This is a genomic window from Saccharopolyspora kobensis (assembly GCF_900108315.1).
In the GTDB taxonomy this organism is placed as follows: domain Bacteria; phylum Actinomycetota; class Actinomycetes; order Mycobacteriales; family Pseudonocardiaceae; genus Saccharopolyspora; species Saccharopolyspora kobensis.
On sequence record NZ_FNVB01000003.1, the window covers coordinates 1 to 55,404 of the forward strand.

A 55,404-nucleotide genomic window follows, 5' to 3' on the forward strand; every position below is an offset into this window, starting at 1 on the left:
ACAACGTCGTCGCCAGCAGGATCGCCAACGCCAACGACACCGCACCCGCCGCCGACACCGGAACACCCACCGCCAGCAACACCGGACGGATCAACTCACCGATCAACGGCTCAGCCACATACCCGGTGACCAACGTCGTCAACGTGATCGCGACCTGCGCACCCGAGAGCTGAAACGACAACGACCGATGCGCCCTCTGCACCGCCCTCGCACGCCGGTCACCCACCGCATGCACATGAGCATCAACCGTGCTGCGCTCAAGAGAAGTCAGCGAGAACTCAGCCGCCACCGCCAGACCAGTGCCCAAAGTGAGCACACCGACGAAAACCAGACCCAGAACGGCCAACAGGATTTCCATCACCGACCGCCCCTCGGACGACCGGACATCAACTCAGAAAGGCCGGGATCGCGTCCCGGCCCGGTACTGCCCCCGTCAGGGGATTGTGCCGCAGGCACTGAAGCCGTCACTCCTCGAGATGAAGCGGAGAAAAGGGACACGCAGTATAGCCCGCACAGATCAACCCGCAGTCGAGTGAAGTTGACCCAAATCACACTTTCGGAGGATCAAGTTCGCCGCCCGCCCGACCCCTCAGCGCGCACGCAGGAATGTCCGGTTCATGCCATTGGGTGATGTTGTGTTGATCACGATCTTCGTCGCCTTCGTCCGGAACTCGGTGCTCCCCCGATCCGTTCCTGTGTGCGTGGACGACGGGCGGCCCACCCTCCGCTGTGGATCGTCCAGCCGCACGAGGCGAGGACGAAGGAAGGAACCGCAGGAATGGTCTTCAAGAAGCTCCTGGGCTCGCTCGGGAAAGGCGCACCGGCGGTGAACACCGTGCTGCACCAGCCCTACGCGCACCCCGGCTCGACCGTCACCGGCGACGTCCGCATCAAGGCGGGCAAGCAGGACATCACCGTCGAGCACGTCGCGCTGAGTTTCGCCGCGCACGTGGAGAACGGCTACGGCGATCCGGTCGCGGTCGAGTTCCACCGCGCCGAGATCGCCGAGCGCTTCGAGCTGAGCGGCGGCGAGGAGAAGGTGGTCCCGTTCGAGTGCCCAATGCCGTGGGAGACGCCGATCAGCAACGTGCAGGCCATGCACCTGGACGGCATCGCCGTGGGCGTGCACACCGAGCTGCGCGTCTCGGAGGCAGGCAAGGACGAGCTCTCGACCAAGAGCGATCTCGACCCGTTCGCGATCGAGCCGCTGCCCGCGCAGGCAGCGGTGCTGGACGCCTTCGGGCGGCTCGGCATCCAGTTCCGCGGCACCGGCCTGGCGCCCGACCGGCTCGACGGCGTGCGGCAGGAGCTGCCGTTCTTCCAGGAGATCGAGTTCTTCCCGCCGCCACCGCTGGCCGAGTACCTCAACGACGTCTGGCTGACCTTCGTCGCGGACGCCGAGGGCGTGGACGTGGTGCTGACGGTCGACAAGCTCAGCCGGATCGCCGCTTCCGACCAGATCCGGTTCCGGGAAAGCCACGACGAAGCGCCGTCGGCCGACTGGACCGGGCGCATCCAGGGCTGGCTGCAGGAGACCGCCGAACAGCGGGCGCGCTAGCGGCGGGTGTGCTGGACAGGTGCCGGTACCCGGCGTTGTGCGCTGAGTGACACCGCGGCCACCGTGTGCGGCGGGCGCCGGACCCGCCCGCTAAGTTGATCATCAACTTCCGTCCAGCACAGTCCTGCCAGGAGTTTCGGTGAACACGCGTGAACGGGTCCGCATGCTGGTCGACGCACCGGCGTTCCAGCGAGTCATCATCGCGGTCATCCTCGTCAACGCCTTCACCCTCGGCTGCGAGACCTCGGCGACGCTGATGGCCGGCTACGGCTGGCTGCTGCACGCCATCGACCGGATCGCGCTGGCGGTGTTCACCATCGAGATCGCCGCCCGGCTCTACGCCCACGGCTGGCGGTTCTTCCGGGATCCGTGGAACTGCTTCGACGCCGTCATCGTCGGCGTCTCGCTGCTGCCCACCACCGGGACCTTCGGCGTGCTGCGCGCTTTGCGCGTCCTGCGGGTGCTGCGGCTGATCTCGGCGGTCCCGAACATGCGGCGCGTGGTCGGCGCGCTGCTGACCGCCGTGCCCGGGATGGCCTCGATCGCCGCGCTGCTCGTGCTGATCCTCTACGTGGGATCGGTGATCGCCACCAAGCTGTTCAGCGAGGTCGCCCCGGAGTACTTCGGCGACCTCGGCGACTCGCTGTTCACGCTGTTCCAGGTGATGACCGGCGAGGCCTGGTCGGAGGTGGCGCGCAGCGTCATGGAGGCCGAACCGCTGGCCTGGATCTTCTTCATCGGCTACATCGCGGTCACCACGTTCACGGTGCTCAACCTGTTCATCGCGGTGGCGGTGTCGGCGATGGAGTCGCAGGTCAGCAAGGAGCGCGAGGATCGCCACGACAGCGCGACGACCGTGCAGGACCTGCTCGGCGAGGTGCGCGGGTTGCGGGCCGAGCTCCGCGAACTCCGCGCCGAGGCCGGGAGCGCACCCACGGCGCGCTCCTGACCCCGGCGGCGGCTACGGCGTCGCGGTGATCCGGTCGGCCGGTGGCGGCGCGATGTCCGGGTGCGCGGCCAGGTAGTCGACGAGGGCGTCCAGGTCGACCGGGCCGCCGGTGACATCGGTCCCCTTCGTGAACTCGGTGAACCCGTCGCCGCCCGCGGACAGGAAGTTGTTCACCGACACGCGGTAGCTCGCGGCCGGGTCGACCGGCTGACCGGCGACGGTGATGCCGGAGACCTTCGACCCGGCCGGTGCGGAAGCCGAGTAGCTGTAGCGCAGCGTCGACGACACCTGCAGGATGCGCGTCGATTCGGCCTGCCACTGCTGTTCCAGCACGTTCTTCAGCTGCTCGCCGGTCAGCGTCAGGGTCTGCATGACGTTGCCGAAGGGCTGGACCGCGTACGCCTCGCCGTAGGTGACCACGCCGTCGCCCTCACCGGCCGGGGAGGACGCGTGCACGAGGTCGGTCCGGATGCCGCCGGGGTTGGTCATCGCGATCTGCGCGCCGTTGGCCTGGGTCGCCGCCAGCTGCGCGTCGGCGAGCACGTCACCGAGCGCGGATTCGCCGGAGGGCGCGCCTTCGCGGAGCAGGTCGCCGGTGATCGTGCCGATCTTGCGGTTGGCGATCGGCGCGGCCTTGCCGGTGGCCTCGTCGATCAGCTGCTGCGCGGCGGGATCGGCGGGCACGTCGCGGGTGACGATCCGGTTGTGGGCCTTGGTCTCCGGGCGCACCACGTCCTTGCTGCGCCGGTCGATCGTCAGGTCGGCCACCGACAGCAACCGGCCGAAGGACGCGCCCTGCAGCACCGTCCGCGGGTTGCCCGCCGGGTCCTGGACCGTGCAGTTGTACTGCTGGTGGCTGTGCCCGGTGAAGATGACGTCGACCTTCGGCGAGGCGTGCGCGGCGATCTCCGAGGCCGGTCCCGGCGTCACGCGGCAGTCGTCGGGCCCGCCGCCCTCGGTGTTGTCGCCCTGGTGCAGCAGCACCACCTGCGCCTTGACCCCGGCGCGGTCCAGCAGGTCGGCGGTGCGGCCGATGGCCTCGACCTCGTCGCCGAAGGTCAGGCCCCGCACCGCTTCCGGGGTGACCATCGCGGGCAGGTCTTCCAGCGTCACGCCGATGACGCCGATCGGCACGCCCTGGACGCGTTCGACGCTGAACGGCAGCAGCGCGGGCCTGCCGTCCTCGAAGGCGACGTTGGCGCCCAGCTGCGGGAAGTCCGCGCCGCCGAAGGACTCCCGGAACTGGCAGCCGTCCTCGGCGTGGCAGCCGCCGGACTGGATCCGCTGCAGCTCGGCGTAGCCCTCGTCGAACTCGTGGTTGCCGACCACGGAAGCTGCCACGCCGAGCTCGTTGAGGAACTCGACGGTCGGCTCGTCGTGGAACAGCGCGGAGTTCACCGGCGAGGCGCCGATGTTGTCGCCCGCCGAGAGGACCAGCGAGTTGCGGACCTCGCCGCGCAGCTGGGCCACGTGCGTGGCCAGGTAGGCCGCGCCACCTGCGTCGACCGTGCTGCCGTCGGGCAGCGTGACCCGTCCCGAGGAACCCGCGGGCGGGTCCAGGTTTCCGTGCAGATCGTTGAAGGCGATCAGCCGGACGTCCACGGTGGCGGGTGCCGCGCTCACCGGTGCTCCCGACAGCGCGGCGGTGGCCAGCACCGCTGTTCCCAACGCCGCCGCGCGGCGGCCGAACCGACCTGGTCTCACTGACTCTCCTCCCGAGGTCCTGCGACGCCAGCAGATCTTGCCCGCTGCGCGCGGCCGAGGCCAGCGATTCCGGCCGATCCGTCTACCGAGGACGGTCGCTAGCAGCGGCGACCGCCGAGGTGGTCGGCGAAGTGCCGCTCGATCGCGCGGTGCAGCAGCACCTTGTTCTCCGGGTGCTCGAAGCCGTGGCCCTCGCCCGCGGTGACGAGGTGCTCGACCGGCACACCACGGGCCCGCAGCGGCTCGACGATGTTGACCGATTCGTCCTGGATCACGCGGACGTCGTCGGCGCCCTGGGCGACCAGCAGCGGCGTGCGGATCCGCTCGACCATGGTGACCGGAGAGCGGGCCAGCATGTCCGCTTCCTGGGCGGGATCCTCGGGATCGCCGACGTAGCGGTACCAGCTGTTGGTCATGGCGGGCCTGGTGAACGGTGGCAGCGTGCGCATGAAGTTCGCCAGGTTGGAGATGCCCGCGCAGTCCACCGCCGCGGCGAAGTAGTCCGGTGTGGCGGTCGCGCCGACGAGCGCCGCGTAGCCGCCGTAGGAGCCGCCCGCGATCGCGATGCGGCCGGGGTCGGCGTAGCCGCGCGCCACGGCCCAGTCGGCGGCGTCGACGAGGTCGTCGTGCATCTTCCCGGCGAACTCGCCGATCGCGGCGGTGAGGTGCCGCTTCCCGTAGCCGGTGGAGCCGCGGAAGTTCACCTGCAGCACCGCGTACCCGCGGTTGGCCAGGAACTGCACCGTCGGGTTGTAGGACCAGGTGTCGTGGCACCACGGCCCGCCGTGCACCAGCAGCACCAGCGGCAGGTCCCGCGGTTCGACGCCGACCGGCAGCGTCAGGAAGGCGGGCAGCCGCAGCCCGTCGCGAGCCGGGAAGGCCACCGCCGTCATCGGCGCCAGGTCGGCGGGGTCCAGCTGCGGGTGCGGGCGGAACAGCAACCGGCTCTCCCCCGTGGCGTGGTCGTAGAACCAGGTCGCCCCCGGGTCGCGGTCGTGGATGAACGTGGCGACCCAGCGCTGCTCGGTCACGTCCGAGGACACCGAGTGCAGCACGCCGTCGGACAGCGCGGACAGCGCCGCGTGGACCTCGGCGAAGTGCGGGTCCAGGACCTCGATCCGCGGCCGGTCGCCGGCGAAGCGGGCCGCGATGACCTCCCCGGTCCGCCTGCTGGTGAACACTGTGGACGGTGGCGCACCGGGCCCGGCGAGACCCGCGGTGCACAGGCTGTGCCCGGCCACCGCCGCGACCGCGGTCTGCGCGCCGGTCGTCCGGTCGATCCGGACCAGCCGCATGTCGTCGGAGTCCTGGTAGGCGCCGACCAGCAGCCCCGTCCCGTCGGGCGTCACCATCTGCAGCGGCAGCCCGTGCGGGTGTTCGGGGCCGCCCATGCGGCGCAGGAACCGCTTGCGACCGGTCTCCGGATCGATGGCGGAGAACTCGCAGGCGCCGTCGTCGGCCAGCACCGACCAGAACGCCGGCTCGCCGTCGCGGTCCAGCAGGACGGTGCCGCCCGGTTCGGGCTGTTCCAGGTGCAGGTGCACCTCGCCGGTGGCGACGTCGACGCGGAACACGTCGATGGCCTCGGGGCGCCGGTTCATCCAGACCAGCACGTCGCCGGGCGCAGATTTCGCCGGGTCCACGGCGAACACGCGCAATCCCGGTGGCAGCGGGGTCAGGTCGACCGCCGGTTCGCCCGGCGCGTCGAGGTCGACCCGGTGCAGGTGCCAGTCCTCGTTGCCGTCGGTGTCCTGCAGGTACAGCAGCCAGCGCGAATCGTCGGTCCAGTAGTAGGACTTGATGCCGCGCCGGGCGTCGTTGGTGACGCACACCGCGTCCTCGTGCTCCTCGCCGACCCCGCGCACCCACACGTTCGGCCGGCCGTGCTTGGGCGCCAGGTAGGCGATGCGCGTCCCGTCCGGCGAGATCGACGCGTGGGAGAAGACCGGATCGGCGAAGAACTCCTCCACCGCGATCAGCTGCGGCGGCGTTCCGGTCATCCAGTGCTCCGATCAGAGGTGGCAGCGCCGGGAGCTGGGATCGGGGCCTGCTGCCACGTGATCCGGCACGGTGCCGTCGGGGCACGGTCGAACTCCGGCATGCCTCGTACACGTCATGATCGGCGCGAGCGGTTCACCGGCGGTCGCCGGAGCCGACCTGCGGCCCCGGCGGACCCGGTGAAGTGCCCTTGCGGGCACCGCACCTGCGGCAGGCGCTCACAGACCGTGGCGGCGGTCTCCGGCGACCAGCTCGCAGATCCGCGATTCGGACTCCGGGGAGAACGGCCCGGCGACCGCCCGGTCGACCTCCTCGGCAACCAGGTCGGCGTTGATCTGACCCGCGGCGGCCGCGCCCGCCGCAGCGGCGCCGCCGACCTGCGCCGCCAGGTCGGTGACGTTGCCCGCCACCCACACGCCCGGGACCGCGGTGCGCCCGCCGGCATCGGCCGGGAAGTGCTCGCCCATGCCGCTGGGGTGCTCCTGGGGCCGCAGGCCGAGATCGGCCAGGAAACCGGCGCGCGCCACCATCCGCGACGCCACCGCCACCGCCTCGCGCGCGACGACGGTCCCGTCGGCCAGCCGAACACCGGTGAGGCGGTCGCCGGTGACCTCGATCGCCGCGACCTCGCCCGGCACCACCCGGATCCCGCGGGCGATCAGCTTGCGCACGTCCTGCTCGTCCAGCGGCGAGGCGGTGCCCGCGAAGAACACGACGTCCGCGCTCCACTGCCGGAACAGCAGCGCTTGGTGCACCGACATCGGCCCGGTGGCCAGCACGCCGATGGCCCCGTCGCGGACCTCCCAGCCGTGGCAGTACGGGCAGTGCAGCACGTCGCGGCCCCACCGCTCGCGCAGCCCCGGCACCTCCGGCAGCTCGTCCACCAGCCCGGTGGTCACCAGCAGCCGCCGCGCCCGCGTCGAGCGGCCGTCGGCCAGCAGCACCGAGAAGCCCCCGTCGGCGCGGTTCACCGCGAGAACCTCGCCGGAGATCACGTCGCCCCCGTAACCGCGCACTTCCGCCCGGCCGCGCTCCAGCAGCTCCGCCGGGCTCATCCCGTCGCGGCCCAGCAGTCCGTGCGCGGCCGCCGCCGGTGCGTTGCGCGGCTCGCCGGCGTCGATCACCGCCACCGAGCGCCGCGCCCGGGCCAGCATCAGCGCCCCGTTCAACCCTGCGGCGCCACCGCCGACGACCACCACGTCGTAGTTCTCCGCCAACTGTCCGGTCAACTCGACCACCTCCGCGACCACCATGCGAGCGGATCCCACCGGTGGCAAATGCGCTTGCGGAAACGGCAAACCGTTGGCGTCCGGTCCGCGGTGGACGAATCTCCGAATGCGGAGTGCAACCGCTTGCTACCCGACGTGTTCGGGGCGAAAGCCCCTGCTCCGCCGGGGTCCTCCGGCCCTACCGTGGTCGGTGCGCACATACCGCGCATCCAGCTGGATCCGAGAAGCACGAGTTCGCGCGCTTCCGCCCGCCCGAGCACGACGGCTCCGGAGGTGCGCCGGTGCTGCAGTCCGCGCAGCACGCACCATCCGACGGAATTTCACCGAATCCGGACTTCGGTCCGGGATTTCGAGGGATCAAGATGAAAGTCAGCACGGTCTTCAGCAACCCGAGCCGTCACTGGGGCGGCGGCTGGGGTTGGGGCTGGGGCTGGGGCCACTGGGGTGGCTGGTGGGGCGGTTGGCACCGGTGGGGCCACTGGCACCACTGGGGCCGCTGGGGTCGCTGGTGACCGGCCCGTCGAGCCCTTAGCTCCCAACCCGATCATCCGAGCCGGGCGTCCCCGGTGAGGTGATCACAACCCTCCGAGTAGCTCTCGCGTTCGCGGGAGCTACTCGCGCGTCCACCCCGCGGCGGCCAGCGCGGCTTCGACGACCTCGGCATCGTCGAACGGGAGCTGCTCGCCGCCGACCGCTTGGAAGCGCTCGTGACCGCGGCCCGCGACGAGCACCACATCGCCCGGCACCGCCCGGCCGACGGCGATGGCGATCGCCTCCCGCCGGTCGTGCTCCACCAGGAAATCCCCACCGCTGCAGCCGATCGTGCCGGTCAGCACCTGCGCGGTGATCTGCGCCGGATCCTCGCCGCCCGGGTCGTCGGCGGTGAAGACCGCGGTGTCGGCGGCCAGCGCTGCGCGCCCCACCTCCGGGCGGCTGAACCGGTCGCGATTCCCGGCGCAACCGACGACCAGGTGCACGCGCCCTCCGCTCGCCCGGCGCGCCGCCGCGATCAGCTCGGCCACCGCGGTGGGCGTGTGCGCGAAGTCGACCACCGCCAGGAACGGCTGACCGACGTCCACGCGCTGGAAACGCCCCGGCGGCAGTGCGGCACCCAGGCCGCGGGCCGCAGCCGGCCCGGACACCCCCAGCAGGCGAGCCGCCGCGTAGGCCGCCGCCAGGCCGGTGGCGTGCCGACCGGTCGCTGCCGGCACCGCCAGCACCACCGGCTCGCCGTTGTCGTGGACGACCACGCGCGCCCCGTCGGACTCCGCCACCCGCACGTCAGCGCGCGGGCTGCGCCCGACGGTCACCACCGGCACCCGGGCCTGGTCGGCCAGCCGCCGGCCCCACCGGTCGTCGATGTTGACCACGGCCCGGCGGCAGCGCTCCGGCGTGAACAGCGCGGCCTTGGCCGCGAAGTACTGCTCCACCGTGCCGTGGTAGTCGAGGTGCTCCGGGCTCAGGTTGGTGAACACCGCGACCTCGGCCCGCACCGGATCGGTGCGCTGCTGGTCGATCGCGTGCGAGGACACCTCGACGACCGCCGCCTGAACCCCCGCGGCGCGCATCCGGCACAGCATCCGCTGCAGCTCGGCGGCATCCGGCGTGGTCAGCGCCGCCGGGCACCGCCATCCCGGAGCGCGGGTCTCGACCGTGGAGCTCAAGCCGGTGCGCAGGCCGCCGGCGGCGAGCGCGGCTTCGAGCAGGTGCGCGGTGGTCGTCTTGCCGTTGGTGCCGGTCACGGCGGCGATGGAGAGCGCATCGGCGGGGTGGCCGTGCACTCGCGCGGCGACCGGCCCCACCGCGGCCCGCACGGCGGGAACGCGCACCTGGGGCACCGGCACGTCGAGGAACCGCTGCACCAGCAGCGCACCGGCTCCCGCCGCCACCGCCTCGGCCGCGAAAGCGTGCCCGTCGCGCTGCGTTCCCGGCACGGCGCAGAACAGCGCGCCCGGCCGCACCCGCCTGCTGTCGGTGCCGACGTCGGAGATCCGGGCATCACCGCGCAGCTCGGCTTCCCCCAGACCGCGCACCGCAGCGGAGAGGCTGCAGGCGCGTCGGCAGTCGCATTCCACGATCGTCCCCCGGAAACGACGGCTGTCCCGACACCAACCGGACATACCCGCCGACGGCCTCCGCAATGCCTTCGCGACCTGGCGGCCCTGATCATCACCGCAGGTCACAGCATCTTTCCACCCCCGATTTCATAATCATGCAGTCCATCGCATACTCTTAAGTCATGTCCAAGGTTCTGACGAGTCTCCCGGTCGGCCAGCGAGTCGGCGTCGCCTTCTCCGGAGGTCTCGACACCTCCGTCGCGGTGGCCTGGATGCGCGAGAAGGGCGCCGTCCCCTACACCTACACCGCCGACATCGGGCAGTACGACGAGACCGACATCGCCTCCATCCCCGGCCGCGCCAAGTCCTACGGCGCCGAGATGTCCCGCCTGGTGGACTGCCGGGAGGCGCTGGTCGAGGAAGGCCTGGCCGCGCTGACCTGCGGCGCGTTCCACATCCGCTCGGCCGGGCGGACCTACTTCAACACCACCCCGCTGGGCCGCGCCGTGACCGCCACCCTGCTGGTCCGCGCGATGCTCGAGGACGGGGTGGAGATCTGGGGCGACGGCTCCACCTTCAAGGGCAACGACATCGAGCGGTTCTACCGCTACGGGCTGCTGGCCAACCCGCGCCTGCGGATCTACAAGCCGTGGCTGGACACCGACTTCGTCGGCGAGCTCGGCGGCCGCCAGGAGATGTCGGAGTGGCTGCAGGAGCACGGCCTGCCCTACCGCGACAGCGCGGAGAAGGCCTACTCCACCGACGCCAACATCTGGGGCGCCACCCACGAGGCCAAGCAGCTGGAGCACCTCGACACCGGGGTCGAGATCGTCGACCCGATCATGGGCGTGCGGTTCTGGGACCCGTCGGTCGAGATCCCCACCGAGGACGTCACGATCACCTTCGCGCAGGGCCGCCCGGTCGCGATCAACGGCAAGGAGTTCGCCTCCGCCGTCGACCTGGTGCACGAGGCCAACGCGGTCGGCGGCAGGCACGGCCTGGGCATGAGCGACCAGATCGAGAACCGGATCATCGAGGCCAAGAGCCGCGGCATCTACGAGGCCCCGGGCATGGCCCTGCTGTTCATCGCCTACGAGCGGCTGGTCAACGCGATCCACAACGAGGACACCGTCGCCAACTACCACAACGAGGGCCGCAAGCTGGGCCGCCTGATGTACGAGGGCCGCTGGCTGGACCCGCAGTCGCTGATGCTGCGGGAGTCGCTGCAGCGCTGGGTCGGCTCGGCGGTCACCGGCGAGGTCACCCTGCGGCTGCGCCGCGGCGAGGACTACTCGATCCTCAACACCACCGGCCCGGCGTTCTCCTACCACCCGGACAAGCTGTCCATGGAGCGCACCGAGAACGCCGCCTTCGGCCCGGTGGACCGGATCGGCCAGCTGACGATGCGCAACCTCGACATCGCCGACTCCCGCGCCAAGCTGGAGACCTACGCCCAGCTCGGCCTGGTCGGCCCGGCCCACACCGAGCTGGTCGGCTCGCTGCAGGCCGGTGGCGCCGAGGCGATCGCCTCGGTCGGCGCCGACGACTCCACCGAATCGGGTTACCTGGACCGCGCCGCGATGGAGTCCGGCACGGACTGAGCACCGCAACTCCCGGGCCGCCGCGGGGCGAACGCTCCCGCGGCGGCCCTCCGGCGTCCGCGATGCACCCGGGGCAAGATGGGCGCCAACGCAGGTCGCGCACGCCAACGCAGGTCGCGCACGAGGAGGTCTCCGCGATGCCCCAGATCGCCACCAACACGAGGGTGGAGCTGTCCGGACTGCTGGACTTCGTCCGGCCGCGGCACCGCGCGATCCTGCTCACCACCAGGACCGACGGCAGCCCGCAGGGCTCGCCGCTGACCTGCGGCGTGGACGATGCCGGCCGGCTGGTGATGTCGACCTACCCGGAACGCGCGAAGACCCGCAACGCCAAGCGCGACCCGCGGGTGAGCGTGATCGTGCTGTCCGACGACTGGAACGGCCCGTGGGTCCAGGTCGACGGCACGGCCGAGGTGATCGACGCGCCGGACTCGGTGGAACCGCTGGTCGAGTACTTCCGCACCATCGCGGGCGAGCACCCCGACTGGGACGAGTACCGCGAGGCGATGCGCAAGCAGGGCAAGTCCCTGATCCGCGTCACCCCCGAGCGCTGGGGCCCGATCGCCACCGGGGGCTTCCCCGCCCGCCTCGCCGACTGACCTCGGTCACCGCGCCGGACGAGCCGCGCTCGGCCTGCTCCCGGCCGGTACCGGGAGATCAGGCGGGTTGGTAGGTCAGGCAGTCCACGATGTCGTGCTCGTGGCCGACCGAGATCCCGGGGGCCTGGCACTCCAGGTGCGAGTTGTAGCGGCAGTCCTCCATCTTGCAGGCGCCGACGTGCGCGACCGAGTCCGGATCACCGCCGGTGACCGAGGTCGTGACGAAGGTGTCGCACTGCGGTTGCCGCGGTTCTCCGATGGTGATCGCCAGCGCGTGGCAGTTCTGGTGGTCGTTGAAGGCGCACTCGGTCGCGGTGCAGTTGTTGACCAGCGGCATCTCCATCATGGGGTCCCCCTCGCGTCGTGCTGTCTGATGAGGGCTTCCCCGGAACGGTCCGCGGTAACCGCGCGGGCATCACTTCCGCGGCCGTCCCACGAGCAGTCCGACGACGACGCCGATGATGAGCATTCCGGCCAGCGCGGTCCACAGCGGCAGCGTCACCACCGGTACGAGGAGCCGGATCTCGACGAGGCCCCGGTTCTCCACGGCGAGCACCACGGCCAGCACGACCAGCGCCAGGCCGGTCACCACCCGTGCCGGCACCCGGCGCTGAGCCGGTTCGCGCTGCTTCACCACCTGCCCAGTGTGGTCAGCACGCGGTGGCCGTGCCCAGAGCACAACGTCACCGCGGTGATTGAGGACTTTCGCCCGGTGACAACGCAGTGACCAGCCGCGACGGTCGAAACGTTCTCCGCAGTCGCACTCCGCTGGAGGAAACGATGCACAACGGCCACGAAATGCGCTGGGGCGGGCTGGCCGGGCTCGCTTCGCTCGTGCTCGCCATCATCGCGAGCATCCTGCTGCGCGGCGCGCCGCGGATCACCGAGTCCACCAACGCGATCGCCAGCTACCTGTTCTTCTCCCGCGGCGTGATCCTGACCGCGGTCGTGCTCGCCGCGGCGGCCGTCGTGCTGTTCATGTGGTTCGGCGCCACGCTGGCCACCGCGTTCCGGCTGGCCGACCCCGACAGCGACGCGCCCGCCGTGGTGCTGGCCGGGTTCGCGATCACCGCCACCACCGGCTTCCTCGGCACCGCGATGTTCGGCGGCCTGGTGCACGCGCTGACCACCCACCCGATGCTGCTCGCGCTCGCTTCGGTGCCCTACTCCGCGCTCATGGTGGTGCGGGCGATCGCCGGGCTGGCCCTGGCGCTGCCGCTGGCCGCCTGCGCGGTGGCCGTCATGCGCACCGAGGTGTTCCCGGCGTGGGCCGGCTGGTTCACCGGTTTCGTCGCCGTGATCCGGGTTCTCGGCGCGATCACGGTGATCAGCGGTGCCGGGGTGCTGGCGCCCGACAGCGTGCTCGCCGCTTACGTCCCGAACGCGCTGACCGCGCTGTGGCTGCTGGTCATGAGCGGCCTGCTGGTCCGCGAGCACCTGCCCAGCATCAGCCCGCAGCGGCGAGGCGCCGTCGGACCGGCCTGAACTCAGGCGCCCGCGATCCGGGTCGCGCGCAGTTCGCTGCGGCGGACCTTGCCCGCGTCGTCACGCAGCTGCTCGGTGGTGAACTCGAAGGACCTCGGGATCTTGTACGGCGCCAGGCGGGCGCGCAGGTGCGCCACGAGGTCTTCGGGGCTCAGCGGCCGGGTGGTCTCCAGGATCGCGTGGACGACGTTGCCGAGGTCGTCGTCGGGCAGCCCGATCACCGCGCTCGACGCGACCCGCGGGTGCTCGGCCAGGGCGTTCTCCACCTCGGCCGGGTAGACGTTCGCGCCGCCCACCAGGATGACGTCCGTGCTGCGGTCGGCGAGGTAGAGGTAGCCGTCGGCGTCGAAGCGGCCCATGTCGCCGAGCGATTCCCAGCCGTCGCGCGCCCGCGGATCGGCGCCGACGTAGCGGTAGGACGGCGGGCTGCCCGGGCTGCGGCGCAGCCACAGCTCGCCCACCTCGCCCGGTGGCAGCTCCCGGAACTCCTCGTCGCGGGCGGTGATCTCGCCGGCGACGACCTGGCCCACGGAACCGGGCCGCTGCAGCCACGCCGTCCCGTCGATCATCGTGCTGGCCAGCGATTCGGTGCCCGCGTAGACCTCCAGGACCTTCTCCGGGCCGACCCAGTCGATCCAGCCGCGCTTGACGTTCTGCGGGCACGGCGCGCCGACGTGGAAGACGGTCCGCAGCGAGGAGACGTCCACCGCGGCCCGGCGCTCGGCGGGCAGCCGCAGCATTCGCCCCATCATGGTGGGCACCACGTAGAGCCAGGTGACCGCGTGCTGCTCGATCAGGTCCAGCGCGCGCTCCGCGTCGAACCGCGACATCAGCACCACGTGGCTGCCCTGGAGCACCCCGATCAGGGAGAACATGTAGGGCGCGTTGTGGTAGAGCGGCGCGGTGGTGAGCACGACGCCGCCGGGTTCCAGGCGCAGGTGGTCGATGCCCGCGAGAACGCCCTCGGCGCTGGCCTCCCGCCCGGACACGATCAACTTCGGTCTGCCGGTGCTGCCACCCGAGGTGGGGGCCTTCCACGCCGGTCCGATGACGTCGGGCAGCGCGGCGTCGGATTCGTCCGCGACGTCCTCGTCACCGCGCAGCCACGGGCGCTGGTCCTGCGGCGGGAGCCCGACCACGAGCGCCGGATCGGCGACCTCCAGCAGCGACGCCAGCTCGGCGGGCGGGAGCCGGTGCGACAGCGGCTGCGGGATCGCGCCGAGCTTCCACGCCGCGATCGAGCACTCCACGTGCCGCACCTGGCTGACCAGCGCGATCGACACCATCGATCCACGGGTGACGCCGAGCGAGGCGAACCGGCGCGCGAGCTGGTTGGTGCGCCGGTCGAGCTCCGCGCGGGTCAGCGTCACGTGGTCGTCGGTGACCGCCGGTCGGTCGGGCGCTTGCGCCACGAGTTCGCGCAGCCGCGCTGCCAGCGCCGTCGAGCCGGTGGTCATCTGCGCCTCGTTCCTCCGTCGGTGGCGTGCGTGCGGTGGCCCTCGCCCGGCCACCGAGGTCCGAACGTATGCGCGGGGCGCACCGCGGGTCGAGGCGCTGTAAGCGGGCACACGTCCGGCTCGTCAACCCTGCTCGACACCGCGCTCGCCGCACACCCGGCGAACCGGTGAAATCCACCGCACCGCGCCTCTTTCAGAGCAGTGCTTGGGCGATCAGCGCCGAGATGAGGAACGACGCGGCGAACGAGGTCAGCCCGACCGGGACGATGCGCCAGCCGATGCGCTTGAGCGCGGGCACGTCCTTGCCGATGCTCAGCCCCGCGAAGACCAGGATCGGTGTGGCCATGGCGAGGAACTCGATCGGCTCGATCAACGGCAGCACCGCACCGGCCACCGGTGAGATCGGCGAGGTGAGCAGGATGGCCAGCACCGAGGTGCCCGCGACCGCGGGCAGCCCGGTCAGCTTCTTGACGCCGAGACCGGCGAGGACCACGGCCGCGACCAGCGCGAACCCGAGCAGGGAACGCGGCTGGAGTCCACCGGTGTGCACGACGTTGGAGACCACCATGGCCAGCAGCACGAGCAGGATCGCGATCAGCGGCCGGATCCGGACGGTTTCGGCGGTCTCCGGCACCGCGGTCACCCGGGGCGCGGCGGCCTCGATCGTGCGGCCGCGGGTCAGCAGCCGGTAGAAGCGGTCGGCCAGCGGGAGCGCGACGAACATGCCGACGTAGAGCCCGAGCAGCGTGGTCACCAGGTTGCTGACCGCCGCCACCGCCACGATCTGGTTCGCCAGCTCCGGGTGCTGGGCGGCGATGGCCGCCGACGACGCGGCCATGACCGAGCCGGACCCGACACCGGTGCCCATCGCCAGCGCCAGCGGGTCCAGCCAGCCGGTCCCCGCCAGGAAGCTCGCCAGCAGCGTCACGTAGAGCGCTCCGACGACGCTGCCGAAGATGTACATGCCGAGCACGCCCCGGTACTCGTCGGAGTCGGGGCCGAACCGCTCGGAGACCATCGCGAAGGACGCCTCGCGGTCGATGGAGAAGCAGGCGCCCACCGCCGAGCGGCCCATCCGCAGCAGCACGGCCAGCGGCAGCGACAGCGCGACGGTGCCGAAGAGGTGGCCGAGTTCCTGCAGCAGCAGCGCGGCGCTGGCCTGCCTGAGCACCGGCAGCTCGTGCCCGACCACGAAGGCCAGGCGCACGCCGAGCAGCAGCACGCCCGCTTCCACCAGGTAGGTCGACGCCTTCTGCAGGCCGATCGGGACGGGGCGGAACCGCTGGATGCTCGCCACCGCGCCGAGCACCAGCCCCCAGATGATCGGGAAGAGCGTGATCGCACCCAGCCCGATGGAGATCTTGTGGCTTCCGATGGCCTCGGCAGCGGCGGTCAGGGCGAGCGCGACCAGGACGAGCAGGGCGAGTCGGCTGCGCGATGAGCGGACCGGGCGCGAGGTTCCCCGCGCGACCGTGGTGCCGGACATGGCTTCCTCCATGTTGACCAGAGGTTCGGAGTGGCTCTCAGCAGGCCACGACGTCGAGGGAGAGACCGCCGCCGCTCGTCGCGGACGAGCTGGCTGCGCGCACCGGCGGTGTCGACGTCCACTTCGGACGGCTGCGCGCCGAGCAGACCGTGCACGACCGCCCTGTCCGAGGCGTGCCCGCGCACGTTGCCCCGAACAGCTCGACCCGCACGGAGCGGACGTCGCGCAGGAGACCGTCGGCGGCCGGCAGGAACCGGCGGGCGGCGACCATCGGCCCGACCGGGCGCGCGCTCGACGGCCCGATCCCCGCGCTGACGCTCATGTCGCCGCCGAGCTCCGGCGCGCGGCGTGCTCGTCCAGGAACTTCTGCCGCAGCACCGGGTCGGCGGCGACGTCCACGGCGGTCAGCGCCATCGCGGCAGCGCCGTCCACCGCGGCGTCATCGCCTGCCGGGGTCGCCGCTGCGGCGGCGAAGCCTCGGGTGTGCGGCGGGTGCTCGCAGCCGATGATCGCGATGGACGGGTGGATGCTGGGCACGACGTGCGAGACGTTGCCCATGTCCGTCGACCCGCCGCGCATGCCGTGGGTCTCGCGCAGGCTCCGGCCCAGCGCCTCGACGTGCGCGGCGAACCGGTCGGACATGGCCGGTTCCTGCACCAGGTCGGCGTAGAGCGGCTCGGTGGGCTCGACCGACATCGTCGCGCCGCTGGCCCGCGCTCCGGCGTCGAAGCAGGCCATCACCCGCTCCTGCAGGGCGAAGGTGGTCTCGACGTCGAAGGCCCGCACCTCGCAGTCCACGACCGCCTTCTCCGGGATGATGTTGGTGACCGCACCGCCCTCCCGCACGAACAGGCCGATCCGGCAGTCACCGGTGATCTGCTGGCGCAGCAACCCGATCGCCACCTGGGCGACGACCGCGGCGTCGGCGGCGTTGATCCCCTGGTGCGGCGCGGCGGCGGCGTGCGAAGCCCGGCCCGCGTAGGTCACCGCGAACCGCGTCACCGCCTGGCTGGCGAAGGCCGCCGGGTGCACGTCGGCCTGCCCGGGGTGCACCATCATCGCCACGGTGACGTCGTCGAAGACGCCGCGCTCCAGCAGCAGGACCTTCCCGCCGCCGTGCTCCTCGGCGGGTGTGCCGATCACCTTGACCCGGATCCCGAGTTCGTCGGCGACGGCGGCCAGCCCGATGGCGGCGCCTACCGCGGCCGAGGCGATGATGTTGTGCCCGCAGGCGTGCCCGATCTCGGGCAGCGCGTCGTACTCGGCGCAGATGCCGACGGTGAACTCCCCGCTGCCGCGCACCGCGGTGAACGCCGTCGGAACGTCCTCCGGGCCCGGTGCCACCGCGAAGCCCGCCGCGCCGAGCAGCTCGGTGACCTTCTCCACCGAGCGGTGCTCGGCGAAGGCCAGCTCGGGCTCCGCGTGCAGGCTGCGGCTGAGCCGCACGAGGCGCTCCCGCCAGCGCTGCTGCTCGGCCCGCACCGCGTTCCCGAGCGCCCCGACGTCGACCCGGTTGTCCTGACCGCCCACTTGCACTCCTCCCTGGTCCGTCCTGGACAGGAAGGGTCAGCGATGGCACGCTCGCCTTCCCCCGAATGCAGGATCGCGGCAGGAACACCGATCGAATGCAGGATCACGCCGAACTGGACGAAGTCGATCTCGCGCTGGTCAACGCGCTGCAGATCCACCCGCGCGCGCCCTGGTCGCTGATCGGCGGCGTGCTCGGCATCGACCCGGTCACCGCCGCCCGCAGGTGGGCGCGGCTGGAGCGCACCGGGCTGGCCTGGATATCCGCCTATCCCCCGACCACCCCCGCCCAGGCCACGGCCTTCGTCGAGCTGGTCTGCGAACCGGGTCGCGGGGTGGAGGTGGCGCGCGAGCTGGCCGACGACCCGCAGGCCATGACCATCGACGTGACCGCGGGCGGGCGCGACGTGCTGGTCACCGTCAGCACCCCGGACCCGCAGACGCTGTCGAGCTACCTGCTGGAGCGGATGAGCCGGGTCGGTCACCTCCAGCAGGTGCGCAGCCACCCGGCGGTGCGGATCTACACCGAGGCCAGCCGCTGGCGGTTGCGCGCGCTCGACCACGACCAGGTCGCGCGGATGGCCCGGGACCCCGGCACCACGGCCGGACTGGTCTCGCTGACCGAGCAGGACTGGGCGATCGCGGTGGCGCTGGCCGCCGACGGGCGGGCGCCGGTCGCGGCGCTCGCCGAAGCGGCGGGCACCAGCACGAGCACGGTGCGGCGGCGGATGGCCCGGATGCTGGCCAGCCGGCAGCTCCGGCTGCGCTGCGAACTCGCCCGGACGCAGTCCGGCTGGCCGGTGTACGCGTGGTTCTTCGCCCGCGTGCCCCCGGCCCACCTCGACGACACCGCGCGCGCTCTCGCCCGCATCCCGGAGGTCCGCGCGGTGACCTCGACGGCCGGTCCGCACAACCTGATCATCGCGGTCTGGCAGCGGTCGCTGGCCGACGTGCAGGACCTGGAGACGCACATGAGCAGGCGGCTGCCGAACCTCGACATCGTCGACCGCAGCATCGTCGTGCGGCCGGTGAAGCTCGTCGGCCGGCTCCTCGACGAGCGCGGCCACGCGACCGGTTCCGTCCCGCTCGACACCCGCCGCAACCCGTGACCCCGCGGGCTTCACCGGGCGCAGGGATCCGGGCGCACCCGCCGGATTGGAGGCGGCTTCAGGCCGCGCAGGCGTCGACCAGCTTCGCCAGGAGCCCGGTGCGGTCGCGGAGCACCCGGATCCCGTCGCGCACCACCCGGCGCGTGCCGCCGTCCACCTCCGGTTCCGTGGCCGCCCAGGCGGGTGTCGTGATGTTGAGCTCCACCACCAGTCCGGTCGTCGCGTGGCGCGATCGCCGTTCCGCCACCACGCCCCACTGCTTCGCGCGCAGCAGCGGGAGTTCCAGCCCCGGCGGCAGGTTCCCGGTGCCGTCGGTGTAGCGCCCCGGATCCGAGGTCACCACGATGATGTCCACATCGGACTCGGCTGTTTCCGCTCCCGGCGGGCGCGCGTAGGAGCCGACCAGCGCCAGGGCCAGCACGTCGGGCCGGGCGTCCGCCCAGTCGCACAACTCGGTCACCACCTGCTGGGCCCGCTCGTGCCGCGCGGTGCTGTCCACCTGCTCCTCCTGCGGTCAGCGGTACCGCGCTCCGCGCGGATCTGCGTTCGCCGTGAACGACGTCGTCGGCCTGACCGACATCTTTGCGCACAACCGCCGAGTCGGGCTCCGCTGCCCCCGGCTCCGGGCCGGGAGGCGCTGCTAAGCATCGGAAGCGATGCTGGTGGCAGGCTTCGCGACCGGAGTGCGCGCAGGATCGACGAACCACTCGCGGCCCAGCAGCAAGCCGAAAACCGCTGCGGGGAGCCGGACGAGCACACGCATCACGGGGGCGACCCTGCCGCCTCCGTAAACCTCGGAGCGGTGCGCGGCCAGCGCCGCCTGCTTCTGCCGAGCGAACCGGCGCACGTTCAACCGGTGCGTGATGGCCGAAGCCGGGCTGTAGGCGGTCCGCAGCGCTTCTGCGTCGAAGCGGAAGGGAATGCGCAACGCACGGATCAGCCGCACCAGACGCTCAACGACGTCACGGGGCATGGTGGCTTCCAAGACGGTGCCCACCCCGGCCAGTTCTGCCGCTCTCCTGCCCACCTCGTGCACCTTCACGTGGTCGCGATGGCCGTACCCGCCGTTGGAGTCGTAGCTCAGCAGGACGTCGGTACCTTCCTCGCGCAGGATCGCGGCGAGCCTTCCCGCCGCTTCGTCGGTGTCGGCGGGGACTCAGCGGCCGCCACCATGGTGTCCGCGGCCACCACGATCACCACGCGGTGACCCTCGGCCGCAGCACGGGCGAGAGTGCCACCGGTCAACAGCACTTCATCGTCAGGATGCGCGTGGAACGCCACGATGGTTGCCACGGCCTCAGTATGGGGCACCGCGAAACAGCAAGATCATCGGGGATGGCGGCGGGCGGACCGCCCGCGCAGGGCGGTCCCCGGTCAGCTCGGCGCGGTCGTCCTCCGGGTGAGCGTGCGGACGTCCTCGACCGCCAGCGCGAGGACCGTGGCGACGAGCACCGCGGCCGCGCCGCCGAGCAGGACCGGTGCGGTGCCGATCCCTTCGGCCAGCGGGCCCGCGGCCACCTCACCGACCGGCAGCGCGATGAACGAGCCGAGCATGTCGTAGGAGTAGACCCGCGCGAGCTTGTCCTCCGGGACGTTCTGCTGCAGCGAGACCTCCCACGCCACGGCGAACTGCTCCAGGGCGAATCCGGTCACGAACATGGCCGGCAGCAGCAGGAGCACCGACGGCCGCTGCGACAGCACGATCAGCGGCAGCACTTCGAGCATCCCGACCGCGACGCCGAAGCCCAGCGCTCGCTTCGGCTGCCACCGCGCCGCGACGATCCCACCGGCGAAGGCGCCCGCCGTCTGCGCGCCCAGGGCCAGCCCCCACGCGGCCCGGCCGAACGTCTGGTCGGCGATCACCGGCCCGATCACCGTCAGCGCACCGGCGGTGACCGCGTTGACCACCATGCACTGCGCCACGACCACCCAGACCCAGCGCCGGGACCTGAACTCCCGCCAGCCCTCGCGGATCTCGGCGAGAGGCCGCGCTCGGCCCGGAAGTGCGACGTGCGGCAGCCGCACTCCCCGGAAGAACAACGCCGCGACGGCGAACGCCACCGCGTTGCCGACCAACGCGGCACCGGACCCGCTCGTCGCGGCCAGCGCACCACCGACCGACACCCCGGTGATCCGCCCGCCGTTCACCCCGAGCCGCAGCAGGGCGTTGGCCTGGGTGAGCAGATGCGCGGGCACGGTCCGCGGCGTGAGCGAAGCCGCCGCGGGCAGGGACAGCGCGGCGGCCGCACCGTTGCCCGCGCCCAGCAGCACCAGCAGCGGGATGGACGCGAATCCGAAGAGGACGCTCGCCGCCACCAGCGCCTGGCTGGCCGCGGCGCCGAACTGGGCGCCCTGCAGGATCGCCGATCTGGGCAACCGATCTGCCAGCACCCCGCCGAGCAGCAGCAGCGCGACGTTGGCCAGCGAACGCGCCCCGACGACGATCCCGATGTCCACCACCGAACCGGTCAGGTCCAGCACGGCGAAGGCGATCGCCACCGGTGCGACCGCGTTGCCGAACTCAGCGGCGGTCCGGCCCCCGGCGAGCCGGCGGAAGGCCCGGTGGGCCAGCGGCCGGGACAGCCCGGTGGAGCTCATCCGGCTTCAGCGGAAGCGACCGGGAACAGCGCGACGGCCGCGCTGATCTGCTCGGTGCCCGGCGTCCGGGGTGGCACCGCGGCGGAGTGCAGCAGCTCGCCGAGCTCTCGCGCCAGTGAGAGCGCACGCTGCCAGCTGTCCGGATCCAGCCACACCTGCGCATCGGTCAACGCCCCCGGCGCCCCGGCGGGCCACCGCTGAACCCGGCGTGGCAGGTCCGCGGCCATGGTGACCACGAGCTGCCGTTCCTCGGCCGGATCGGCGAGCAAGCGCGCACCGCTGTCGGGGTCGTGCCGGTACCGCTTGGCCCGACCACCGCGGATCACCACCTCACCGGCGACGTCGAGCAACCCGGCCTCGTGCAGCCGCCGCAGGTGGTAGCTGGCGTTCGCCTGCGACTCCCCCAGCTCCCGCGCGACCTCGGCGGCGCTCATGGCAACGCCGGTCAGCAGCGAAAGCATCCGGAGCCGCAACGGATGCGCCAGCACGCGAAGCTCCTCCAAGGAGCGCTGTTCTGCCACACCTCGATCTTGACGCACACCAGCCGACCCCCAAAGAACCATTTGGGGGATCCGCGATGCTCCGACTCGCATCGCCCGCGGCGCAGCGAGCGGTTGACCGCACCACGCACGGAAGCGCGAAAGATCCAGCAGACGCCCGGCGATCCGCTGGGCGGCGGGCACAACGGGGTGCGATTTCGCGAGATCGGCCGCGGCTACGCCCCGGTCGCCGGCATCTCGTGGATGTGGGCCGCCACTGCTTCGCAGGCCGCTTCCACGTCGTCGCCGCGGAGGACTTCGAGGAGCCGGGCGTGCTGGTCCGCGACCGCCTTCGGGGACGGGTGGGCCGGGGCGTCCCGGCGGAACTGGGCCACCACCCGGGGTTCGATGACGTTCCACAGCTGCAGGCAGTGCGGCTGGCCCGACCTGGTGATCAGGAACCGGTGGAACTCGACGTCGGCGTCGGCCAGGCCCGCGTGGTCCGCCGCCTCGGCGAGCCGGGTCATCCGGCCCACGAGCGCCGCCAGGTGCGCGAAGTCGTCCTCGGTGAGCAGCGGGTGCACCGTGCGGACCGCGAAGCGCTCCAGGGTCAGGCGGATCGGCACCAGGATCTCGGTGACCTCCTGCTGCGAGATGCCCAGCACCTCGGTGCCGCGGTACGGGTAGGAGACGACCAGGCCTTCCTGCTCCAGCTGGCGCAGCGCTTCGCGGATCGGCGCGCGGCTGATGTCCAGGTCCGCCGCGAGGTCCCGCTCGGTGAGCTTGTCGCCCGGTCGCAGCGTGCCGTCCACGATCGCCGCGCGGAGCACGTCGGCGACCTGGTGGCGGCGCGAGGTCGAGGGCAGGGCGGGCAGGAGGTTTCTGGCCATCGGCGGAACTGGCCCCTTCGGTCGGCTCGGATGCGAGCAGAACTATAGCCCGCGCCGCCGTGGTGGCTGTATGGTCGACCATCGACCATCGACCAGAGGAGGCACCCGGGTGAAGATCCGCGAGATCCGCGCCGCCGGACTGCGGGGCGCCACGCCGGAGGGCGGGTGGAGCGTCGAGCTCCGGCCGGACGACGTGGTGCACACGCTGGTGGCGGTGCACTCCGACACCGGGCTGGTCGGCGTGGGCAGCGCTTTCACCAGCGAGAACCTGGTGCGCGCGGCCCTCGACGTGCTCGCTCCCCTGTGCCTGGGCGACAGCGCGCTGGAACCGGAGCGGGTCTCCGAGCACCTGCACCAGCACACCTTCTGGCTCGGGCGCGGCGGGGCGCTCACGCACACCATCAGCGCGATCGACATCGCGCTGTGGGACCTGCTCGGCCAGGCCACCGGGCAGCCGGTCGGCCGGCTCCTGGGCGGGCGCCACCGGGAGCGGGTGCGGCCCTACGCCTCGGTGCTGATGGACGAGCCCGCACGGCTCGCCGGAAACCTCATCGAGCTCGCCGACCAGGGCTTCCGCGCCTTCAAGATCGGCTGGGGGCCGTTCGGGCGGGTGAGCGCGGCCCTGGACGAGGAGATCGTGCGCGCCGCGCGGGACGCTGTCGGACCCGACGCGCTGCTGGCCGTCGACGCGGGCGGCAGCGACGGCTGCTGGCGCGGCGACCTCAAGTGGGCGCTGCGCACCGCCGAGATGCTCCAGGCGCACCAGGTCGCGTGGTTCGAGGAGCCGCTGCGCCCCGACGCCGTCGAGGACTTCGCCGCGCTGCGCAGCCGGACGCTCGTGCCGATCTCCGGCGGTGAGGTGCTGACGCGGCGCCAGGCGTTCCGGCCGTACCTGGAGCAGCGCGCGTTCGACATCGTCCAGCCCGACACCACCAAGGTCGGCGGGCTCAGCGAGAGCCGCCGGATCGGCTGGCTGGCGCAGGAGCACGGTGTCCGGCTGATCCCGCACGGCTGGAACACCGCGGTCGGCCTGCTCGCCGACCTGCACCTGGCCTCGGCGCTGCCCGGCACCGACCTCGTGGAGTACAAGACCGGTTCGCCCTACATCGACGGCATCACCGAGCAGCCGTTCCGCCTCGATCCCGACGGCATGCTGGCGATCCCGGCAGGCCCCGGCCTGGGTCTCCAGCTCGATCCCGAGCGACTCGCGCGGTTCGCCGACGCCGAGGAGTTGCTCCGACCATGACCGCGCCAAGTCATCGCGGGCGGCGAGCCGGTGGACGTCCTGAACGCACCTCGGCTGCGACGGCGGTGGCTCACCAAGGCATCGATCAGCGCGTGAAGCGATCGGGAAGGAGACATCGACGGTGATCGAGCAGCAGGACTCCGATGCGGACGACGCCGGGGCGCAGTGGTGGCGACGGGCCGTGATCTACCAGATCTACCCGCGCAGCTTCGCCGACAGCGACTCCGACGGCGTCGGCGACCTGCGCGGCATCATCGGCAAGCTCGACTACCTGGCGGACACGCTGGGCGTCGACGCGATCTGGTGCGGCCCGCTCTACCGCTCCCCGCAGGTCGACTTCGGCTACGACATCAGCGATCACACCGACATCGACCCGGTCTTCGGCACCCTGGAGGACTTCGACGCCCTGATCGCCGCAGCGCACCAGCGCGGCCTGAAGGTGATCGTCGACTTCGTGCCGAACCACACCTCCGCCGAGCACCCGTGGTTCGCCGAATCCCGCTCGGGCCGCACCGCCGCGAAGCGGGACTGGTACGTCTGGGCGGATTCGGCGCCCGGCGGCGGCCCGCCGAACAACTGGACCAGCGAGCAGGGCGGCTCCACGTGGGAGTTCGACGAGACCACCGGACAGTGGTACCTGCACTCGTTCAACCGGACGCAACCGGACGTGAACTGGCGCTGCCCGCAGCTGCGCGCGGCGATGCTCGGCGTGCTGCGCTTCTGGCTGGAGCGCGGGGTGGACGGCTTCCGGATCGACGCGCTGCACATGATCGCCAAGGATCCCGATCTCACCGACAACCCGGCCAGGACGAACGCCGAGCCCAACCCGACCGACCGGCAGCATCCGGACTTCGACACCCAGTGGCACTCGCACGACCGGATGCACCCGGACCTGCACGACCACATCCGCGAGATCCGCGCGCTGCTCGACGAGCACAGCGCCCGGACCGGGCAGGAGCGGATCGCGATCGGCGAGATCGAGGCCATGCCGTGGGAGTCGTGGGTCCGCTTCCTCGGCGACGGCGGAACGCACTTCAACTTCAACTTCAACTTCGTCGAAACGCCCTGGGAGCCCGCGGCGCTGCGCGCCGGCGTCGAGGCGCAGGAAGCGGCGCTGCCGGCCGGTGCCTGGCCGAACTACGTGCTGTCCAACCACGACCGGCCGCGGCTGGCGACCCGCAACGGCCCGCAGAGCGTGCGGATCGCGGCGATGCTGCTGCTGACCCTGCGCGGCACCCCGACGCTGTACTACGGCGACGAGCTCGGCCTGGCCGACCTGCCGATCCCCGAGGAGAAGTGGCTGGATCCGCTGGGCCGGGACCAGGCCCGGGCCGCGATGCCGTGGACCTCCCGGGGCAACGGCGGTTTCGACTCCGGGCCGGCCGACGCCGCACCGTGGCTGCCGGTGAGCGACGAGTACCTGCGCCTCAGCGTGCAGAGCCAGCTCGCCGAGCCGGACTCGGTGCTCAACCTCTACCGGCGGCTGCTCGCCCTGCGCCGGAGCGAACCCGCGCTGCAGCACGGCGCTTTCCGCGCGCTCGACCTCCGCGCCGAGCACTGCACGGGCTACCTGCGGAGCACCCGGAAGCAGGAGTTGGCCGTGCTGCTGAACTTCGGTGACACCGACACCGCGGTGGAACTGCCCGGCCACGGCCGCGTGCTGCTGTCCGCCGACGTTCCTTCCGCGGTGGCCGAGCGCGCGCTGCGGCAGCGATTCCTCGTGCGCGGCCACAGCGGTTTGCTCGTCGAGCTCGGCGATGTCGTTCCCGGGCAGCGCGACGCGTAGTCGCCGGAGCTGATTGGATGTCCGCTGTGGACATCCTTCTGCTTCATTCAGTGTTCGGGCTGCGGCCCGCGGTGCACGCCGCCGCCGACCGGCTGCGCGAGGCCGGTCACGAGGTGCACGTCCCCGACCTGTTCGACGGGCGCACCGCGGAGACCGTCGAGGACGGCATGCGCATCAGCGAGGAGATCGGCCGCGACGAGCTGCTGCGCCGGGCGGTGCAGGTCGCCGCTCCGCTCAGCGCGCGGGGACTGGTCTACGCCGGGTTCTCGCTGGGCGCGGCGCTGGCGCAGAACCTCGCGCTGGCCGACGAGAAGGCCCGCGGCCTGCTGCTCCTGCACGGCACCTCCGACATCGCGGAGAACGCAGCGGTCGACGACCTCCAGGTGCAGCTGCACGTGGCCGATCCCGACCCGTTCGAGTCGGAGGACTGGCTGAACTCCTGGTACCTGCGGATGCAGCGGGCCGGGGCGGAGGTGGAGGTCTTCCGCTACGCCGGTGCCGGGCACCTCTACACCGATCCGAGCCTGCCCGACCACGACGCCGAGGCCGCCCGCAAGACCTGGAACATCGCGGTGGACTTCCTCGGCTCGCTCTGAACCAACGGGCCCGGGTGCGAGTCATTGCACCCGGGCGCCGAGGCCGGATGCGGCTGCGACGACCGCACCGGCCGGCCTCTGAGCGTCCACATCGGACTCATGACTGGCCGCCGTCCCGCACGGATCGCCGGGCGATGCGCACGAACGCCCGGGAAGCAGCGCTCCGGTAAGCGCTCTCGCGGCGCAGCAGGCAGGCCGTGCGGGTCGGCAGGCCGGGCTCCAGCGAGACCGGGTGCAGCTCGGGGTGCTCCCGCGTGATGGCGTCGGGCAGCACGGTGACCAGGTCGGTCCGCCGGATCATCTCGATCAGCGCGGTGACCGAGTTCGCCTCCACCGCGACCCGCACCTGAGCCCGGTGCTGGGCGAAGTAGGCGTCGATGTGGCCCCGGGTGGCGAAGTCCGCGCTGAGCAGCGCCAGCGGCTGTTCGGCCACCTCCGCCACCGGCAGCGGGTGACGGCGGCGGGCCAGCGGGTGGCGCCGCCCGACGACGAGGCTGAGCGACTCGGTCAGCAGCGCGGCGCTGTCGATGCCCGGCAGGTGGCCGCCGCGGAACGCCACGCCCAGGTCGAGCTCGTCGGCGAGCAGGGCGGCTTCGATCCGGTCCTGCGTCATCTCCCGCACGTCCAGGCTGATCCCCGGGTGCGCGGCCCGGAACTCACCGGTCAGCGGCCCGACCAGGTAAGCGGTGAAGGTCGGTGTCACCGCCAGCCGCAGGTGCCCCCGGCTGAGGTCCTGCACGTCGAGCACAGCGCGCTCCCCCGCCGCGAGATCGCGCAGCACCTCGCGCGCGTGGTGCAGGTAGGTCGCGCCCGCGTCGGTCAGCCGCACCGAGCGGCCGGTCCGGTCGAGCAGCTGCACGCCCAGAGCCTTCTCCAGCTGCTTGACCTGCTGCGACAGCGTCGGCTGGGAGATGTGCAGCTCCTCGGCGGCGCGGGTGAAGTTCGCGTGCTCGGCGACGGCCAGCAGGTAGCGGAGGTGGCGCAGTTCAACGGTCACGCAACCCACCATAGATGACAGCGATCGTCTCGATGGCAACTGCGTATTGGACGCTATACCTCCAGTTCAGGCATGGTCGTGATGTCGGTCCACCAGCTAGCAGAAGGAGGGACCATGCAGCACCTCGCGGACGGCATCCGCCGGTTCCAGCAGGGCGTCTTCCCCGCCAAGGCCGAGCTGTTCGCCCGGCTCGCCACCGAGCACCGGCCGCGCACGCTGTTCATCGGCTGCTCCGACGCCCGCGTGGTCCCCGAGCTGATCACCCAGCAGGATCCCGGCGAGCTGTTCGTCATCCGCACCGCGGGCAACCTCGTGCCCGCGCACTCCGGCGGGGCCGACGGTGTCGCCGCGAGCATCGAGTACGCCATCGACGCGCTGGAGGTTTCCGACGTCGTCGTCTGCGGGCATTCCTCCTGCGGCGCGATGACCGCCCTCGCCGAGCGCCGGGAACTCTCCGCGCTGCCGACCACCGCCGCGTGGTTGCGCCACGCGGACGCCTCGCTGGCGCGAGCCGCAGCCGCGGGCGGGAACCACCAGGTCGACGTGCTCGTGCGGCACAACGTGCTCGCGCAACTGGCGAACCTGGCGACCCATCCCTCCGTCGCCCGCGCCGTCGCCGGCGGCCGGGTCGCGCTGCACGGCTGGGTCTTCGACATCGCCACCGGCGTCGTGACCGGAGTCGGCCACGACCTCGCAAACCCCGTCACGGCCGCCTGAGACCGCGGCGGAACTCCGCACCGAATTCGAGAGGAAGCGAAGATGACCCACGCCCAGTTCGACCCCGCCGCCCGCCAGCAGCTCGCGATCGCCGCCGTCGAGGCCAAGACCCGCAAGGACCTGACGTGGCGGCAGATCGCCGACACCGCCGGGTACTCCGAGGCGTTCGTGACCGCCGCGCTGCTGGGCCAGCACGCGCTGCCCGCGCCCGCCGCCGAGGCCGTCGCCGAACTCCTGGGACTCGGTGCCGACGCGGCGACGCTGCTGCAGACGATCCCGACCCGCGGTTCCATCCCGGGCGGCATCCCGACCGACCCGACCATCTACCGGTTCTACGAGATGCTCCAGGTCTACGGCACGACGCTCAAGGCGCTGGTGCACGAGAAGTTCGGCGACGGCATCATCAGCGCGATCAACTTCCGGCTGGACGTGCAGAAGGTCGCCGATCCCGAGGGCGGCGAGCGCGCCGTGATCACCCTGGACGGCAAGTACCTGCCCACCAAGCCCTTCTGAGCCTCCACCGGCGGGCTCTGATCCCAGGCGAGGACGGCCCCTCCGCGCAAGCACCAGGAGGGGCGCCCGCACCGGGGAAGCACTCACCCGCCGAGCGACCACCAGCAAGCTCTGAGAATCCGGAGAAGACGTGGACCCCATCCAGCGCACCATCGACCTGGCCCAGCGCAACGTCGCCGAGGGCGGCCGCCCGTTCGCGACCGTGATCGTCAAGGACGGCGAAGTCCTGGCCGAGAGCCCCAACCAGGTGGCGCAGACCGGCGATCCCACCGCGCACGCGGAGATCCTGGCCATCCGGGAGGCGTGCCTGAAGACCGGCAGCGAGCACCTCACCGGCACCACCATCTACGTGCTCGCCCACCCGTGCCCGATGTGCCTGGGCTCGCTGTACTACTGCAGCCCGGACGAGGTCGTGTTCCTGACCACGCGGGAGGCCTACGAGCCGCACTACGTGGACGACCGCAAGTACTTCGAGCTCGACACCTTCTACGCGGAGTTCGCCAAGGACTGGCGCGACCGGCGGTTGCCGATGCGCCACGAGCACCGCGACGCCGCCGTCGAGGTCTACCGCGACTGGCAGCGGCGCAACGGCGGTGAGCGCCGCGTCGCAGGCGCCCCGACCGCCTGACGCCGGCCGCGATCAGCCGTGTGATTCCCTGGCACCCCGGTGCCGTCCGCGCAGCCACCGGTCCTCGCCACCGGTGGCTGCGCACCCTGCCGAGGAGAGGACTCCCCCATGCCCGACCGACGACTCCTGCGCGCGGCCACCACCGGCGACCTCGGCGAGGTCCGCGCCGCGCTGGCCGCAGGCGCCGATGCCGGAGCCCGCGACGCGCACCAGCGCACCCCGCTGCTGCTGGCCGTGCACGGCGACCACGTCGACGTCGCCCGCGAGCTCGTCGCGGCCGGTGCCGACCCGAACGCCCAGGACGACCGCCGGGACAGCCCCTTCCTGGCCACCGGGGTGACCGGCAGCGTCGAGATGCTCCGCGTGCTGCTGCCCGCGGGCCCCGACTTCACCGTGACCAACCGGTTCGGCGGCACCGCGCTCATCCCCGCCTGCGAGCGCGGCCACGTCGACTACGTCCGGGAAGCGGTGCGCACCGGGATCGACGTGGACCACGTCAACGACCTCGGCTGGACCGGGCTGCTGGAGGCCGTCATCCTCGGCGACGGCACCCGGCCCTACCAGCGGATCGTGCGGATCCTGCTGGACGCCGGAGCCGACCCGGCGCTCCCCGACCGCGACGGCGTGACGGCGCTCCGCCACGCCGGGAACCGCGGCCAGGCGCAGATCGCCGATCTGCTCCGCGGCGCCGCCTGATCCCGGTCCGTCAGTCGTCGTAGGGATCGTCGTTGCCGGCCGAGCCGTAGTCGGTCGCCTGCGACGGGTCGACGAGGGCGAAGCGCGCGCCCAGCGGGTCGCGCAGGACCGCGACGCGGCCGAGGCTGGAGTCGTACGGGTCCACGCGCACCCGGCCGTGGTGGGCGACCGCCGTGCGCACCATCTCGTCGGTGCCCACCTCCTCGTCCACGCCGAGGTAGACCAGCCAGTGCGCGTGCGCGCCCGGGCTGAGGTGGTCGCGGATCATGCAGACGCGGGCGAGCACGGAGTCCCCGCCCAGGTACCAGACCTCGTAGTCGGAGAGGTGGTCGGTGCCGAACTGCTCGCCGGTGTAGCCGAACAGACCGCCGTAGAAGTGGTCGGCCGCCTGCGCCTTGATGGTGACCAGCTCCGCCCACACCAGGGTGCCCGGCAGGCCGACGTCGAACTGCCACGTCGCGTCGGGCTCCAGCAGGCCGAACTCGTCGTCGGCCGGGGTGGCCAGCACGAGCTTGACGCCCAGCCCCGGCACGCGGCTGCGCGGCACGGTGATGTGGCCGCCCAGCTTGCCCGCCTCCGCCGCGGTGGCGGCGCTGTCGGGAGTGGCCAGGAACAGCCGCCACCGCGTCCGGCCGTCCGCCGACTCGCGGATGCTGGCCACCGGGTACCCGTCCCGGTGCGCGATCACGTGCCCGCCCTCGCGCGGATCGTCGTGCTGCTCGAACTCCCAGCCGAACAGGGCGCCGTAGAACCCGCGGGCCACGGGGATGTCGGTGGTCACCAGCTCGATCCAGCAGGGCGTCCCGGCGGGGATGCTCAAGCGAGCCCTCTCGACGGTCATGTCCGGCCCCCAGCCATCCGGTCAAGATCACTTGTCCGCTCCATTATGCGCCCGGGGTCCGACGACGCACTCCGCCGAAGGGGATCACGATCGGATCAAACACCCGGACAGAGCACCACTTCCGGAGCAATCGGGGACGAACCCGCCGAACCGGTCGGCCTTCCTCACCCTCCGCCCATGAATGTCCACAGTGGAGCGAATCGGCGAGACGTCCGCTCAGCAGCGGGACCGTGAGCGCTTTGGGGCGCTGGGGCACCCCGAAGCGCTCACGGGAACCTGGACGACCGAGCGTTGCGTCAGGCGGATTCGACGAGCCGACCGGCGCGCACGACGTGGAGCGGCGCCAGCAGGACCGAGAGGTCCTGGTGCGGGTCGCCGGAGAGCACCACCGCGTCACCGCTGAAGCCCGGAGCCAGTCGGCCCGCTTCACGCTCCACGCCCAGCAGGCTCGCCGCGGAGGTCGTCGCGGTGCGGATCGCGTCCAGCGCCGGGAGACCCGCCTCGTGCATCAGCTGCACCTCGCGGCCGATCGGGTCGACCGCACCGCCGGAGGAGTCGGTCCCGGCCGCCAGCGGCACTCCCAGCTCGTGGGCCGCGCGCACGGCGTCCTTCAGGATCGGCAGGTAGGTGCGGCCGCGCTCGGCCAGGACCGGATCCGAGGATTCGGCCAGACCCGCCATCGCCGTCAGCGTCGGCGTGAAGAAGGTGTTCCGGCGGCGCATCTCGTGCAGCGTCCGCTCGCCGACGTACACGCCGTGCTCCAGCGAGCGGATGCCCGCGGTCACCGCGTCGTGGCAGCCCTGCTCGCTGTAGCTGTGGCAGAGCACGCCCTTGCCGCGCCGGCCGGCCGCGGAGACGACCTCCGAGAGCTGCTCGTGGGAGTAGACCTGGGTCAGCGGGTCCTGCTCGGGCAGCCCGGCGCGTTCGTTGACCCGGGTCTTGATCACGTCGGCGCCGCGCGCCAGGTTCACCTCGACGACGCGGCGCAGCGCCTCCGGCGAGCGGACGCCCTCGGCCAGCCGCGCCAGCGGCGTGAGGTCGGGGTCGGCGAGGACGGTGTCGCCGAGGTCCGGGGTGACGAAGACGCCCGCCGCCTTCAGCCGCGGTGCGCGTCCGGGCACCTGGCGGGCGAGTTCGCGCACGGCGATGTCCTGGTAGAAGTTCGTGGAGCCGCTGCGGGCGCTGGTGGCGCCCTTGCGGACCGCGTCGCTCGCCTCGTCGACGGTGTTGAAGTGGATGTGCGCGTCGACCAGCCCCGGCAGCACCCAGCGGCCACGCGCGTCCAGGCGGGCCGACCCCGCGGGCACCTCGATGGCGTCGCGAGCTCCCGCCGCGCGCACGATGCCGTCGCGGATGACGACCACGCCGTCCTCGACGACCGCACCGGTGGCCGGATCGAGCAGGGTGCCACCGTCGATGACCAGGTCACCGGCCCTCGGCTCCGGTCGCCGGGCGGCGGCGGCCGTGCCGGGCGCGACCGCCAGCGCGGTGGTGCCCGCCAGCACCGCGGCGGTGGCGAGCACGCCTCGCCGGGTGAGGTGGCCGGCGGGCGGCGGAACGGGGTCAACGCACATCGAGCGCTCCTTGCTGTACATCGTCGGGCGTTTCTGTATACCAAATCGCGCACCTCAAACCCACTGCCGCACGTAACTATCCGACAGTCAACTTCGGTTGATCGCTTTTGGTATACCGCAACAGAGGACTCTTCCGGCACCCCCCGCCGCACCGGCACCTGGATCGTGGACACCCGGACCCGCAGCGGTCACCATTCGGGCGGGCGGCCGTCGGCGCGACGCCCCGATCGCCCACCCGGAAGACCGCGCGCCGTGCTCGCAGCGCTCGCGCGAAACCCTTGACGCGCCTGGACAACCGGTCTAGCGTTTTCGAATCATAAACGTATACTTCCGCAATTCGAAATAGAAGTTTCACTTGGTCGCCCCGGCGACTCCCCGCCCAGCGCTGCTGGGCGCCGCGGGACCACCGGTCGCACTCCTCCACCGGAGAAGCCCATGTCCTCATCGAGCACCACCTCCCCGGCGCGGTACCGCGTGCTCGGCGAGGACGAGGGCACAACGCTGAGCGGCACTCCGCACCACCCCCATCCGATGCCCGGCACCAGACAAGGAAGTCGACAGTTGCGCACAGGACACCTGGAGGCCGCCCGATGACCGCCACGGACAACGGCTCCGCCGTGGAGGCCCCCACCACGACCAGCTCCCGGCTCTACACCTACGACCTGGCGCCCACGAAGAAGGAAGGGCGCCGCTGGGGCGCCTACAACGTCTTCACGCTCTGGGGCAACGACGTGCACAGCCTCGGCAACTACGCCTTCGCGATCGGGCTGTTCGCGCTCGGGTTGAACGTGTGGGGCATCCTGGCCGCCTTCGTGCTGGCCTCGCTGCTGCTGTTCCTGCTGCTGACGCTGTCGGGCTACATGGGGCACAAGACGGGCGTGCCCTTCCCGGTGATGAGCCGGATCGCCTTCGGCACCAAGGGCGCGCAGATCCCGGCCGCCGTCCGCGGCATCGTGGCCATCGCCTGGTTCGGCATCCAGACCTACCTGGCCTCCGAGGTGCTGAGCACCCTGCTGGTGGCCATGTTCCCGTCGATGCAGGCGCTGGAGGAGACCTCGGCGCTCGGGCTCTCGACGCTCGGCTGGATCACCTTCCTGGCGCTGTGGCTGGTCCAGGTGCTCATCGCCAGCTACGGCATGCACGTCATCCGCAAGTACATGGCCGTCGCGGCACCGACCATCCTGATCACGATGACCGCGCTGGCGATCTGGATGTTCGTCCGCGCCGGCGGCGAGATCGCGCTGTCGAACTCGCAGCCGTTCACCGGCGGCGAGATGTGGCTGCAGATCCTGCAGGGCGCCGCGCTGTGGGTGGTCATCTACGGGACGTTCGTGCTGAACTTCTGCGACTTCACCCGCTCGGCCAAGAGCCGCCAGTCGATCATCCGCGGCAACCTGATCGGCATCCCGGTGAACATGCTGTTCTTCGCCGTCATCGTGGTGGTGCTCAGCGGTGCGCAGTTCAAGCTCGACGGCAAGGTGATCACCAGCCCGACCGACATCGTGCAGACCATCCCCAACATGGTGCTGCTGGCCGCCGCCTCGCTCGCGCTGATCGTGCTGACCATCGCGGTGAACCTGCTGGCCAACTTCGTGGCGCCGATCTACGTGCTGGTCAACCTGTTCCCGCGGCACCTGAACTTCCGCAAGGCGGCGCTGGTGAGCGCGGTCATCGGACTGGTCATCCTGCCGTGGAACCTCTACAACGACCCGGTCGTGGTGAACTACTTCCTCGGCGGCCTCGGTGCGCTGCTCGGCCCGCTGTTCGGCGTGATCATGGCCGACTACTGGCTGGTCCGGAAGACCCGGGTGAACGTCCCGGCGCTCTACAGCGAGGACGCGCACTCCGACTACCACTACAGCCGCGGGTACAACCCGAAGGCGATCTGGGCGTTCATCCCGTCCGCGGCGATCGCGGTGGCGGTGGCGCTGGTCCCCGCGTTCAGCGCGGCGGCCGGGTTCTCCTGGTTCATCGGCGCGATCCTCGGCGCCGCCATCTACGCCGCGATCGCCGGCCGCAAGCCCAACGCCTCCGATGTGGACGGCGAGTCGATCGCGGTGGCCGCGGAGTGAAGTGCCGGTCGACGAGTTCTGCGAAGAAGGTTGGACAATGCGCATTCTGGTCGTGAACGTCAACACCACCGCCGCCATCACCGAGGCCATCGGTGCGCAGGCCGCCGGTGCGGCGTCTCCCGGCACCGAGATCGTGGCCCTCACCCCGGCCTTCGGCGCCGAGTCGGTGGAGGGCAACTACGAGAGCTACCTGGCCGCGATCGCGGTGATGGAGACGGTGCGGGCCTACCCGGAGCCGTTCGACGCCATCATCCAGGCCGGCTACGGCGAGCACGGCCGGGAGGGACTGCAGGAGCTGTTCGACGTCCCGGTCGTGGACATCACCGAGGCCGCCGCGAGCACCGCGCAGTTCCTCGGCCGCACCTACTCGGTGGTGACCAGCCTGGACCGCACGGTCCCGCTGATCGAGGAACGGCTGCACGTCGGCGGGCTCAGCGCGCGCTGCGCGTCCGTGCGGGCCAGCGGCATGGCCGTGCTGGACCTCGAACGGGACCCGGACGCCGCGGTGGAGGCGATCGCCGAGCAGGCGGCGCGCGCCGTCGAGGACGACCGGGCGGAGGTCATCTGCCTGGGCTGCGGTGGCATGTCCGGGCTCGCCGAGCGCGTGGTCGAGCGCACCGGGGTACCCGTCGTGGACGGGGTGACCGCCGCGGTGACCATCGCCGAATCGCTGGTGCGCCTGGGCCTGAGCACCTCGAAGGTCCGCACCTACGCCGCGCCGCGGCCGAAGCGGGTGCTGAACTGGCCGCCGCAGCTGAGCTGAGGGACCGGTGGTGGCGGGGCTGCCCCGCCACCACCGGCACTTCCAGCCAGGAATGGTATACCAAAAGTGGTAGGCTGGGCGGCATGGACGAACCGCAGACCATCAGCGAGCAGGACCGATCGCACCTGCGGCGGTGCGTCGATCTCGCCCGTGAAGCGCTGGAGGACGGCGACGAGCCGTTCGGCTCGGTGCTCGTCGACGCGACCGGCTCGGTGCGCTTCGAAGACCGCAACCGGGTCAAGGGCGGCGACGCGACCCGGCACCCCGAGTTCGAGATAGCGCGCTGGGCGGCCGCGAACCTCTCCCCCGCAGAGCGCGGCGAGAGCACCGTCTACACCTCCGGCGAGCACTGCCCGATGTGCAGCGCCGCGCACGCCTGGGTCGGTCTCGGCCGCATCGTCTACGCGACGAGCACCGAGCAGCTGAGCGCATGGCACCGCGAGTGGGAGCTGCCCGCCGGGCCGGTGGCGGCGCTGCCGGTCAACGCGGTCGCGCCGGGGATCCCGGTCGCCGGACCGGTCCCGGAGCTGGCCGACGAGGTCCGCGAGCTGCACGCCCGCCTGCACGGCATCGGCCGGTAGCCGCGCCTGTCAGGACTCCGCCGCGCGCTGGCGCTCGGCGGCCATGCCCTGACCCGCGGCGAGGTGTTCGGCGATCAGCCGCTCCACCCGCACCACGTCCCGGTCCGCGATCGCCGAGTAGAGACCTTCGTGCTGCTCGGCGATCGCGGTCAGGTCGTCGTGCTGGCCGAGCAACCAGCGCATCCGCCCGCTCATGACCCGCTCCAGCTCGCTGAGCAGCTCGTTGGCCGCCAGCGAGGTCACCACCTCGTGGAAGTCGGCCGCCGCGCGCCGCGCGCGCACCGCATCGCCCGCGCGCGCCGCGGCCAGCTCGGTGTCCAGGACCTCGCGGAGCCGGGCCAGGCCGTCCTTGGTCCGGCGCTGCGCGGCCAGCTTGAAGGTCAGCGCTTCGAACGCCCCGCGCACCTCGTTGAGGTCGGCGACGTCGGAGGCGGTGAACTCGCGGACCACCGCCCAGCTGCGCGGGCGGGGCGTCACCAGTCCCTCGGCCACCAGCGACCGCAGCGCATCGCGCACCGGGAGCCTGCTCACCCCCAGCTCGGCCGCCAGGTCGCGCTCGACGAGCCTGCTGCCCGGAGCCCGGATCCCGCCGAGGATCTCGTCGCGGAGCTGCCGCATCACCCGCTCCGACTCCGGCTCGAAGCTCCCTGCCTGTGTCATGAGTTCAAGTCTCCATCGCGATCTGGACCGCCATCGTATCGGCGGCGCCGCCCTGCCGGGGCCCCGACACCGGGTATCCACAGTGGACAGTTCGGTGCCGGGCCGCGGTGGCCGGGCGCGGGATGCGCCCGGGCGACGTGAGGGGAGTCCGAGCGCTGGCCGCCGATCAGATGTCGTGATCAGGCTGCGGGAGCGGGCCGGGAGCCGGTGTTCGCGCGCTCGTGCCGCCCGGTGATCACCCTGGCCGGATGAACGGGCTGGCCGACATGACATGGCTGGTCGGCTCCGCGGATGATCGTCGCGGAGCCGACCAGCGGCGTTCTCGACCAGCGGCGCCGGGCGGTTCGCTTCCGTCGCTGCGCCTCCGGGAGCCGTTGTGCGTGGCCCAGGAGCGGGCCCGGCGGCCTGCCGCGCCTAGCCGCGGCTCACCGCCTTCTCCAGCTCGGCCTTGGTCATCTTGGAGCGGCCCTTGACGCCCGCCCGGCGGGCGTCCTCGTAGAGCTGCTGCTTGGTGCGCCCGCCGGGGCCCTGGCGCTTGCCCGACCGCCGGCCACCGCGCCGCTGCGGCGGGATGTCCTGGGTCGAGGTCCGGCTGCTCTGCTTGGTCTGGCCCTGCTGGGCCCGGTCCTTGTTGACCGTTCGAGCGGCGATCTCGCTCGCCCGGCTCTTGCTCGAGCCCCGTTCGCGCGCCTGCTCCTTGATGTGCTCGTACTGCCGTTCCTGCTTGGCGTTCCAGCTTCGCTGCGGCATGTCCGTCACTTCCCTCCAACGGGGTTCTGCAGCCAGTGACTACCCGCGGCGACGGCGAGTACACCGGGTTCAGTCCGCCTCGCGCTCCTCCTCGGCGCGTTGGCGGGCCTCCTGCCGGTCGGTCGCGGTGGGCTTGGAGCCCGGCAGCGCGCGCCCGGCGGGCTCCCTGATGGCCCACACCGCCACCAGGCCCACCGCGCCCGCGATCACCAGCAGGAACGCAGGTACCGACCGCATCCCGGTGGCCGCGACCAGGGACTCCGCGATCAGCGGGGTGGTGCCGCCGAAGAGCGCGACGGAGATGTTGAACCCGACCGACACCGCGCCGTAGCGGACCTCGGTCGGGAACAGCGCAGGCAGCGTCGAGGGCATGGTGCCGCTGAAGCAGACCAGGATCAGGCCCATGACCAGCAGCCCGGCCAGGACCGCGGGCACGCTGCCCGCTCCGATCAGCAGGAACGCCGGGAACGCCAGCACGATCAGGGCCGCGCTGCCCAGCGCGGCGATCGGCCGCCGACCGATCCGGTCGGAGAACCGCCCCAGCACCACGATCAGGCCCATCACCAGCACCATCGCCACCAGCACCAGGGCCAGCGCACCGGTGTGCGGGAAGCCCAGCACCGCGGACAGGTAGGTCGGCATGTAGGCGGTGAGCATGTAGTTGGTCACGTTGAACACCATCACCAGGCCGATGCACTTGAGCATCGCGCGCCAGTGGTCGCCGAAGATCGTGCGCAAGCTGCGCAAGGTGGCCGCCGCCTGCTCGTCCTCCGACTCGGAGCCCGCCTGGTAGGCGGGGCTCTCCCCCAGCCGGAACCGCAGGTAGAGGCCGACGATGCCGAGCGGCCCGGCCAGCAGGAACGGGATCCGCCAGCCCCAGCTCACCAGGTCCTGCGGGGACAGCACCACGGTCAGCGCGATGACCAGGCCCGCTCCCAGCGCGTAGCCGGTCAGCGTGCCCAGCTCCAGCCAGGAGGCCATGAAGCCGCGGCGCCGGTCCGGCGAGTACTCGGCGACGAAGGTGGCCGCGCCGCCGTACTCCCCGCCCGTGGAGAAGCCCTGCACCAGCCGCGCCACCAGCAGCAGCACCGGTGCCCAGATGCCGATGGTCGCGTAGCTGGGGATCAGTCCGATCGTCACGGTGCCCAGCGCCATCGTCACCATCGTGATGGCCAGCACCGTCCGCCTGCCGATGCGGTCGCCCAGCGGCCCGAAGAAGAACCCGCCCAGCGGCCTGACCAGGAACGCCACCGCGAAGGCCGCGAAGGTGGACAGCAGCTGGGCGGTCGGGTTGGTGGGCGGGAAGAACACCTGCCCGATGACCACCGCGATGTAGCTGTAGACGCCGAAGTCGAACCACTCCACGGTGTTGCCGATCGCGGCGGCGGCGACCGCGCGCCTGACCTGGCCTTCGTCCACAATGGTCGCTTCCGGCTCGTCCCGCCGCGACCTGCTGCGGCGCTGCTTGCCGCCCCTCGGCATCGCAACCATCCCCCGTCGCGCCACCACCCGCCCGCAGTCGGCGGTTACCCCCGCGCCCGGTGCGGAAACGGTGCGGGTTCAAGCCCCGCCCGCGGTGGTTACCCCCGGGGCGAGGAGTTTCGGAGAACACTGGAGGAAACCATGTCGCTACCGCACTTCCCGCGCATCCGCCGCGTGCTGAACGGTGTCCGGAAGCCGGCGCCGTGCTCGGGTGTGCCCGGCCGCGAGCCGGACCCGCTCCTGCACACCGGCCCCCGGATCCCGCCCGACACGCTCAAGCGCTGGCGGTGACATCGCGGCGCGCTCACTGACCGCGTGGCCGGTCGCCCTTGGGTTTCCCGGGCTGACCGGCCATTCCGTGGCGCGGTGGGTGCATGGGCTCCGGCGATCCGCTGGGATCCACCGGTGAACCGCCCGCCGTGTCCTCGGCCTCCAGCGGTTCGTCGTCCTGCGAGCCGCCCGACGGTCGCGCTCCCGCGCGCAGCTCGTTCAGCCGGTTCTGCAGGATCTCGCAGACCTGGGCCCGGTTGTTGTGCGTGCGCTCGTGGTCCAGCAGGAGCTTGATCTCGTCAGCGGGCAGCGACCGGATGCGGTGCTGCAGCGAACCGACCGGGATGTTGTCGTAATCGATGATCGGGAGTTCGTGCGGGGACATCTCGCCTCCTGAGTTCGCGTACCGCCAGACGGTTTCCCCGCGCCGCGCGAGAACATGCGCCCCGGCCGCCACCGGGCGCGGCTGCCCGCGAAGTGCCAGCCTGGTGGCATGGTGCGATTCGGATGCACGCTGATGACCGAGCAATCCGGCCCGCGGGAACTGGTGCTGCAGGCCGCCGAGGCGGAGCGGGCCGGATTCGACTTCGAAGTGATGAGCGACCACTACTTCCCCTGGCTGGAGGAGCAGGGGCACGCGCCCTACGCGTGGAGCGTGCTCGGGGCGGTCACCCAGGCCACCGAGCAGGTCGAGCTGATGACCTACGTCACCGCACCGATCATCCGCTACCACCCGGCGGTCGTGGCGCAGAAGGCCGCCACGGTCGGCTTGCTCTCCGGTGACCGGTTCGTGCTCGGCGTGGGTTCCGGGGAGAACCTCAACGAGCACGTCGTGGGCCGCGGCTGGCCACCGGTCAACGTGCGGCACGAGATGCTGACCGAGGCGCTGCACATCATCGGCGCGCTCTTCGACGGCGGTCACGTCAACTACGCCGGGAAGCACTACCGGGTCGATTCGGCGAAGCTGTGGGACCTGCCGTCGCGGCGCGTGCCGGTGGCCACCGCCGTGTCCGGGGCGCAGTCGGTCCAGCGGTTCGCCGAGCTGTCCGACGCGATGATCGCGGTCGAGCCCAGCAGCTCGCTCTGCGAGCAGTGGGACCGGGCTGCCGCGAGCGGAGCTCAGCGCAAGATCGGGCAGCTGCCGATCGCCTGGTCGACCGACCGGGACGCCGCCGTGCGGCGGGCCCGGCAGCAGTTCCGCTGGTTCGCGGGCGGCTGGAAGGTCAACTCCGAGCTGCCCGGCCCGGCTTCCTTCGCCGCGGCGACCGAGTTCGTCCGCGACGAGGACATCGCGGCCTCGATCCCCTGCGGTCCCGATGTCGAGCCGATCGTGGAGTCGGCGGCGGCCTTCTGGAAAGCCGGGTTCACCGATCTCGCGGTCGTCCAGATCGACGTGGACGCCGACCGGCGGGGATTCTTCGACTTCGCCGAGCGGGAGCTGCTGCCCGCGCTGCGCGAAGCCGCGTCCTGAGTTCGCTCAGACCTTCTCGGCGAGCACGGTGAGCTCCACTTCGGACGCGACCGGCCGCCGCCCGATCGGTTTGAGGTAGCGGGCGGCGAACTCCGGCGATCCGGCCTGCTCGACCAGCCGCCAGCCGTGTTCGGCGAGGAACCCGGCCACCTCCTCGGGAGCCCAGCCGAACTTCCACAACCGGCGCTCGACCACGTACTCCCGGTGCAGCGCCGCGGAATCCCGGAGGTCGGTGCCGTCGAGGAAGTCCGCGCGCACGTAGGTGAACACCAGCCTGCTGCCGATCCGCGCATCGGCCAGGTGGGCGAACGTGCGGCGGATCGCCTCCTCGGTCAGGTACTGCGTCACGCCCTCCCAGACGAAGAACGGCTGCCGCTCGGCGGTGCAGCCGTGCGCGGCGAGCGCTGCGCCGAGGTCCTGGCGCTCGAAGTCGACGGGCACCAGCCCGACGCGGTCCGGGACCCTGCCGTAGACCTTCTGCACTAGCGCGCGCTTGCGGGCGGTGGCCGCGGGCAGGTCCACTTCGTAGCAGGGCATCGCGGCCAGCTCCGGCAGCCGGTACGCGCGGGTGTCCAGGCCCGCTCCGAGCAGCACCACGGCGTCGATCCCGTTCTCGGCCGCGGTGCGCAGCTGGTCGTCGATGTAGCGCTTCCGGCACAGCAGGCTCGACCAGAGGCCCGGGGCCCGCTTCTCCACGGCCCTGGCGATCGCCCAGCGCACCGGGGGCGCCGCGCACAGCCCCGCGACGGTCTTCGCGCCCAGCGGCAGCAGCCGGTAGGCGAGCTTGTCGCGGACCAGCGGGATCTCCTCGTGCTGGTCGATCGCGACGAGCGCCATCGGCCCCACGGCCGTGCGTGCAGCCGCGTTCCCCATGCTTGCGAGTCCTTTCCTCCGTCAAGGCTCGCCGCAGCGGTCGCTCGAGCGCACCGGCCGGTGGCCGGGCGGCGCGGAGCCGGAGCGTGCGGCGATTCCGGCGTCCGGTGAACGCCGCGCCGCTACCGCAGAACCGTGGCCAGACCAGCAGTGCCGGTTCCGATGTCGTGCACCCGCGGGTACGTCGGCATGAGGAGTTCCTCTCCTGAACAGGTTCGTCCTACACGCCGACCAGGCTTCCCGGCACACCATCGACACCGCTTCGGGCTCGATACCGCCACCGTACCGCACGGAGGGACGACGGCAAGATCATTTTCCGCCGGGCGGGTGAACGCCGCGGCCGGCGGTCGCGGTGATGATCACCACGACCGCCGGCCGGGACCGTGCCTCACGCCATCCGCCGCGCGTTCCCCCGGCCGATGACGAACCACAGGATGCTGCCCAGGAACGGCGCCACGAAGACGAAGATGATCCACACCACCTTCATGCCGAAGGTCTGGGCCGAACCGAGGATGCTGATCAGCGCCCCGATGATCAGACCCACGTAGAGCAGCACCGGCAGCGCGATCAGCAGGAGCGTCCCGATCTGGAACACCCCGTCGTCGAGGGCGAGGGAGGTCTGCTGGACCAGTGCGTGCATGCCGCGTGCTCTCCTGTCCGCGCCGGGTGGCGCGCGTCGTGGCCGTCGCGGTTCTCCGTTGCCCGCGATCACCTTCGGGCAAGAAGGTACGTCCGCGGCTTCTGCGCGAACATCATCCCGAGCACTGGTTCCCCGGTGGTCCGCGAGTAGTAGCCGGGGTCGGACCCCAGTCGTACCCGCCGGGCTACCGCCTCATCAGCTCGCGCAGCGCGCCGACGATCTCGGCGGGCGATTCCTCGGCCATGAAGTGCCCGCAGGACACGGTGCGGTGGTGCAGATCGCTCGCCCAGCCGCGCCAAAGAGCCGCGGCGTCGTAGCCCAGCGCAGCGCCCCAGTCCTGCTGCAGCACGGTCACCGGCATCCGCAGCCGGTTGCCCGCCTCCCGGTCCTGCGTGTCGTGTTCCACGTCGATGAACGCCGAGGCGCGGTAGTCGGCGACGATCGACGGGACCGCCGCGCGGGAGGCCGCGAGGTAGGCCTCCCGGACGTCGGCGGGAATCGCTTCCGGGTTCGTGCCCCAGGCATCCAGGAAGTGCCCGAAGAACGCGTCCGCGCTGCCCTCGATCAGCTGCTCGGGCAAGCCCGGTGGCTGGGCCATCAGGTAGAGGTGGAAGCCGACCGCGCCGGCGGTCCCGCGCAGCACGTCCCACATGTCCAATGTGGGCAGCACGTCGAGCACGGCCAGGTGGCTGATCCGCTCCGGGTGGTCGAGACCGGCCCGGATCGCCACCAGCGCGCCCCGGTCGTGCCCGGCGAGCGCGAAGCGCTCGTGGCCGAAGGCGCGGGCGAGGGCCACCACGTCGGCGGCCATGGTGCGCTTGGCGTAGGCCGTGCCGTCGGTGTCGGCCGGCTTGTCGCTCTCGCCGTACCCGCGCAGGTCGGGGACGAGCACGGTGTGGTCGGCGGCCAGGTCGGCCGCCACGTGCCGCCACATCAGGTGCGTCTGCGGGAACCCGTGCAGCAGGACGACCGGGCTGCCGGAGCCGCCGACCGCGACGTTGAGCGCCACCTCCTCCGCCACGGTAACCCGCTGGTAGTCGAAACCGTCGATCCGCAGTGCCACGTTGAGCCCTTCGCCGGGACCGCCGCTGCCCGGCGGTCGCTGGTGGCAGCCTGCGGGAGCCGGATCAGCAACGGATCAGCACGCGCTGACCAGCGGGCGTTGTCTAGGGTTGCCGTGGAGGTGAGCCTGCGCGGTGGTGAAGTTCGGTGTGCTCGGCCCGGTCGTCGCCGAGGACGAGCGCGGCGCGATCGACCTGCGCGGACCCCGGCACCGCGCGGTGCTGGCCCGGCTGCTGATCGCCAGGGGCCGGGTGGTGCCGGTCGGGATGCTCGTCGACGACCTGTGGGAGGTCCCGCCCGACGGCGCGGTGGGCGCCGTCCAGTCGTTCGTCGCGACGCTGCGGCGGGCGCTGGAACCCGGCCGCGCGCCCCGCACGCCCGCCCGGCTGCTGGTCACCGAGTCCCCCGGCTACGCCCTGCGGGCCGAGTTCGTGGACGCCTGGCAGTTCGAGGCTGCGGTGGCGGAGTCCGGCGACCTGCTGGCGCGCGGCCGGGCGGAGGACGCCCTGGCCCACGTCGAGGCGGCGCTGGACCGGTGGCGCGGACCTGCCTACTCCGAGTTCGCCGAGGAGCACTGGGCTCGCGCGGAGGTGACCCGGCTCGGTGAACTGCGGCTGCTCGCGGTGGAGCGGCGGGCCGAGGCGGGGCTCGCGGTGGGCCGCGCTCCCGCCGTCGCCGCCGACATGCGAGCGCACGTGTCGGAGCATCCGTGGCGCGAGCACGCCTGGCAGCTGCTGGCCATCGCCCTCTACCAGGCCGGACGCCAGCGCGATGCGCTCGAAGCGCTGCGCACCGCCAAGGCCGCGCTGGCCACCGAGCTCGGTGTGGATCCGGGCCCGGACCTGCGCAGGCTGGAAGCCGACATCCTCGCTCAGGCGCCGCGGCTCAGCACGACCCCCGCCACCGCTCCCGCGCTCGAACCGGTGGTCGCCGAGCGGCGCTTGATCGGCCGCGACCGGGAGCTCGGCCGGCTCGCCGCGGCCGCGGCGGAGGCCGCCGACCGGCGCGAACTCCGGTTGGCGCTGGTCGCGGGCGAGCCGGGTGCCGGGAAGACCGCGCTCGTCGAGGCACTCACGCGGGAGCTGGCCGCCGCCGGGTGGATCACCGCCTGGGGCCGCAATCCCGAGCACGAGGGCGCACCGGCCACGTGGCCGTGGATCCAGTTGCTCGACGGCCTCGCGGCGGCCACGCACGTCCCGGCCCCGGACGTCTTCGCCGGGGCCGACGACGACGCCGTGGCGGCTCGATTCCACGCGCGGCGCCGCGTCGTCTCCCACATCGGTGCGGTGGCCGCCGAGCGCCCGGTGCTGCTGGTCCTCGACGACCTGCACCGGGCCGACGAGGAGACGCTGGCGCAGCTCACCGCGCTGATCAGCGAGCCCGTGCACCAGCCGGTGCTGCTGGTGGGGACCTACCGCAGCACCGAGCTCTCCCCCGCTCTCGCCGAAGTGCTGGGCCGCAGCGCCGGCTCCGAACCGGCCCGGATCTACCTCGCCGGGCTCGGCCGCGCGGAGGTCGGCGAGCTCGCCCGCGCCGCCGCGCAGCGCGAGGTTCCCGAGGAAGCGGCGCAGGTCATCCACGCGCGCAGCGGCGGCAACCCGTTCTTCGCCCGGGAGCTGGCCCGGCTGTTCGACACCGATGGGGACGCGGCGCTGCACGCGGTCCCGGCCGGGGTGCGCGATGTCGTGCGGCAGCGGCTCAACGCGCTGCCCGGCCCCGCCCGCACCGTTCTGCGGCAGGCGGCCGTCATCGGCGACGAGGTCGACATCGACCTGCTGACCGGCTCCGAGGAAGCAGTGCTGGACGCCGTCGATGCGGCCGTGCTCCTGGGGTTCCTCGTCGAATCCGGTTCGCGGCTGCGGTTCGCCCACGCCCTGGTCCGGGACACCGTCCACGCCGAGGTGTCCGGTCCGCGGCGGAGCCACTGGCACGCCAAGGCCGCCGAAACCCTCGAACGCATCCGCCCCGACGACGTCGAGGCGATCGCGCACCACTTCCTGCTGGCCGGCAGCACTGCGACGGCGGGCAGGGCAGCGCACTACGCGGCGCTGGCCGCGCAACGGGCCGAACGCCGCTTCGCACCGCACGAAGCGGCCCGGTCGTGGGAGGCGGCGATCGCCGCGCACGACCGATCCGGCGCGACCGATCCCCGGCGCAGGCTCGACCTGGTCATGGGCCTGGTGCGGGCGCTGGCGATCACCGGCGACCTGGCGGCGGCGCGGGTGCACCGCGCCGAGGCGATCACCGCGGCCGAAGCGCTGGGCGATGCCGAGTCGACGGCACGGGTGATCGGAGCGTTCGACGTGCCGGGCATCTGGACCACCAACGACGACCCGGTGATGTCCGAGCAGGTGGTGGCGGTGACCGAACGGACCCTCGCGGCCGTGCCGGAACACCTGGTGGCGGAGCGGGCGCGGCTGCTGGGCACGCTGGCGATGGAGCTGCGCGGCACCGGCTCGGCCCGCGGGCGCGAGGCCGCTGCCGAAGCCGTGGCCCTCGCTCGCCACCTGCACGAGCCGGAACTGCTCGCCTTCGCCCTCAACGGCCGGTTCATGCACACCTTCGACCGGGCCGGGCTCGCGCCCGAACGCGCCCGGACCGGCCGCGAGCTCGTCGAGCTGGCCGCGGGTCACGGACTGGTGACCTTCGAAGTGCTCGGCCACCTGATCCTGCTGCAGGCGCACTCGGCGCTGGCCGAGTTCGACGTGGCCGACCGGCACGCCGCGGCCGCCGATGCCCTGGCCGAACGCCACGAGCTCCCGCTCGTCGCGGTGTTCACCCGCTGGTACGCGGCGGTCCGCGACGCGGCCGCCGGTCGCATCGCCGAGGCCGAAGCCGGGTACCGGGCCGCGGCCGCGCGTCTCGGCGGCACCGGGATGTGGGGAGTCGAGCGCGGCACGCTCCCGCTCGCCCTGCTGTGCCTGCGGATCCAGGAGGACCGACCGTCCGCAGTGGACCTGGCGACGGACTGGGGCCCGTTCCTGCCCTGGGTGCGCCCGCTCGGACTGCTCGACGCCGGCGACCGCGACGCGGCGGTCGCGGCGGCGCGCGCGGTCCCGGAATCACCGCCCGACCTGCTGCGCGAAGCACGGCTGTGCCTGACCGCGACGACCGCCGTGCGGCTGGATGATCAGGCGCTGATGGAGCAGGCCTACGCGGCACTGGAACCCGCAGCGGGTGAGCTCGCCGGAGCGGGCAGCGGCCTGCTCACCGCGGGCCCCGTCGCCCACCACCTCGAAAAGCTCGCCACCGGGCTCGGCAGGCCGCACGCCGCGCGGCGAAACCACCGGCGCGCGGCCGAGATCACCCGGCAAGCCCGGCGCTGAGGCCGCTCAGCCGCGCGGCTTCTCCCAGATCGTCACGTGGTAGCGGCTCTCGTTGCCGAAGGGCCGCCGCGTCCAGTCCTCCCAGCGCTCCCGGCGCCGCAGCCCGGCGAGTTCGGCCATCAGGTCGAGCTCGGCGGGCCACGCGTAGCGGGCGGGGAACGAGCGGAACTCGCCGCGGCCGTCGACGACCTCGACGTAGTTCGAGGTCAACGTCTGCTCGGCCACGTCGTAGACGTCGTAGGCCCAGCCGGTCGCGCTCGTCCGGAAGGGCACCACCCGCTGCCCGGGCGGCAGCTTCCGCAGCTCCGGGACCCCCACCTCCGTGACGAAGCAGCCGCCGGGTTCCAGGTGCCGCGCCGCGTTGCGGAAGCACGCCACCTGCTCGGCCTGCGTCATCAGGTTGGCGAGCGTGTTGAACACCGCGAAGACCACCGCGAAGGTCCCGTCCACCCGCGCGGTGGCGATGTCGCCGATGGTCACGCCGATCGCCGCGCCACCGGGCTTGGCGCGCAGCTGATCGACCATCGCCCGCGACAGGTCCACGCCGTGCACCTCGACGCCGCGCTGCGCCAGCGGCACCGCGATGCGCCCCGTGCCGACTCCGAACTCCAGCGCCCGTCCGCCACCGGCGAGTTCGGCCAGCAGCTCGACCGCCGGCTCCACGGCATCCGGCTGGAACAGCTCCGCCCACCTCTCGTCGTAGTCGGCCGCGACATCCGCCCCGAAGTGCCCGTCCGCATCCACGGCAGGACCGTAGCGGGCGCGATTCCCGTGCCGCACCTGGTTTTTCCGGCGGGCCGGACGCCGCCATTCGGGCAAGACCGCGGCGACCGGCCACCCGAACCGATCTCCGGTCGTAGTCTCGATCGCAGCCGAGGCACTGGTGCGCCGAGCTCGGCCCACGACGAGCAGGAGGTACCGAACTTGATCTCGAACCCGGATCTCGTGCGGCGCTCGACCGCGCTGCGCCCGGTTCTGGAACGGCACCGGCAGGCGGGCGACGAGCAGCGCAGGCTCACCGACGAGACCGTCGACGCGCTCACCGGGGCCGGGCTGCTGCGGGCCGCGGTGCCGAGCCGGTTCGGCGGCGGGGAGTGCGACCTGGCGACGATCCTGGCGGCCACCCGCGAGGTGGCCAAGGCCGATCCGTCGGCGGGCTGGGTGATGATGATCTTCAGCGCGGCGAACTGGCTCACCGGCCTGTTCGAGCCCGCCGCCCAGGACGAGATCTACGCGGCCGGGCCCGACGCGCACGTGTGCTCGGTGCTGACACCGCACGGGACGGGACGCCGCGCCGACGGCGGTTGGATCCTGAACGGGAACTGGGCACCGGCGTCCGGCTGCCTGCACGCCACGTGGGCGCTGCTGGCGTTCTCGCGCGACGCGGGCGGACCCGGGTTCGCGCTGGTGCCGACGGCCGAGCTGACCACCTCGACCACCTGGTTCACCCTCGGCATGCGGGCCACCGGGAGCCATCTGCTCGTCGGTGAGGAGATCTTCGTGCCGGACCACCGGGTGCTCGCGCTCGGGCCCGCCGTCGCCGGCGTGCGCGGCACCGACGTGCCGCGCTACCGCTCCGCGCTGATCCCGACGCTGACCACCTGCATGATCGCGCCGTACCTGGGCATCGCCACGGCGGTGCTGGAGCACGTCGTCGACCACGCCGAGGACAAGGGCATCCCCGGCACCCGCTACGAGCGGCGCAGCGACTCGGCGGCGTTCCAGATCGCCGTCGCCCGCGCCGCGACGAACATCGACCTGGTGGAGATGATCGGCGACCGCGCCGCGGCCACCGTCGACGGCCACGCCGCGGCGGGCACCCACCCCGATTACGCGGCCCGGGCCCGGATCCGGCAGCACGCCGGGCACGCGGTGCAGCTGTGCTTGTCGACTGTGGACGAGCTCGTCACCGCGTCCGGCTCGTCGGCGCTGGCCGATTCGCACCCGCTGCAGGGCTACGTGCGCGACATCCACACCGCGGCCAGGCACGCGATGGCCAACCCGGCGATCTGCGCCGAGGCCTTCGGCCGCGCGCTGCTCGGCACGAGCACCAACATCACCGACCTGATCTGAGGTTGGCGGTGGCCGCGCGCGGTTAGCCGGGTGGAGGACGGCAAGCGCGCGAGGGAGGCGGTCGGCGTGGTTCGGGATTCGTGGGACCGGCTGGGCGGAGCCGTGCTCTCCGCCGCGCGGATCGTGGTGTCGTTGCTCTTCGTGCTGCACGGTGCGGCGACGTTGTTCGGCGTGCTCGGCGCCGGTGCGCCCACCCCCGTCGGCCGGTGGCCGGGGTGGTGGGCCGGTCTGATCCAGTTCGTCTGCGGTGGGTTGGTGATGGTCGGGCTCGGCACCAGGCCGGCGGCGCTGATCTGCTCCGGGGCGATGGCGTTCGCCTACTTCACCGTGCACCAGCCGCGCGGGCTGCTGCCCATGCAGAACTACGGCGAACCAGCCGCCCTGTACAGCTGGTTCTTCCTCCTCATCGCCGCGCTCGGCGCGGGGCCGTTCTCGCTCGACGCCCTGCTGCGCCGACCGGTCAGGCGTTGACGCCGGTGAGCGAGAAGAACTCCTGCCTGGAGCGGGCGTCGGAGCGCAGGGTGCCCAGCAGCGTCGAGGTCACCGTGCTGGATCCGGTGGCCTGCACGCCGCGCAGCGTCATGCAGGTGTGCTCGGCTTCGACGACCACGCCGACGCCCTGGGGCCGCAGGTGCTCGCACAGCCAGTCGGCGACCTGCTTGGTCAGCCGTTCCTGCACCTGCGGACGGCAGGAGAAGTGCTCGACGACGCGCGCCAGCTTCGACAGCCCGAGGATCCGCTCGCCCGGCAGGTAGCCGACGTGCGCGGTGCCGACGAACGGCAGCAGGTGGTGCTCGCACACCGACCGGACCGGGATCGACCGCGCCAGCACCAGTTCGTCGTAGCCCTCGTCGTTCGGGAACGTCGTGAGGTCGAACGGGCGCGGGGTGAACAGCTCGGCGTAGGCGCGGGCCATCCGGCCCGGTGTGCCCCGCAGGCTCTCGGAGTCGGTCGAGATGCCCAGCGCCCGCAGGAGATCTCCCGCAGCCCGCTCGGCGGCGCCGAGGTCGATCTCGCCGGCGGGCTCGTGCGCGACGCGCAGGGCAGGTGCGGATGTCATCAACGTCTTCCTTCGCGTCGACGCGGCCAGGCGGCCCCGATTTCACCAATCGACGTTAGTCTTATTCCGGCAGTCCGGTCAACGCTCCCGGCAGCGAGATCACAGGCCGTATTCCACCCATTGGGATGTGCCGGAGAGCGCTAGGGTTGGGCCATGGATGAGGCCGGTTCGACGGTGACCGCGGTGGCCGCGCTGGAAGACGAGCTGCGACGCGGGATGTACGACTACATCCGCCGCGCCCGGCGGCCGGTGGGCCGCGACGAGGCCGCCTCGGCGGTCGGCATCTCCCGCAAGCTCGCCGCCTTCCACCTCGACAAGCTGGTGGCCGCGGGACTGCTGTGCGCGCGGTACGAACCGCTCGGCGGGATCCGCAAGGTCGGCCGCACCCCGAAGGTCTACGAGCCGGCGCGCACCGACATCCGGATCAGCATCCCGCCCCGCCAGCACGACCTGCTCGCGGGCATCCTCCTCGACGCGGTGCTCGACGAGGGCGATCAGGAGAACGCCTCCCAAGCGACGCTGCGGGTGGCTCGCGAGCACGGGCACCGCCTCGGCACCACCGAACGCGAGCGCACCCGTCCCGGCAGGCTCGGCGCGGAACGCGCGCTGACCCGGGCCGCGGAGGTGCTCGCCGGCTACGGCTTCGAACCGGACCGGGAGGCACCCGGTTGCGTGCGGCTGCGCAACTGCCCGTTCCACCCGCTCACCGCCCGGTCGCCGGAACTGGTGTGCGGCCTGAACCACGCCTTCCTGCAGGGCTTCCTCGCCGGGCTCCAGGCCCGCACCGCCGAAGCAGTGCTCGAACCGCACCCCGGCGAGTGCTGCGTCGCGCTGCGGAGCAGGTGAAGGACCAAAGTCTCGAATTCCGCCGCCGACCTGCGAATTCGGGCACGCCGAGGGTGACCTGGGCCGTGCCGCGGAGCTATTCTTCAGCTGCGATGGGCCCGGCGTGGCGGGAAGGCGCCGGAGGGCCGCGTTCGCCGTCGCACTCCCCGGATCCGTCGCCGCAGAGGAAGAGGGTGACAGCCGTGGAACCCGATACCGCCCGCCCCGCTCTCCGCTGGGAGCCACCGGAGTTCGAGGAGACCGAGTGGGAGCACCCGGACTTCGAAGAGGTCCAGTGCACCTCCGAGGTGACCATGTACGTCGGGTTGCTGGAGGACTAGCCGGTGGGCGCACCCACCGGAGCGAGACCGGTGCGCTCCTCCAGCCGCCCGGCGCTGGCCTCCCACGTGCGGCTCGCCTACGACCGGTCGCGCGGTGAGCACGTGCTGCTCGGACCGGAAGCGGTGCTGGTCCTGAACCCGCCGGGGGCATCGGTCGTCGACCTGTGCGACGGGCGGCGGACGGTGGCCGACATCGTGGCGAACCTGCGCGGCCGCTACGACCGGGTGGCCGACGAGGAGGTGGCCCGGTTCCTCCAGCGGCTCGTCCGCAAGCGGTACGTGGAGCTCGGCGATGACTAGGCCGTACGGCATGCTCGCCGAGCTCACCTACGACTGCCCGCTGCACTGCCCGTACTGCTCCAACCCGCTGCGGATGGCCGACTACGCCGAGGAGCTGACCACTGCGGAGTGGCAGCGGGTCATCGGCGAGGCGCAGGAGCTGGGCGTGCTGCAGCTGCACCTGTCCGGCGGCGAACCCCTGCGGCGCCGCGACGTGGTGGACATCGTGCGCTTCGGCAGCGGGCTCGGCCTCTACACCAACCTCATCACCAGCGGGATCGGCCTGTCCCGGCGACGGGCCGAGCAGCTGCGCGAGGCCGGTCTCGAACACGTGCAGCTGAGCGTCCAGGCGCACGAGGCCGCTGCGTCGGACCGGATCGCGGGCACGCCCTCCTTCCGCCGCAAGGTCGAAGCGGCCCACCTGGTCAAGGAGCTGGGCTGGCCGCTGACGGTGAACGTCGTGCTGCACCGCCTGAACATCGACCGGATCACCGAGATCATCGCCCTGACCGAGGAGCTCGGCGCCGACCGCGTCGAACTGGCCAACACCCAGTACTACGGCTGGGCCCTGCGCAATCGCGCCGCGCTGCTGCCCAGCCGCGCCCAGACCGACCGCGCCGAGGCCGTCGTGCGCGCCGCGCGCCGCCGCCTGACCGGCCGGGTGGAGATCACCTACGTGCTGCCCGACTACTACGGCCGCTATCCCAAGCCCTGCATGGGCGGTTGGGGCGCGCACCAGCTCACCGTGGTGCCCAGCGGCGACGTCCTGCCCTGCCCGGCGGCGCACGTGCTGCCGCTGCCCCACCCGAACGTCCGCGCTGAACCGCTGTCCCGGATCTGGGCGGATTCCCCGATGTTCCAGGCCTTCCGCGGAACCGGCTGGATGGCCGAGCCCTGCCGGAGCTGCCCGCGCCGCGAGATCGACTTCGGCGGGTGCCGCTGTCAGGCGTTCCTGCTCACCGGCGATCCCGCCCGCACCGATCCGGTCTGCGTCCTGTCGCCGGACCACGGCATCGTCACCGACGCGATCCGCATGGCCGGCGAACGCGTCCTCACCCCGCGCCCGCATCCCCGCGACACCTAGAGCCCGCACCGCCGGCGGGTTTGCGGTGCAAGCGATCTCGGTCGCGAACGCGCAGTTTCCGGCCGATGCGGACGTCATTCCCGCTAGCGCCGTTGAGCGCTCACGACCGTTCGCGGGCGACCGGTTTCGAACGGCGGGCGAACCGGGCGCGCAGCGGCGCCACGAGCGAGGGGCCGCCTGCGAAGCACCACACCGCGATCACCGGGTCGCAGAGCGCGCAGCCGAAGGAGGCGTGCTCGAGGAACGGGATGATCGGATTGCCGTGGAGGTGGTGCGCGACGTCCCAAGCCGTGTGCAGCAGCCAGGCGATGCCGATGAACGTCCAGGACTCCAGTCCCCGGTAGGCGCAGTAGGCCACGGCGGCGCAGAAGACGAGCTCCCAGATGCCGAAGCCACCGCCGCTGATGTAGGCGGCACCGGCACCGGCGACCATCAGGGCGTTGAACCGGCGCCGGTTCGGTTCGCGGATGAACGAGTTCAGCAGCGCGTAGAGAACACCGATCAGCATCGGCGTGATGATGGACATGCTCGGTCCTGCCACTTCCGGGTGTCGGGAACTGGGGCGCCCGCCGGGCGGGTCGCCCTCCTGGTCGGAATCCGACGCTATGCAGCGCGGGCGGGAGCCGGAAGTGGCTGGATTGCCACCTTCCAACGGAATCCCGCCAACGCTCTGACCAGCGCACTGCCCGCCGCACCTCGTTGGCGGGAATCGCGGGTGCGGCTACATTCGCGCCATGCACACCGTGGCCGTCCTGGCGCTCGACGACGTCATCCCGTTCGACCTGGCCACGCCGCTCGAGGTGTTCACCCGCACCCGGCTGCCCGATGGCCGCGCCGCCTACCGGCTGCGGATCTGCGCCGCCGCCCCGACCGTCAGCGCGGGCCTGTTCACCCTGCAAGCGCCGTGGGGGCTCGACGCGCTGGAGACGGCGGACACGATCGTGCTGCCCGGTTGCGCGGATCCGACCGCCGAGGTTCCGGGCGCCGTTCTGGACGCGCTGCGGCGAGCAGCCGAGCGCGGCACCCGCATCGCCTCGATCTGCTCCGGGGCCTTCGTCCTGGCCGCCACCGGACTGCTCGACGGGCTGCGCGCGACGACCCACTGGCGCGCGGCCCCGCTGCTGGCCGAGCGGCATCCCGGGATCGACGTGGACCCGGACGTGCTCTACGTCGACAACGGCCAGTTCCTCACCTCGGCCGGTGCGGCGGCGGGGCTGGACCTGTGCCTGCACCTGATCCGCCGCGACCACGGTTCCGCGGTCGCCGCGGACGCGGCACGCCTGTCGGTGATGCCGCTGGAGCGCGAGGGCGGCCAGGCCCAGTTCGTCGTCCAGGACCTGCCCGCGGCGCCGCGCGGCTCGGCCCTGGAGCCGCTGCTGAACTGGCTCGAGGACAACGCCGCGCACGACATCTCCCTGGAGGACATCGCGGCCCGCGCTGGCATGAGCACCCGGACCCTCAACCGGCGCTTCCGCGAGCAGACCGGCACCACTCCCCTGCAGTGGCTGCACCGCACCCGCATCCGCCTCGCCCAGCACCTGCTGGAGACCACCGACCACCCGGTCGAGAGGATCAGCGCCCAGGTCGGCTTCGGCTCCCCCACCGCGTTCCGCGACCGCTTCAAACGCGTGGTCGGCACCACCCCGAACACCTACCGAAACGCCTTCCAGCACAACGGCACCTGAACCTCCCTATTCATCCACTGTGGACCTACCGTCGAGGGTCGGTTCTCGCTGCCAACCTCGCGCCGATCACCACACGCCGTGTTCGCTCCACTGCGGACCGCTCTCGCCGCTATCCCGCACGCGCCATCCGGTGTCGGGGCCTGCGGGGTGGGAGGTAGGGTGTGTGGCCGTTGACAGGGGAGCGCCGTGGTGAAGGGCGCTGAGAGTGCGGGTTGAGCCGCAGACCCTCCGAACCTGCTCCGGTTAGCACCGGCGAAGGGAGTTCTTGTGGCGCGCGATGCCGCTTTCCGGTACCGGACGATCGATTTCGTCACCGTGGCCATGCTCGGCGTGGCCATCGGCGTGGCGTTCTGGGGCTGGGCGCAGCTCTACCAGGTGCTGAGCACCCTCTCCGCGTTCGCGTTCCCGCCGAGCTCCGGGCTGTTCGGCGGCGCTTGGCTGCTCGGCGGCGTGATCGGCGGGCTGGTCGTCCGCAAGCCCGGGGCCGCGCTGCTGACCGAGGTGGTCGCCGCCTCGGTGGAAGCGCTGCTCGGCAACAGCTGGGGCCTGTCGACGGTGATCTCCGGGACCATCCAGGGCTTCGGGGTGGAGCTGGTGCTGGCGGTGTTCCTGTGGAAGCGGTTCGGTCCCCTGGTCGCCGCGCTGGCGGCCGCGGTCGCCGCCGCGTTCGAGTCGTTCTACGAGTGGCAGGTCTACTACACCGACTGGGCGCTGCCCTACCAGCTGGCCCACCTCGGGTTCTTCGTGGTCTCCGGCGTGGTCATCGCCGGGTTCGGCGGCTGGGCGCTGGTCCGCGGGCTGGCCGCGACCGGTGCGCTGGACGCCTTCGGTGCGGGACGGGAGCACCACGAGCGGACCGCGGTGTGACCACCTCGACGGACCTCCGCGCGGAGCTCCGGGGTTTCGGCTGGCAGCCGCTGGGGCGGCGCGCACCGGCGATCGACGGGCTGGACCTGGACGTCCGGCCGGGCGAGCGGATCCTGCTGGCCGGGCCGAGCGGGGCGGGCAAGTCGACGATCATCCACGCGCTGGCCGGGGTGCTCGGCGGTGCGCTGCCGGGCGAGATGAGCGGCGCGGTCCGGGTCGACGGCCAGATCGGCCTGGTGCTGCAGAACCCGGGGGCCGCGGTGGTGGCCGACCGGATCGGCCGCGACGTGGCCTTCGGCCCGGAGAACAGCGGGATCGCGCGGGAGGAGATCTGGCGGCGGGTGGCCGAGGCGCTCGAACTGGTCGGGCTGCCCTACCCGGTCGACCGGCCGACGTCGGCGCTGTCCGGAGGTGAGCTGCAGCGGCTCGCGCTGGCCGGGGTGCTCGCGCTGCGGCCGTCGATGCTGCTGCTGGACGAGCCGACCTCGATGCTCGACGCCGGCAACGCCGACCGGGTGCGCACCGCCGTGGCCGATGTCGTGGCGAGCACCGGCGCCTCGCTGGTCGTCGTCGACCACCGGATCGGGCCGTGGCTGGACCTCGTGCACCGCGTCGTCGTCCTCGACGCCGGTGGCCGGATCGTGCACGACGTCGACCCGGACACCTGCCGGGCGCGGCTCACCGAGGACCTCGGCCGGGCCGGGGTGTGGATGCCCGGCCTGCCCGCGCCCGAGCCGGCCGACGTGCCCGCGGCGCTGGTCGCGCCGGAGTCCCCCGCACCGCGGCTGGACGTCCGCGACCTGGGCGTGGACCTGGTGGCCCGCCGGATGCGCGGCGCCGCCCCGATCGTGGCGCTCGACGAGGTGTCGACCGAGGTGCTGCCCGGGCAGCTCTCGGTGTTCACCGGCGCGTCCGGAGCG

57 protein-coding genes, 1 pseudogene and 1 riboswitch (1 of these 59 only partly in view) are annotated in these 55,404 nt (G+C 72.3%); of the genes and pseudogenes, 29 read left to right on the forward strand and 29 right to left on the reverse strand.

Going from position 1 to position 55,404, the window contains the following annotated elements:
* Nucleotides 1-358: CNNM domain-containing protein (locus C4T78_RS08700; protein WP_146075829.1), on the reverse strand; the 358-nt coding region annotated here is incomplete at its 3' end.
* 420 nt (nt 359-778) lie between these two features.
* On the opposite strand from C4T78_RS08700, the gene C4T78_RS08705 reads away from it, so the two are divergent.
* Entirely contained in the window at nt 779-1,558 is a 780-nt protein-coding gene (locus C4T78_RS08705) for a sporulation protein (RefSeq protein ID WP_093358330.1), read from the forward strand.
* A gap of 139 nt (nt 1,559-1,697) precedes the next feature.
* Nucleotides 1,698-2,507 (forward strand): ion transporter, encoded by an 810-nt coding sequence (locus C4T78_RS08710; protein WP_235863890.1) that lies wholly within the window; start codon nt 1,698-1,700, stop codon nt 2,505-2,507.
* A gap of 12 nt (nt 2,508-2,519) precedes the next feature.
* On the opposite strand, the gene C4T78_RS08715 is transcribed toward C4T78_RS08710, so the two are convergent.
* The 3 genes from C4T78_RS08715 to C4T78_RS08725 form a co-directional block, all read right to left on the reverse strand.
* The gene (locus tag C4T78_RS08715; RefSeq protein WP_235863894.1) at nt 2,520-4,175 is read right to left on the reverse strand and encodes a bifunctional metallophosphatase/5'-nucleotidase; all 1,656 of its coding nucleotides are present in this window, start codon (nt 4,173-4,175) and stop codon (nt 2,520-2,522) included.
* 134 nt (nt 4,176-4,309) lie between these two features.
* Nucleotides 4,310-6,211 (reverse strand): S9 family peptidase, encoded by a 1,902-nt coding sequence (locus C4T78_RS08720; protein WP_177247822.1) that lies wholly within the window; start codon nt 6,209-6,211, stop codon nt 4,310-4,312.
* 216 nt (nt 6,212-6,427) lie between these two features.
* Nucleotides 6,428-7,462: an NAD(P)/FAD-dependent oxidoreductase gene (locus C4T78_RS08725; protein ID WP_093358336.1), complete on the reverse strand. Its 1,035-nt coding sequence runs from the start codon at nt 7,460-7,462 to the stop codon at nt 6,428-6,430.
* Nucleotides 7,463-7,800: 338 nt separating this feature from the next.
* Between C4T78_RS08725 and C4T78_RS36325 the strand changes: the two genes are divergently transcribed.
* Complete coding sequence (locus C4T78_RS36325; protein ID WP_177247824.1) at nt 7,801-7,950, forward strand: hypothetical protein; 150 nt, start codon at nt 7,801-7,803, stop codon at nt 7,948-7,950.
* Nucleotides 7,951-8,049: 99 nt separating this feature from the next.
* On the opposite strand, the gene C4T78_RS08730 is transcribed toward C4T78_RS36325, so the two are convergent.
* Complete coding sequence (locus C4T78_RS08730; protein WP_177247825.1) at nt 8,050-9,471, reverse strand: UDP-N-acetylmuramoyl-L-alanyl-D-glutamate--2,6-diaminopimelate ligase; 1,422 nt, start codon at nt 9,469-9,471, stop codon at nt 8,050-8,052.
* Nucleotides 9,472-9,677: 206 nt separating this feature from the next.
* On the opposite strand from C4T78_RS08730, the gene argG reads away from it, so the two are divergent.
* Complete coding sequence (gene argG / locus C4T78_RS08735) at nt 9,678-11,096, forward strand: argininosuccinate synthase (protein ID WP_093146937.1); 1,419 nt, start codon at nt 9,678-9,680, stop codon at nt 11,094-11,096.
* 137 nt (nt 11,097-11,233) lie between these two features.
* Nucleotides 11,234-11,695: a PPOX class F420-dependent oxidoreductase gene (locus tag C4T78_RS08740; RefSeq protein ID WP_093358340.1), complete on the forward strand. Its 462-nt coding sequence runs from the start codon at nt 11,234-11,236 to the stop codon at nt 11,693-11,695.
* Nucleotides 11,696-11,753: 58 nt separating this feature from the next.
* Here C4T78_RS08740 and C4T78_RS08745 read toward each other — a convergent pair whose 3' ends face one another.
* Entirely contained in the window at nt 11,754-12,041 is a 288-nt protein-coding gene (locus C4T78_RS08745) for a DUF1540 domain-containing protein (protein WP_309599262.1), read from the reverse strand.
* Between the two features lie 69 nt (nt 12,042-12,110).
* Nucleotides 12,111-12,332 carry a LapA family protein gene (locus tag C4T78_RS08750; protein ID WP_093358342.1) on the reverse strand — a complete coding sequence of 74 codons (222 nt, stop codon included), beginning with the start codon at nt 12,330-12,332 and terminating at the stop codon, nt 12,111-12,113.
* Nucleotides 12,333-12,475: 143 nt separating this feature from the next.
* On the opposite strand from C4T78_RS08750, the gene C4T78_RS08755 reads away from it, so the two are divergent.
* Nucleotides 12,476-13,180 (forward strand): hypothetical protein, encoded by a 705-nt coding sequence (locus C4T78_RS08755; protein ID WP_093358344.1) that lies wholly within the window; start codon nt 12,476-12,478, stop codon nt 13,178-13,180.
* Nucleotides 13,181-13,182: 2 nt separating this feature from the next.
* Here the strand turns inward: C4T78_RS08755 and C4T78_RS08760 are convergent, their stop codons facing one another.
* From C4T78_RS08760 to C4T78_RS08775, 4 genes are all read right to left on the reverse strand, one after another.
* Complete coding sequence (locus tag C4T78_RS08760; protein WP_093358346.1) at nt 13,183-14,637, reverse strand: AMP-binding protein; 1,455 nt, start codon at nt 14,635-14,637, stop codon at nt 13,183-13,185.
* Between the two features lie 193 nt (nt 14,638-14,830).
* Nucleotides 14,831-16,123, reverse strand: coding sequence for a DUF3100 domain-containing protein (locus C4T78_RS08765; protein WP_093358348.1), 1,293 nt, complete (start codon nt 16,121-16,123; stop codon nt 14,831-14,833).
* A gap of 37 nt (nt 16,124-16,160) precedes the next feature.
* Complete coding sequence (locus tag C4T78_RS37280; protein ID WP_107916129.1) at nt 16,161-16,445, reverse strand: serine dehydratase beta chain; 285 nt, start codon at nt 16,443-16,445, stop codon at nt 16,161-16,163.
* A complete protein-coding gene (locus C4T78_RS08775; RefSeq protein WP_235863891.1) occupies nt 16,442-17,653 on the reverse strand; it encodes an amidohydrolase in 1,212 nt (403 codons plus the stop codon). Before C4T78_RS08775 ends, C4T78_RS37280 begins: the two co-directional genes overlap by 4 nt.
* Nucleotides 17,654-17,748: 95 nt before the next feature.
* Here C4T78_RS08775 and C4T78_RS08780 point away from each other — a divergent pair, with 95 nt between their 5' ends.
* A complete protein-coding gene (locus C4T78_RS08780) occupies nt 17,749-18,759 on the forward strand; it encodes an Lrp/AsnC family transcriptional regulator (protein WP_093358482.1) in 1,011 nt (336 codons plus the stop codon).
* Nucleotides 18,760-18,817: 58 nt separating this feature from the next.
* Here C4T78_RS08780 and C4T78_RS08785 read toward each other — a convergent pair whose 3' ends face one another.
* The 5 genes and pseudogenes from C4T78_RS08785 to C4T78_RS08805 form a co-directional block, all read right to left on the reverse strand.
* A complete protein-coding gene (locus C4T78_RS08785) occupies nt 18,818-19,258 on the reverse strand; it encodes a nucleotidyltransferase domain-containing protein (protein ID WP_093358350.1) in 441 nt (146 codons plus the stop codon).
* 141 nt (nt 19,259-19,399) lie between these two features.
* Nucleotides 19,400-20,052: pseudogene (locus C4T78_RS37395) on the reverse strand (PIG-L deacetylase family protein).
* Nucleotides 20,053-20,133: 81 nt separating this feature from the next.
* Nucleotides 20,134-21,357: an MFS transporter gene (locus tag C4T78_RS08795; protein ID WP_093358352.1), complete on the reverse strand. Its 1,224-nt coding sequence runs from the start codon at nt 21,355-21,357 to the stop codon at nt 20,134-20,136.
* Entirely contained in the window at nt 21,354-21,845 is a 492-nt protein-coding gene (locus tag C4T78_RS08800; RefSeq protein ID WP_309599265.1) for an ArsR/SmtB family transcription factor, read from the reverse strand. Before C4T78_RS08800 ends, C4T78_RS08795 begins: the two co-directional genes overlap by 4 nt.
* A 227-nt stretch (nt 21,846-22,072) precedes the next feature.
* Nucleotides 22,073-22,726, reverse strand: coding sequence for a GntR family transcriptional regulator (locus C4T78_RS08805; protein ID WP_093358359.1), 654 nt, complete (start codon nt 22,724-22,726; stop codon nt 22,073-22,075).
* Between the two features lie 109 nt (nt 22,727-22,835).
* Between C4T78_RS08805 and C4T78_RS08810 the strand changes: the two genes are divergently transcribed.
* From C4T78_RS08810 to C4T78_RS08820, 3 genes are all read left to right on the forward strand, one after another.
* On the forward strand, nt 22,836-23,972 hold the full coding sequence (locus C4T78_RS08810; RefSeq protein WP_093358361.1) for a mandelate racemase/muconate lactonizing enzyme family protein: 1,137 nt from the start codon (nt 22,836-22,838) through the stop codon (nt 23,970-23,972).
* Between the two features lie 121 nt (nt 23,973-24,093).
* On the forward strand, nt 24,094-25,758 hold the full coding sequence (locus C4T78_RS08815; RefSeq protein WP_218161755.1) for an alpha-amylase family glycosyl hydrolase: 1,665 nt from the start codon (nt 24,094-24,096) through the stop codon (nt 25,756-25,758).
* Nucleotides 25,686-26,354 carry a dienelactone hydrolase family protein gene (locus C4T78_RS08820; protein WP_374703872.1) on the forward strand — a complete coding sequence of 223 codons (669 nt, stop codon included), beginning with the start codon at nt 25,686-25,688 and terminating at the stop codon, nt 26,352-26,354. Before C4T78_RS08815 ends, C4T78_RS08820 begins: the two co-directional genes overlap by 73 nt.
* A gap of 97 nt (nt 26,355-26,451) precedes the next feature.
* Here C4T78_RS08820 and cynR read toward each other — a convergent pair whose 3' ends face one another.
* Nucleotides 26,452-27,351 carry a transcriptional regulator CynR gene (gene cynR / locus C4T78_RS08825; protein ID WP_093358365.1) on the reverse strand — a complete coding sequence of 300 codons (900 nt, stop codon included), beginning with the start codon at nt 27,349-27,351 and terminating at the stop codon, nt 26,452-26,454.
* A 114-nt stretch (nt 27,352-27,465) separates the two neighbouring features.
* Between cynR and C4T78_RS08830 the strand changes: the two genes are divergently transcribed.
* The 4 genes from C4T78_RS08830 to C4T78_RS08845 all read left to right on the forward strand — a co-directional run bounded on the left by C4T78_RS08830 (nt 27,466) and on the right by C4T78_RS08845 (nt 29,905).
* Entirely contained in the window at nt 27,466-28,068 is a 603-nt protein-coding gene (locus tag C4T78_RS08830; protein ID WP_093358367.1) for a carbonic anhydrase, read from the forward strand.
* A 42-nt stretch (nt 28,069-28,110) separates the two neighbouring features.
* A complete protein-coding gene (gene cynS / locus C4T78_RS08835; RefSeq protein ID WP_093358369.1) occupies nt 28,111-28,581 on the forward strand; it encodes a cyanase in 471 nt (156 codons plus the stop codon).
* A gap of 130 nt (nt 28,582-28,711) precedes the next feature.
* Nucleotides 28,712-29,209, forward strand: coding sequence for a nucleoside deaminase (locus tag C4T78_RS08840; protein WP_093358371.1), 498 nt, complete (start codon nt 28,712-28,714; stop codon nt 29,207-29,209).
* A 108-nt stretch (nt 29,210-29,317) separates the two neighbouring features.
* Nucleotides 29,318-29,905 (forward strand): ankyrin repeat domain-containing protein, encoded by a 588-nt coding sequence (locus tag C4T78_RS08845; RefSeq protein ID WP_093358373.1) that lies wholly within the window; start codon nt 29,318-29,320, stop codon nt 29,903-29,905.
* Nucleotides 29,906-29,915: 10 nt separating this feature from the next.
* On the opposite strand, the gene C4T78_RS08850 is transcribed toward C4T78_RS08845, so the two are convergent.
* Both C4T78_RS08850 and C4T78_RS08855 read right to left on the reverse strand, forming a co-directional pair.
* Entirely contained in the window at nt 29,916-30,746 is an 831-nt protein-coding gene (locus C4T78_RS08850; RefSeq protein ID WP_093358375.1) for a VOC family protein, read from the reverse strand.
* A gap of 296 nt (nt 30,747-31,042) precedes the next feature.
* Nucleotides 31,043-32,320: an amidohydrolase family protein gene (locus C4T78_RS08855; protein ID WP_093358486.1), complete on the reverse strand. Its 1,278-nt coding sequence runs from the start codon at nt 32,318-32,320 to the stop codon at nt 31,043-31,045.
* A gap of 590 nt (nt 32,321-32,910) precedes the next feature.
* On the opposite strand from C4T78_RS08855, the gene C4T78_RS08860 reads away from it, so the two are divergent.
* The 3 genes from C4T78_RS08860 to C4T78_RS08870 all read left to right on the forward strand — a co-directional run bounded on the left by C4T78_RS08860 (nt 32,911) and on the right by C4T78_RS08870 (nt 35,736).
* Nucleotides 32,911-34,392, forward strand: a complete 1,482-nt coding sequence (locus C4T78_RS08860; protein WP_093358377.1) for an NCS1 family nucleobase:cation symporter-1 — start codon at nt 32,911-32,913, stop codon at nt 34,390-34,392.
* Between the two features lie 37 nt (nt 34,393-34,429).
* Complete coding sequence (locus tag C4T78_RS08865) at nt 34,430-35,155, forward strand: aspartate/glutamate racemase family protein (RefSeq protein WP_093358488.1); 726 nt, start codon at nt 34,430-34,432, stop codon at nt 35,153-35,155.
* 83 nt (nt 35,156-35,238) lie between these two features.
* Nucleotides 35,239-35,736, forward strand: a complete 498-nt coding sequence (locus C4T78_RS08870; protein WP_093358378.1) for a nucleoside deaminase — start codon at nt 35,239-35,241, stop codon at nt 35,734-35,736.
* Nucleotides 35,737-35,745: 9 nt separating this feature from the next.
* On the opposite strand, the gene C4T78_RS08875 is transcribed toward C4T78_RS08870, so the two are convergent.
* The 3 genes from C4T78_RS08875 to C4T78_RS08885 form a co-directional block, all read right to left on the reverse strand.
* Nucleotides 35,746-36,396 (reverse strand): GntR family transcriptional regulator, encoded by a 651-nt coding sequence (locus tag C4T78_RS08875; protein ID WP_093358380.1) that lies wholly within the window; start codon nt 36,394-36,396, stop codon nt 35,746-35,748.
* 414 nt (nt 36,397-36,810) lie between these two features.
* The gene (locus tag C4T78_RS08880; RefSeq protein WP_093358490.1) at nt 36,811-37,146 is read right to left on the reverse strand and encodes a plasmid stabilization protein; all 336 of its coding nucleotides are present in this window, start codon (nt 37,144-37,146) and stop codon (nt 36,811-36,813) included.
* Nucleotides 37,147-37,215: 69 nt separating this feature from the next.
* Nucleotides 37,216-38,628, reverse strand: a complete 1,413-nt coding sequence (locus C4T78_RS08885; RefSeq protein ID WP_093358382.1) for an MFS transporter — start codon at nt 38,626-38,628, stop codon at nt 37,216-37,218.
* Between the two features lie 141 nt (nt 38,629-38,769).
* Between C4T78_RS08885 and C4T78_RS36330 the strand changes: the two genes are divergently transcribed.
* Complete coding sequence (locus C4T78_RS36330) at nt 38,770-38,919, forward strand: hypothetical protein (protein WP_177247827.1); 150 nt, start codon at nt 38,770-38,772, stop codon at nt 38,917-38,919.
* A gap of 13 nt (nt 38,920-38,932) precedes the next feature.
* On the opposite strand, the gene C4T78_RS08890 is transcribed toward C4T78_RS36330, so the two are convergent.
* Complete coding sequence (locus C4T78_RS08890) at nt 38,933-39,283, reverse strand: DUF8129 domain-containing protein (RefSeq protein WP_093358384.1); 351 nt, start codon at nt 39,281-39,283, stop codon at nt 38,933-38,935.
* A 111-nt stretch (nt 39,284-39,394) separates the two neighbouring features.
* Between C4T78_RS08890 and C4T78_RS08895 the strand changes: the two genes are divergently transcribed.
* On the forward strand, nt 39,395-40,369 hold the full coding sequence (locus C4T78_RS08895; RefSeq protein ID WP_218161762.1) for a TIGR03557 family F420-dependent LLM class oxidoreductase: 975 nt from the start codon (nt 39,395-39,397) through the stop codon (nt 40,367-40,369).
* 6 nt (nt 40,370-40,375) lie between these two features.
* Here the strand turns inward: C4T78_RS08895 and C4T78_RS08900 are convergent, their stop codons facing one another.
* The 3 genes from C4T78_RS08900 to C4T78_RS08910 form a co-directional block, all read right to left on the reverse strand.
* Nucleotides 40,376-41,242, reverse strand: coding sequence for an SAM-dependent methyltransferase (locus C4T78_RS08900; RefSeq protein WP_093358388.1), 867 nt, complete (start codon nt 41,240-41,242; stop codon nt 40,376-40,378).
* A gap of 388 nt (nt 41,243-41,630) precedes the next feature.
* On the reverse strand, nt 41,631-41,882 hold the full coding sequence (locus C4T78_RS08905) for a PLD nuclease N-terminal domain-containing protein (protein WP_093358390.1): 252 nt from the start codon (nt 41,880-41,882) through the stop codon (nt 41,631-41,633).
* Between the two features lie 184 nt (nt 41,883-42,066).
* Nucleotides 42,067-42,939, reverse strand: coding sequence for an alpha/beta fold hydrolase (locus C4T78_RS08910; protein ID WP_218161763.1), 873 nt, complete (start codon nt 42,937-42,939; stop codon nt 42,067-42,069).
* Nucleotides 42,940-43,078: 139 nt separating this feature from the next.
* Between C4T78_RS08910 and C4T78_RS08915 the strand changes: the two genes are divergently transcribed.
* Nucleotides 43,079-46,270: an ATP-binding protein gene (locus C4T78_RS08915; protein ID WP_309599266.1), complete on the forward strand. Its 3,192-nt coding sequence runs from the start codon at nt 43,079-43,081 to the stop codon at nt 46,268-46,270.
* A 6-nt stretch (nt 46,271-46,276) separates the two neighbouring features.
* On the opposite strand, the gene C4T78_RS08920 is transcribed toward C4T78_RS08915, so the two are convergent.
* Nucleotides 46,277-47,014 (reverse strand): class I SAM-dependent DNA methyltransferase, encoded by a 738-nt coding sequence (locus C4T78_RS08920; protein ID WP_093358394.1) that lies wholly within the window; start codon nt 47,012-47,014, stop codon nt 46,277-46,279.
* A gap of 180 nt (nt 47,015-47,194) precedes the next feature.
* On the opposite strand from C4T78_RS08920, the gene C4T78_RS08925 reads away from it, so the two are divergent.
* Both C4T78_RS08925 and C4T78_RS08930 read left to right on the forward strand, forming a co-directional pair.
* The gene (locus tag C4T78_RS08925) at nt 47,195-48,343 is read left to right on the forward strand and encodes an acyl-CoA dehydrogenase family protein (RefSeq protein WP_235863892.1); all 1,149 of its coding nucleotides are present in this window, start codon (nt 47,195-47,197) and stop codon (nt 48,341-48,343) included.
* A 66-nt stretch (nt 48,344-48,409) separates the two neighbouring features.
* Complete coding sequence (locus tag C4T78_RS08930) at nt 48,410-48,814, forward strand: DoxX family protein (protein ID WP_177247828.1); 405 nt, start codon at nt 48,410-48,412, stop codon at nt 48,812-48,814.
* Here C4T78_RS08930 and folE read toward each other — a convergent pair.
* The gene (folE, locus tag C4T78_RS08935; protein ID WP_093358396.1) at nt 48,804-49,403 is read right to left on the reverse strand and encodes a GTP cyclohydrolase I FolE; all 600 of its coding nucleotides are present in this window, start codon (nt 49,401-49,403) and stop codon (nt 48,804-48,806) included. The two genes, C4T78_RS08930 and folE, sit on opposite strands and share 11 nt — an antisense overlap.
* Nucleotides 49,404-49,556: 153 nt before the next feature.
* On the opposite strand from folE, the gene C4T78_RS08940 reads away from it, so the two are divergent.
* The 4 genes from C4T78_RS08940 to pqqE all read left to right on the forward strand — a co-directional run bounded on the left by C4T78_RS08940 (nt 49,557) and on the right by pqqE (nt 51,932).
* The gene (locus C4T78_RS08940) at nt 49,557-50,249 is read left to right on the forward strand and encodes a helix-turn-helix transcriptional regulator (RefSeq protein WP_093358398.1); all 693 of its coding nucleotides are present in this window, start codon (nt 49,557-49,559) and stop codon (nt 50,247-50,249) included.
* Between the two features lie 182 nt (nt 50,250-50,431).
* Nucleotides 50,432-50,569, forward strand: coding sequence for a pyrroloquinoline quinone precursor peptide PqqA (gene pqqA / locus C4T78_RS36945; protein WP_093358400.1), 138 nt, complete (start codon nt 50,432-50,434; stop codon nt 50,567-50,569).
* Between the two features lie 30 nt (nt 50,570-50,599).
* Nucleotides 50,600-50,869 (forward strand): pyrroloquinoline quinone biosynthesis peptide chaperone PqqD, encoded by a 270-nt coding sequence (gene pqqD / locus C4T78_RS08950; protein ID WP_235863893.1) that lies wholly within the window; start codon nt 50,600-50,602, stop codon nt 50,867-50,869.
* Entirely contained in the window at nt 50,862-51,932 is a 1,071-nt protein-coding gene (gene pqqE, locus C4T78_RS08955) for a pyrroloquinoline quinone biosynthesis protein PqqE (protein WP_093358402.1), read from the forward strand. Before pqqD ends, pqqE begins: the two co-directional genes overlap by 8 nt.
* 100 nt (nt 51,933-52,032) lie before the next feature.
* On the opposite strand, the gene C4T78_RS08960 is transcribed toward pqqE, so the two are convergent.
* On the reverse strand, nt 52,033-52,458 hold the full coding sequence (locus tag C4T78_RS08960) for a DUF6010 family protein (protein ID WP_093358403.1): 426 nt from the start codon (nt 52,456-52,458) through the stop codon (nt 52,033-52,035).
* A gap of 208 nt (nt 52,459-52,666) precedes the next feature.
* On the opposite strand from C4T78_RS08960, the gene C4T78_RS08965 reads away from it, so the two are divergent.
* The 3 genes from C4T78_RS08965 to C4T78_RS08975 all read left to right on the forward strand — a co-directional run.
* The gene (locus tag C4T78_RS08965) at nt 52,667-53,617 is read left to right on the forward strand and encodes a GlxA family transcriptional regulator (RefSeq protein WP_093358404.1); all 951 of its coding nucleotides are present in this window, start codon (nt 52,667-52,669) and stop codon (nt 53,615-53,617) included.
* A gap of 165 nt (nt 53,618-53,782) precedes the next feature.
* Nucleotides 53,783-53,895, forward strand: a riboswitch (TPP riboswitch).
* On the forward strand, nt 53,885-54,484 hold the full coding sequence (locus C4T78_RS08970) for an ECF transporter S component (protein ID WP_218161758.1): 600 nt from the start codon (nt 53,885-53,887) through the stop codon (nt 54,482-54,484). (Overlaps the previous riboswitch by 11 nt.)
* A protein-coding gene (locus C4T78_RS08975) for an ABC transporter ATP-binding protein (protein WP_177247830.1) crosses the window boundary here: on the forward strand, nt 54,481-55,404 show its 5' portion. It continues 510 nt past the right edge of the window; 924 of the gene's 1,434 nt are visible here — the first part of the coding sequence; its start codon is at nt 54,481-54,483; its stop codon lies beyond the right edge, outside the window. Before C4T78_RS08970 ends, C4T78_RS08975 begins: the two co-directional genes overlap by 4 nt.

What these genes read in the sequence shown, in the direction of transcription:
- C4T78_RS08705 (WP_093358330.1), top strand. Translation starts at nt 779, where the DNA reads ATGGTCTTCAAGAAGCTCCTGGGCTCGCTCGGGAAAGGCGCACCGGCG.
- C4T78_RS08720 (WP_177247822.1), bottom strand. Translation starts at nt 6,211, where the DNA reads ATGACCGGAACGCCGCCGCAGCTGATCGCGGTGGAGGAGTTCTTCGCC.
- C4T78_RS08725 (WP_093358336.1), bottom strand. Translation starts at nt 7,462, where the DNA reads ATGGTGGTCGCGGAGGTGGTCGAGTTGACCGGACAGTTGGCGGAGAAC.
- C4T78_RS36325 (WP_177247824.1), top strand. Translation starts at nt 7,801, where the DNA reads ATGAAAGTCAGCACGGTCTTCAGCAACCCGAGCCGTCACTGGGGCGGC.
- argG (WP_093146937.1), top strand. Translation starts at nt 9,678, where the DNA reads ATGTCCAAGGTTCTGACGAGTCTCCCGGTCGGCCAGCGAGTCGGCGTC.
- C4T78_RS08740 (WP_093358340.1), top strand. Translation starts at nt 11,234, where the DNA reads ATGCCCCAGATCGCCACCAACACGAGGGTGGAGCTGTCCGGACTGCTG.
- C4T78_RS08745 (WP_309599262.1), bottom strand. Translation starts at nt 12,041, where the DNA reads ATGATGGAGATGCCGCTGGTCAACAACTGCACCGCGACCGAGTGCGCC.
- C4T78_RS08755 (WP_093358344.1), top strand. Translation starts at nt 12,476, where the DNA reads ATGCACAACGGCCACGAAATGCGCTGGGGCGGGCTGGCCGGGCTCGCT.
- C4T78_RS08760 (WP_093358346.1), bottom strand. Translation starts at nt 14,637, where the DNA reads ATGACCACCGGCTCGACGGCGCTGGCAGCGCGGCTGCGCGAACTCGTG.
- C4T78_RS08765 (WP_093358348.1), bottom strand. Translation starts at nt 16,123, where the DNA reads ATGTCCGGCACCACGGTCGCGCGGGGAACCTCGCGCCCGGTCCGCTCA.
- C4T78_RS37280 (WP_107916129.1), bottom strand. Translation starts at nt 16,445, where the DNA reads ATGAGCGTCAGCGCGGGGATCGGGCCGTCGAGCGCGCGCCCGGTCGGG.
- C4T78_RS08780 (WP_093358482.1), top strand. Translation starts at nt 17,749, where the DNA reads ATGCAGGATCACGCCGAACTGGACGAAGTCGATCTCGCGCTGGTCAAC.
- C4T78_RS08795 (WP_093358352.1), bottom strand. Translation starts at nt 21,357, where the DNA reads ATGAGCTCCACCGGGCTGTCCCGGCCGCTGGCCCACCGGGCCTTCCGC.
- C4T78_RS08805 (WP_093358359.1), bottom strand. Translation starts at nt 22,726, where the DNA reads ATGGCCAGAAACCTCCTGCCCGCCCTGCCCTCGACCTCGCGCCGCCAC.
- C4T78_RS08830 (WP_093358367.1), top strand. Translation starts at nt 27,466, where the DNA reads ATGCAGCACCTCGCGGACGGCATCCGCCGGTTCCAGCAGGGCGTCTTC.
- cynS (WP_093358369.1), top strand. Translation starts at nt 28,111, where the DNA reads ATGACCCACGCCCAGTTCGACCCCGCCGCCCGCCAGCAGCTCGCGATC.
- C4T78_RS08845 (WP_093358373.1), top strand. Translation starts at nt 29,318, where the DNA reads ATGCCCGACCGACGACTCCTGCGCGCGGCCACCACCGGCGACCTCGGC.
- C4T78_RS08850 (WP_093358375.1), bottom strand. Translation starts at nt 30,746, where the DNA reads ATGACCGTCGAGAGGGCTCGCTTGAGCATCCCCGCCGGGACGCCCTGC.
- C4T78_RS08855 (WP_093358486.1), bottom strand. Translation starts at nt 32,320, where the DNA reads ATGTGCGTTGACCCCGTTCCGCCGCCCGCCGGCCACCTCACCCGGCGA.
- C4T78_RS08860 (WP_093358377.1), top strand. Translation starts at nt 32,911, where the DNA reads ATGACCGCCACGGACAACGGCTCCGCCGTGGAGGCCCCCACCACGACC.
- C4T78_RS08865 (WP_093358488.1), top strand. Translation starts at nt 34,430, where the DNA reads ATGCGCATTCTGGTCGTGAACGTCAACACCACCGCCGCCATCACCGAG.
- C4T78_RS08870 (WP_093358378.1), top strand. Translation starts at nt 35,239, where the DNA reads ATGGACGAACCGCAGACCATCAGCGAGCAGGACCGATCGCACCTGCGG.
- C4T78_RS08875 (WP_093358380.1), bottom strand. Translation starts at nt 36,396, where the DNA reads ATGACACAGGCAGGGAGCTTCGAGCCGGAGTCGGAGCGGGTGATGCGG.
- C4T78_RS08880 (WP_093358490.1), bottom strand. Translation starts at nt 37,146, where the DNA reads ATGCCGCAGCGAAGCTGGAACGCCAAGCAGGAACGGCAGTACGAGCAC.
- C4T78_RS08885 (WP_093358382.1), bottom strand. Translation starts at nt 38,628, where the DNA reads ATGCCGAGGGGCGGCAAGCAGCGCCGCAGCAGGTCGCGGCGGGACGAG.
- C4T78_RS36330 (WP_177247827.1), top strand. Translation starts at nt 38,770, where the DNA reads ATGTCGCTACCGCACTTCCCGCGCATCCGCCGCGTGCTGAACGGTGTC.
- C4T78_RS08890 (WP_093358384.1), bottom strand. Translation starts at nt 39,283, where the DNA reads ATGTCCCCGCACGAACTCCCGATCATCGATTACGACAACATCCCGGTC.
- C4T78_RS08900 (WP_093358388.1), bottom strand. Translation starts at nt 41,242, where the DNA reads ATGGGGAACGCGGCTGCACGCACGGCCGTGGGGCCGATGGCGCTCGTC.
- C4T78_RS08905 (WP_093358390.1), bottom strand. Translation starts at nt 41,882, where the DNA reads ATGCACGCACTGGTCCAGCAGACCTCCCTCGCCCTCGACGACGGGGTG.
- folE (WP_093358396.1), bottom strand. Translation starts at nt 49,403, where the DNA reads ATGACATCCGCACCTGCCCTGCGCGTCGCGCACGAGCCCGCCGGCGAG.
- C4T78_RS08940 (WP_093358398.1), top strand. Translation starts at nt 49,557, where the DNA reads ATGGATGAGGCCGGTTCGACGGTGACCGCGGTGGCCGCGCTGGAAGAC.
- pqqE (WP_093358402.1), top strand. Translation starts at nt 50,862, where the DNA reads ATGACTAGGCCGTACGGCATGCTCGCCGAGCTCACCTACGACTGCCCG.
- C4T78_RS08960 (WP_093358403.1), bottom strand. Translation starts at nt 52,458, where the DNA reads ATGTCCATCATCACGCCGATGCTGATCGGTGTTCTCTACGCGCTGCTG.
- C4T78_RS08965 (WP_093358404.1), top strand. Translation starts at nt 52,667, where the DNA reads ATGCACACCGTGGCCGTCCTGGCGCTCGACGACGTCATCCCGTTCGAC.